Raw genomic sequence first — 55,076 nt, 5'->3', positions numbered from 1 at the left:
GGCCTTTTGGTGCCGTGCCGGGCGGCAGGGCTGAGCTGGGCGACCACCGCCGCGGTGATGGAATGCCGCTATGCGACCGGGTCCATGGGACCCGTTGAGCTCGCCCATGCGAAGAGCCAGTTCACGAAAATGACACGCGGCGATGCCGATCGCCTGCTGCGGTTCTGGCAGGTTCGCGCGTCGCAGTCTCCCAAGCCCGGCGGCCGCGCGCACTGAGTGCATCATGCGCGAGGACGCCACGGATTTCGATTTCAACCTGTCAAACAGCTGGTTCAGCGTCATCACCCGCGCATGCGGTGATGCAGTATACAGGGACGTCGGTGCTTGAGCCGAGAGGCCGCGACTGCTTCTCCCGGCGTCGTCCCTGCGAAAGCAGGGACCCATACTCTGCAGCGGGTATTGTGAACGGGACTCGTCGTTCCGGTACCGACCATCAACAACCATTCGTGGTTATGGGTCCCTGCTTTCGCAGGGACGACATCGAGATTGTTGACGCGCTCGGGGGCAGGACCACGTTAAGACAGCCACACCTCCTGTGTCAATCGATAGAGAGCTTGCCGCCGCAACGCGTCGTTTTCCGGCATGCGAGGGTGGTCAAAGTCCTCTGCGCTATCGTGAGACATCCCAAGCTTCGCCATCACGCGCCTGGATCGCACGTTGCGGATGCTTGCATGCGCCACGATCACCGTAAGACGAATCTCTTCGAAGCCGAATTGAAGAGATACTCGCGCCGCCTCAACCGCAAAGCCCTGCCCCCAGAACTGACTTGCTAGCCGCCAACCGACTTCGATAGCTGGTGTGAAGGGGGCGACGAAGCCGATGCGCAATAGCCCGACAGCGCCCATGAATACCCCAGACTCCTTCGATTCAACGGCCCAAAGGCAGAAGCCGTGAGAGGATTGATGGCTGATTTGAAGGTCGATCCACGCGTCGGATGCATCCTGCGTTGGAAGCGGGCGAAGATATTCCATGACTTGAGCGTCTTGAGACATCTCTGCAAAGGGCAGCCTGTCCGACTCCATCCATGATCGGAGGATGAGCCGCGGCGTCGATAGCTGCATACGACTTCCCCTGGGCTGTGCGATGGCCACTCAGTGGCCGATCATACGCTGGCGGTCTCCATTGTGCGACCTTGTGAATACGCCACCCTAGATAGCCTCGCCGCGCACCCCAACGAGACGCGCACCGTCATGGCCAGTCACGACGAGCCGCCGCACCATGCCCGGCACATCGTCATCGATCGCAACCGGCAGGAAATGCTCGGTGCGGCCCTGCCTGTCGCTCTCGATCAGCACCTCGCGCGTCGCGCCGACTTCCGCAGCCAGCCGCCGCACCAGCGCAGCCTCGCCGGCCGCGCGCAGCCGCCTGGCGCGCTCCCTGATCGCACCGCCCTCGACCTGCGGCATCCGCGCCGCCGGCGTGCCCGGACGCTTCGAATAGGGAAACACGTGCAGAAAGGTGAGATCGCATTCCGCGACCAGATCGAGCGAGCGCGCAAACATCTCCTCAGTTTCGGTCGGGAAGCCCGCGATGATGTCGGCGCCGAGCGCGATGTCCGGCCGCAGCCGGCGCACCTGCGCGCAGAAATCGATCGCGTCCCGGCGTGAATGCCTGCGCTTCATCCGCTTCAGGATCATGTCGTCGCCGGACTGCAGCGACAGATGCAGATGCGGCATCAGCCGCGGATCGTCGGCGATGACGTCAAGCAGGTCGCGATCGGCCTCGATCGAATCGATCGATGAGATGCGCAGCCGCTTCAGCTCGGGCACATGGCGCAGGATCTGCCGGGTCAGCTGGCCGAGCTTCGGCGCGCCCGGCAGGTCGGCGCCATAGCTCGTGAGATCGACACCGGTCAGCACGATCTCGGCGTGGCCGCGCTCGACCAATGTGCGGACCTGATCGACCACCGCGCCCATCGGCACCGAGCGCGAATTGCCGCGGCCGTAGGGGATGATGCAGAAGGTGCAGCGATGATCGCAGCCGTTCTGCACCTGCACGAACACCCGCGGCAGCCCGCGCTCGAAGCCGTCGAGCAGATGCGGCGCCATCTCGGTCACCGCCATGATGTCGGCAACCGCGACCTTCTCGCTCGCATCGATGCCAAACGGCGCATCGAAAGCCGCACGCGTCGCCTGCCAGGCGTCGCCGCGCATCTTCTCGTCATTACCGACGACGCGATCGACCTCGGCCATCTCTGCAAACATGTCGGCTTGCGTCTGCGCCGCGCAGCCGGTGACGACGATGCGCGCCGCGGGGCGTTCGCGTTTCAACTTGCGGATCGACTGCCGGGCCTGCGCCACCGCCTCATTGGTGACGGCGCAGCTGTTGATGACGATGGTGTCGGTGAGCCCCGCCTGTTCCGCCTCGCGGCGGATCACTTCGGATTCGAAAGCGTTGAGGCGGCAGCCAAAGGTGACGACATCGACGCTCATGACGTTAAGCGACGCTGGCGAACAGCGCCGGATCGAAGCGGCCCTCATACTCGAAATCGGCGGTGCCGGTCATCAGCACGTGATCGTCGCGCTCGCGCCACTCGATGCCGAGCTTGCCGCCCGGCAGCGTGATCTCGACAGTCCGGTTGGCACGCTTCAGCCGCGCCGCGGCAACCGCGGTCGCGCAGGCCGCCGAACCGCAGGCCCTGGTGAGACCGGCGCCACGCTCCCAGGTGCGGATCGTGATGTGGTCGCGATCGACGATATGGGCGAGCGTGATGTTGGCGCGCTCCGGGAAGATCGGATGGTTTTCCAGCAGCGGCCCGAAACGTTCGAGGTCGTAGGCATTGACGTCGTCGACCCAGAAGACGGCGTGCGGATTGCCCATCGAGACCACCGACGGCGAATGCAGCACCGGATTGTCGATCGGCCCGACCTGCAACTCGATGTAGCGGGTGTCGCGAAATTCCTCAGCCAGCGGAATATCCTGCCAGCCGAACTTCGGCGCGCCCATGTCGACGGTGTAGAGATCGGGCGCCGGCCCCTGCCAGCAATTGAGCAGGCCGGCGCGGGTCTGGAACGTCGCGGATGTCTGGCCGGTCTTCTCGAAGATGCGCCGCACCACGCAGCGCATGCCGTTGCCGCAGGCCCCGGCCTCCGAGCCGTCATTGTTGTAGATCGAGATGAACGCTTCGGTGCCGTCGAGCCGCGGCGGCTGCAGCACCATCAGCTGGTCATAGGGCACGCCACCGGCCGCCGATGCCACGGCGCGCGCTTCCGCCGCCGACACCTGTGCTTTGGAATCGCGCAGGTCGACGACGACGATCTCGTTGCCGATGCCGTTCATCTTGGCGAATGCGTGATTGGCGAGCGCGCTCATCGATTTTCCTAAATTCTGCCCGGTTATATGGCGAGTGGTGGCTGATTGGCCAGTCAGAATGGCCCTATGACACATCTGTCATGGGACGAATGCAGAACTCGCGTGTTAGGAATATCGCACCTCAAGGACCGCGCGCGCCGGGACAGATCGAGCGGCCGTTTGAGGAAGGGGATGGAGAAATACCGAATGAACCGTATCAACACGCTCCGCGCGGCCCTGCTCGCGCTGCTCCCTTTGGCCGCGATCACCCTGGCAAGCCCGGCGCCTGCCCAGTCGCCGTCAGCCTCGCCCGCTCCGGCGGCAAGCCCGAGCCCAACGCCCGCGCCTGCGCCATCGGCAACGCCGGTGCCCCCGCCAGCCGAGACCAAGTCGCCGGCCGACAGCCCGGCCGCATCGCAGACCCCGGCACCGCCGCCGGCCGCCCCGGTGCAGACCGCCGACCCGTTCGGCGAGCCGTTCACGCTGGAACCGAAGAAGGTCGTGATGCTGAAGGGCACGGCCAATTGGGATTCGGCCTTCGACGCGCTGATCGAGGCGTTCAAGCAGCTCACCGCGCTGCTCGACAAGGACGGCGTCAAGGCATCGGGCAATCCGATGATCGTCTACACCTCGACCGACGACACCGGCTTCACCTTCATCGCCGAAATCCCGGTCGACCAGGACGTCAAGAACCTCGGCAAGAACATGAGCATGGGCAATTCGCCCGACGGCAAGGCGCTGAAATTCGTCCATCGCGGGTCCTACGACAACATGGACAACACCTATGAGGCGATCACCAATCACCTCGACGACAAGAAGCTCGAAGCCAAGGACACCTTTATCGAGGAATACATCACCGATCCGCTGAAGACCGCCGAAGACAAGCTTGTGATCAACGTCTACGTACCCCTGAAGTGAGCCAGATGACCTATCGCCTCCCCGTCGGCCTCCCCCTGGGCCTCCCCATCGCTGCCACCCTCATCGCGACCACGCTGCTGGCTGCGCCCGCACTCGCCGACAGCGACTTTCCGCCGGCGATCTCGGTCACCGGCGAGGCGACCGTGTCGGCGGCGCCCGACGAGGCGCAGCTCGACGCCGGCGTCACGACCGACGGCAAGACCGCACGCGAGGCCACCGACGCCAACAATACGACGATGGGCAAGGTGCTGGCCGCGCTGAAGGGCGCCGGCATCGCGGAGAAGGACTATCAGACCTCGCGGCTGTCGCTGCAGCCGCAATTCGCCAACCGTCCGCCGTCGTCGCCGAACGCCCCGCCCAGCATCGTCGGCTATCACGCGAGCAATCGCGTCACGATCAAGCTGCACGATGTGAGCAAGGTCGCTGGTGTCATCGATGTGCTGGTGGGCGCCGGTGCCAATGATATCGGCGGGCTCAATTTCTCGGTGTCGCAGGCCTCGAAGCTGCTCGATGACGCCCGCGAGCGGGCGATTGCCGACGCCCGGCGCAAGGCGGAGATCTACGCCAAGGCCGCCGGCGTCACGCTCGGCGCGCCCGTGAACATCGCGGAAGTCGGCTCGGCGCCGGTCCCGATGTTCCGCGCCAAGATGGCCACGGCAGGCTTCGCCGCACCGACGCCGGTCGCGCAAGGCGAGGAAACGCTGACGGTCAATGTCAGCGTCTCCTGGGCGATCAAGGAGAAGTAGCGATTGTCGTCCCGGCGCAGACCGGGACCCATAACCACCGAGTTTGGTGGTGAACGGGATCGTGGCCCCAGCGTCGCGCAACAATCAATATTTGGGGTAATGGGTCCCGGCCTTCGCCGGGACGACAACTCATCTCCAACACTTTTTAAATCTCGAACACCTGTCCCGGCTTCAACGCCACAAATTTCTCGCGCGGCACTCTCGCCGCATCGAGCGCGTCACCGAGTGCGGTCGCCGGCGCATCGATCGCCTCGTCGGTCAGCTGGAACGTGCCGTGGTGATGCGCCAGGGCCTGGGCGGCGCCGCAATCGGCCAGCGCCTTCACGGCGTCCTCGGGGTTCATGTGCTGGTCTTGCATGAGCCAGCGCGGCTCATAGGCGCCGATCGGCAGGATCGCGAGCCGCAGCGGGCCATGCACCTCGGCAACCCGGCGGAAATGCCGGCCGTCGCCGTAGCCGGAATCGCAGACGATGTAGAGCTTGCCGGCCGGCGTCTCTAACACGAAGCTCGCCCACAGCGCCTTGTTGCGGTCGAACAGGCCGCGCGCCGACCAGTGCCGCGTCGGCACCAGCGTCACGGCAAGGCCGCCGCCGAGCTCGACGCGCTGATGCCAGTCGAACGCCTCGGCCTTGATCGCGGCATCGGAGGCGCGCATCGTGACGTCGTTGCCGAGCGGCGTGATCACGCGCGGCGCAAATGCCGCCGTCAGCCTCGACAGCGTCGCGACATCGAGATGATCGTAATGGCCGTGCGACACCAGCACGACGTCGATGTCAGGCAGCTTTTCGAAAGTGACACCGGGATCATTGTGTCGCTTGGGTCCCGCGAAGCTGAACGGCGAGGCGCGCATCGACCACACCGGATCGACCAGGATGTTGAGGCCGCCGGCCTGGATCAGCCAGCTGGCGTGGCCGACAAAGCAGAGCCGCACCTTGTCGCCGTCGACGCGGGCTGGCGGCGTATCGGCATAGGGGCTCGGCGCCCATTCCGGCCAGACCGCGCGCTGCCGCCTGTCCCCGAACTGCCAGCGCAGCAACTCGCCGAGCGATTTCGGCGGCGCGCCGTCCGGATCGAAGAAGTGCAGGCCGTCGAAGTGATCGGAGACGGGGCCTTCATAGGTTTTCATCAGGGACATCCAGATCGAGGGCACGCCGATCGCGGCAGCGGCTCCGGTCAAGGTTGCGAGAAGGCGGCGGCGGGTGATGGGCTCGCGGGTTCCCAAACAGGAGGCTGGCTCCGCTTATATGGGCGGTGACGACGAATTCGGAACCAACACGGCAAATTGACGCAATTTCAATGGTTTAGGATCTAAGCCGAGCGAATTGCGGCGAAACTTTCCTTGACTTTGCCGCCCCGGCAGCGTTTAACGCCGCGACTTTCTCGGAAAGATCCGTCTTTTCGACCCGCCGACTGGTCCTTGAGGCCAGAGGCCAACGCCCGACAGCGCGATGCGCCCTCGGGCGCGAAAGTGTTTGGACCATCGTCTCGGGCACGCCGTCTTGGCACGGTGCAGAGGCAGACTATCTGGTCATCACCCGCGAAAGCGGGTGATCCAGTATCCCAGAGCCAGCTCGGATTGAACCGGGAGGCCGCGGCGAACTGGATACCTCGCTTTCGCGGGGCATGACGAGAAGCGAGTGAAGCGCGCTTACGGGCGCAACGAAGGACAACGGCATTGTTCGACAATCTGTCGGAACGGCTTGGTGGCATTCTCGATCGTCTGACGGGGCGCGGTGCGCTGACCGAAAAGGACGTCGATGCCGCGATGCGCGAGGTGCGCCGCGCGCTGCTCGAAGCCGACGTCGCGCTCGAGGTCGTCCGCAGCTTCATCGACCGGGTCCGCGAGCAGGCGATCGGCGCCACCGTCGTCAAGTCGGTGACCCCGGGCCAGATGGTGGTGAAGATCGTCCATGACGAGCTGGTCGCCACGCTCGGCTCCGACGGCCAGACCATCGATATCAACTCCGTGCCGCCGGTGCCGATCATGATGGTCGGCCTGCAAGGCTCCGGCAAGACCACCACCACCGCCAAGCTCGCGCGCCGCATGGTCCAGCGCGACAAGCGCAAGGTGCTGATGGCCTCGCTCGACGTCTACCGCCCGGCGGCGATGGAGCAGCTCGCGGTGCTCGGCCGCGACCTCGACATTCCGACACTGCCGATCGTCGCCGGCCAGATGCCGCCGCAGATCGCACGGCGCGCGTTAGAGGCCGGCAAGCTGGGCGGCTATGACGTCGTGCTGCTCGACACCGCCGGCCGCACCACGCTCGACGAAGACATGATGAAGGAGGCGGCCGAGATCAAAGCCGCCGCCAATCCGCATGAAGTGCTGCTGGTCGCGGACTCTCTCACCGGCCAGGACGCGGTCAACCTCGCACGCGCGTTCGACGAGCGCGTCGGCCTCACCGGCATCGTGCTGACGCGCGTCGACGGCGATGGCCGCGGCGGCGCCGCGCTGTCGATGCGCGCGGTCACCGGCAAGCCGATCAAGCTGCTCGGTACCGGTGAAAAGACCGACGCGCTGGAAGACTTCCATCCGAACCGCATCGCCGGCCGCATCCTCGGCATGGGCGACGTCGTCTCGCTGGTCGAGAAGGCCGCGGCGAACATCGACGCCGAGAAGGCCGCGCGCACCGCCGAGCGGATGCGCAAGGGTCAGTTCGACCTCAACGACATGCGCGAACAGCTGCAGCAGATGGCGAATATGGGCGGCATCGGCGGCCTGATGGGCATGATGCCCGGCATCGCCAAGATGAAGAACCAGATCGCGGCGGCCGGCATCGACGACAAGATCATCAAGCGCCAAGTCGCGGTGATCGACTCGATGACGCGGCAGGAGCGCAAGAATCCGGACATCCTGAAGGCGAGCCGCAAGAAGCGCATCGCGGCAGGCGCCGGCCAGAGCGTCGAGCAGGTCAACAAGCTCTTGAAGATGCACCGGAACATGGCCGACATGATGAAGGCCATGGGAAGCGGCAAGCGCGGCCCGCTCGCTGGCATCGCGCAGGCGATGGGCTTTGGCGGCGGCATGAAACCGCCCTCGGCCGAGGAGATGAAGGCGCTCGCCGAGAAGATGCAGGGCGGCGCCGGCGGCGGTCTGCCGAGCCTGCCGAAGGATTTGCCCGTTGGCCTGCGCGGCGGCCTGCCGAATGTGCCGGGCCTGACCGGCCTTTCCGGCAAGCCGATGCTGCCGGGCCTCGGCGGCTTCCCGGGCAAGAAGAAATGAGGAATTCGTCGCGACGGCTCGCATGCAGCCGGCGCGACGCGGAATGCCAATCAATCGAACACATCGACCTTTGAAGGAGAACTAAATGTCCGTTGTTATCCGCCTCGCTCGCGCGGGCACCAAGAAGCGTCCGGTCTATCACGTCGTCGTCGCCGACTCGCGCTTCCCGCGCGATGGCCGCTTCATCGAGCGTCTCGGCCACTTCAATCCGCTGCTGCCGAAGGACAACGAGGCCCGCCTGAAGCTCGACATGGACAAGGTGAAGGCCTGGCTCGCCAAGGGCGCGCAGCCGTCGGATCGTGTGACCCGCTTCCTCGACGCCGCCGGCGTCGTCAAGCGCGCCGCGCGCAACAACCCGGAAAAGGCCGTGCCGCGCAAGGAGCGCAAGGCGCAGGCCGAAGCCGCCGCCAAGGCTTAAGCTGAACGGCGACCACGGTGACTGCACCGGTCTGTGTCGCCCGTATCGGCGCTGCGCATGGTGTGCGCGGCGCCGTCCGGCTATGGACCTTCACCGAAGATCCGCTGGCCGTGAAGGACTACGGCCCGCTGATGACCAAGGACGGCACGCGCCAGTTCGAGGTCACGCATGCGCGCGAGGCCAAGGACCATCTGGTGGTGACGCTGAAGGGCGTCGCCAGCCGCGATGACGCCGAACGACTCAACGGGCTCGAGCTCTACGTTCCGCGCGACCGGCTGCCGGAAACCGACGACGGCGAATATTACCACACCGACCTGATCGGGCTCGCCGCGGTGACGACGACAGGGCAGCCGCTCGGCAAGGTGATCGCGATCCATAATTTCGGCGCCGGCGACATCATCGAGATCGCCCCGCCGCAGGGCGCGACGATGCTGCTCCCTTTCACCAATGCCGTGGTGCCGACAGTCGATCTCGCTGGCGGCCGCGTCGTGATCGAGCTGCCGCAGGAAATCGACGGCGACGATCCGTCGGTAGCTTGATCAAAACATTTTCCCTCAGCCCGTCATCCGGCCCTGCTGCTCGAGCCAGTCGCAGAACACCGCGCTGTGCGGATCGTTGCTGCGACCTGCCGGAAAATACGCGAAGTAACTTCGCGCCGGCAGGCTAACGTTCGGAAAAGGCGTCACCAGACGCCCGACCGCGAGATCGTCCGAGATCAGCGCGGTCGGACCCATCGCAACGCCGAGGCCATCGAGCGCAGCCTGGATGGTCAGATAGAAATGATCGAAGGTCAGCGAAGCTGCCGGCTCCAGCGCGGAGTGCCCGGCCTCGGTCAGCCAGTCGCGCCAAAGCCTCGGCATCGACGTGACGTGCAGCAGCGTGTGCCTGGAGAGATTCGCAATCTCATGCAGCGGCAGTCGTTCGAGCAGCGACGGACTGCACACCGGCAATCTCCGCTCCGACACCAGGAAGCGCGACGAGAAGCCATGAAACGTATCCGGACCACCGCGGATCACGACGTCGAATGATTCCGGCAACGCGTCCACCGGATCGTTCGACGTGCTCAAGCGCACCTCGATGTCCGGATGCTCGGCGCGAAACCGGCTCATCCGCGGCAGTAGCCAGCGCAGGCTGAAGGTCGCGAGCGCATTGACCCGCAACACCGCCACCGCGGCATCGCCGCGCCGCTCGCGGTGCTGTTGCACGGCGGCCGAGATCCGGTCGAGCGCCGGAGCGAATTCCGCAAGCAGCGCCGCGCCCGCCGGCGTCAGCACCACGCGCCGCACCGATCGCCGGAACAGCGCCGGCGCGCCGAGCCATTCCTCGAGCAGCCGGATCTGCTGGCTGACGGCGCCATGGGTCACGCTGAGCTCGGCGGCGGCTTCCTTGAAGCTGCCGAGCCGCGCGGCGGCCTCGAAGGCGCGAACCGCATTGAGCGGCGGCAGGCTGCGGCGGGGGACGAACATGATGCCTCAATACCAGATTTTCTAACGCATGATCCGATTATTACTGATTTGTGACAGCACCGGTTCGAGCGCATATTGCGCAGCAAGCCACTTACTTATCTTCACTTTTTGAAAGTCTCGTCCGATGCACCGTCGCCCTATCTATAGATTTTCTTGCTCGGGATGGCGCCGATGAGCGTGTCCACGGAAGCCGGCACATCCCGTCCCGCCCAGACCCAGGCAACGCGCACACTCACGGTGACCGGGCTCAACCACGCCCTCCATGACGGCTACACCGACCTGATCTACGTGCTGCTGCCGGTCTGGCAGGCGGAGTTCGCGCTGAGCTACGGGCTGCTGGCGCTGCTGCGCGGGCTCTATGCCGGCGCCATGGCCGGGCTGCAGATTCCGGTCGGACGCATCGCGGAGCGGATCGACGGCAAGATCATCCTGATCGCGGGCACGGCGCTGTCGGCGCTCGGCTATGTGTTCGCCGGATTGTCCGGCGGCGTCATCGGACTTGGCCTGGCGCTCGCGCTCTCCGGCGCCGGTTCGAGCACGCAGCATCCGATCGCATCATCAGCGGTGTCGCGCGCCTATGGCGCGGCGGCGCGCGGCCCGCTCGGCATCTACAATTTCTCCGGCGATCTCGGCAAGGCGGCTATCCCGGCCCTGACCTCGATCCTGCTCGTGATCATGTCGTGGCGGCACACGCTGCTCGTGCTCGCGCTTGCAGGCCTGCTCGTCGCGATCTGCATCGCGCTCTGGATGCCGTCGGTCGGCAAGGGTGCCGAGCACAAGATGGCCGCCGCGGCGCGCCGTGACGGTGCCGGCGGCGGCTTCCACTGGCTGCTTGCGATCGGAATCCTCGACACCGCGGTCAGGATGGGCTTTCTCACCTTCCTGCCGTTCCTGCTGCGCGACAAGGGCGCCTCGCTGCCGACCAATGGCCTCGCGCTGGCGCTGGTCTTCATCGGCGGCGCCGCCGGGAAATTCACCTGCGGCTGGCTCGGCGAACGGGTCGGCACGCTGCGCACCGTGCTGATCACCGAAGGCGGCACGGCGGCGCTGATCGTGGCGGTGCTCGCATTGCCGCTGGCGCCGGCCATCGTGCTGCTGCCGCTGCTCGGCGTGATGCTCAACGGCACCTCCTCGGTGCTCTATGGCACGGTGCCCGAACTGACGCCCGCGCATCAGACCGAGCGCGCGTTCGCACTATTCTACACGGGGACGATCGGATCGGGCGCGATCGCGCCTGTTATCTACGGCCTGCTTGGCGACGCGCTTGGTCCGACGCTTGCGACTGCGGCGACCGCGCTCACCGCACTGGCGATCTGTCCCCTCGCCGTCGCGCTCGCGCGGCATCTCGCCGACGATCGACCGAAGACGTGAAGTCCGTAACCCGGATGGAGCCAACGGGTCGCGCGAATGCGCGCCCGATGACAGGCTCCGCGAAATCCGGGGCCACTCCTCATTGCTTGCGCAATTCCCGGATTGCGCTTTGCTCCATCCGGGCTACTTAAGCGATAGTGTCACGGAGCATCCCAATGACAAGCACGCACAAGGCTTGGCGGCTGCACGCCCACAATGATCTTCGCTTCGAGGATGTCGCAACGCCCGGGCCCGCGCCCGATGGCGTCGTGGTCCGGATCGAGGCCGGCATGGTGCTGTCCTATACCAACAAGCTGCTCTCCGGCGCGCTGCCATACAGCTTGCCGCCGATGCCGTTCGTGCCGGGCACCAACGCGATCGCGCACGTCGTCGCCACGGGCGAGAACGTCACGCATGTCCGAAGTGGCGACCGCGTGTTCCTCAGCCCGCATCTGCGCGGCGACGTGCCGGATCGCGATCCGCCGCAGATCCTGATCGGCCTCACCGCCACGGTGACGACGCCGGAGGCGCTCGCACTGCAGGCGCGCTGGCGCGACGGCGTGTTTGCGGAGATCGCGCATTGGCCTGCCGCTTGCGTCACGCCACTTGCCAATCTCGACGACAAGCCGGCGACCGAGCTGATCGGGCTGGCAAAACTGATCGTGCCGTTTGGCGGATTGCAGCGCAGCGGCCTGCGCGGCGGACAGACCATCATCGTCAACGGCGCGACCGGCTATTTCGGCTCGGGCGGCGTGATGCTCGCGGTCGCGATGGGCGCGGGCCGCGTCGTCGCGGTCGGACGCAAGCAGGCCGCGCTTGAGCAATTGCGCGATGCATTCGGCCCGCGCGTCATTCCCGCCGTCGTCACCGGCGATGCCGCCGCCGATCTTTCGATCATCCGCCGCGCCGCCGGCGGCAGCGCCGATGTCGCGCTCGACCTGCTCGGCGCCGCCAAGAGCACCTCGACCACGCTGTCCGCCCTGCGCGCGCTCAAGCGTGGCGGCCGGATGGTGCTGATGGGCAGCGCCGAGGCGCCGCTCGAGCTCTCGTTCCGCGAGATGCTGGCCAACGACTGGGAGGTGGTCGGGCAGTTCATGTACGATAGGACCGCGCCGGGCCAACTCGCCGGCCTCGCCGCCGAAGGCTTGCTGGACCTGCGCAAGATCAACGTCGCGACCTTCAAGCTTGCCGACTTCCGCCGTGCCGTGGACGCGGCCGCGATGATGCAGAGCCTCGACCTCACGGCCGTGGTGCCGTAACCAGAGGCCATGACGACACCGCAAGAGCCCCCATGGCGCGCCACCGTGCTGACCCTGTTCCCGGACATGTTTCCGGGACCGCTCGGCGTGAGCCTGGCCGGCAAGGCGCTGGCCACGGGTCTCTGGGCGCTGGAGGCGCGCGACATCAGGGCATCGGCGACCGACAAGCACCGCAGCGTCGACGACACGCCGGCCGGCGGCGGCCCGGGCATGGTGCTGCGGGCCGACGTGCTGGCAGCGGCGATCGATGCCGCCGGCGTCGCGGCTGACCGCCCGCGCCTCTTGATGAGCCCGCGGGGTCGGCCGTTGACCCAAAGCCACGTCGCCGGGCTGGCGGCCGGGCCCGGCCCCCTGATCGTTTGCGGCCGCTTCGAGGGCATCGACCAGCGGGTGATTGAGGCGCGCCGGCTCGAGGAGGTCTCGATCGGCGATTATGTGCTGTCTGGCGGCGAAATCGCCGCGATGGCGCTGATCGACGCCTGCGTTCGCCTGTTGCCGGGGGTGATGGGGAAGCTGGCCTCGGGAACCGAGGAGAGCTTCTCCGAAGGACTACTCGAATACCCCCAATACACCCGTCCGCAGGAGTTCGAGGGTCGCCAAATCCCGGAAATCCTGATTTCCGGCGATCACGCCAGGGTCGCGGCCTGGCGGCTGGCCCAGTCCGAGGCCCTGACGGCGGCCCGGCGGCCCGATCTCTGGGCCCGGAAGGCCAGCCAAAAAGCGGCCCGGCGAGGGACAAAAAACACGACAGACGGGTGACAAACCCTGCGCTTTGCCTTATAGGCACGGCCTAATCCGCACACGCGCAGGATAGATGGACGTTTGCGCAGCCCGCACAGGCTGGGCGCGCCGCCGATGGAGATTTCGATGAACCTGATTCAGCAGCTCGAAAAAGAGCAGTTCGACAAGCTCGCCGCCACCAAGACCATTCCGGAATTCGGCCCGGGCGATACCGTCATCGTCAACGTGAAGGTCGTCGAAGGCGAGCGTACCCGCGTGCAGGCCTATGAAGGCGTCTGCATCGGCCGTTCCGGCCACGGCCTCAACGAGAGCTTCACCGTGCGCAAGATTTCGTATGGCGAGGGCGTCGAGCGCGTTTTCCCGGTGATGTCGCCGATGATCGACTCGATCAAGGTCGTGCGTCGCGGCAAGGTGCGTCGCGCGAAGCTCTATTACCTGCGCAGCCTGCGCGGCAAGTCGGCCCGCATCGTCGAGAAGCAGGACCGTCAGACCGCCGTCGGCGAGTAACGTTCCCCTTCGAGCGAAGTGGGGACCGGTTCGCGTCAAGAAAACGCGTCAAACGACAACCGGATGTGACCAAAAGCGTGGGGCCTGCTCCGCGCTTTTTTGTTGCGGCATACCTATCTGGTGGACAGGCCCGCGCATCGATCGATTGTCGCGGGCGCAAGCCCTGTGTTAGAAATTTAGAATGGTTCCGGATCAAGCAAGTCAGACCTGCCAGCGCGTCGTGATCGACGATCGCTCGCGGCTGCCCGGCCGCTTCTTCGGACGCTTTGCGACGTCGGCAACGTCTGAGCTTACGCGCGCAGCGTAACGCTGCCTGGACGCTGTCGCCTGCTCGCGCGCCGAGACGCGCTTAACGCCATTCACCACTGAATTTCTTCTGGAGCTGAAGCTCATGTCCAAACCGACCACGCTGTACGACAAGATCTGGAACGACCATCTGGTCCACGAGGCCGAGGACGGCACCTGCCTGCTCTATATCGATCGCCATCTGGTGCACGAGGTGACCTCGCCGCAGGCGTTCGAAGGCCTGCGCGCTGCCGGCCGCAAGGTGCACGCGCCGGAGAAGACGCTCGCCGTCGTCGACCACAACATCCCGACCACCGACCGCTCGAAGCCGAACCCCGACCCGGAAAGCATCGAGCAAATGCGGGTGATGGCGGAGAACGCCAAGGAATTCGGCATCGAGTATTACAACGAGTTCGACAAGCGTCAGGGCATCGTCCACGTCATCGGCCCGGAGCAGGGCTTTACGCTGCCCGGCACCACCATCGTCTGCGGTGACAGCCACACCTCGACGCATGGCGCGTTCGGCGCGCTCGCGCACGGCATCGGCACCTCCGAGGTCGAGCACGTGCTGGCGACACAGACGCTGATCCAGAAGAAGGCCAAGAACATGCGCGCGATCGTCGACGGCAAATTGCCTGAAGGCGTGACCGGCAAGGACATCATCCTGGCGATCATCGGCGAGATCGGCACCGCCGGCGGCACCGGCTATGTGCTGGAATATGCCGGCGAGGCAATCCGTGCGCTTTCGATGGAAGGCCGCATGACGGTTTGCAACATGTCGATCGAAGGCGGCGCGCGCGCCGGCCTGGTTGCGCCCGACCAGAAGGCGTTCGACTTCCTGCGCGATCGCCCGAAGGCGCCGAAGGGCGCCGCCTGGGATGCCGCGATGCGCTACTGGGAGACGCTGCGCTCGGACGAGGGCGCGCATTTCGACCACGAGCTGCGGCTGGACGCCGCAAAACTGCCGCCGATCGTCACCTGGGGCACCAGCCCTGAGGACGTGATCTCGGTGACCGGCTTCGTGCCCGATCCCGACAAGATCGCGGATGAGGCGAAGCGGCTCTCCAAGCACCGCGCGCTGAAATATATGGGCCTGACCGCCGGCACCAAGATCACCGACATCAAGCTCGACCGCGTCTTCATCGGCTCCTGCACCAACGGCCGCATCGAGGACCTGCGCGCCGCCGCGAAGATCGCCGAGGGCAAGACCGTCAACGCCAACGTCAACGCGATGATCGTGCCGGGCTCGGGCATCGTGAAAGAGCAGGCGGAGGCCGAAGGCCTCGACAAGATCTTCCTCAAGGCCGGCTTCGAATGGCGCGAGCCGGGTTGCTCGATGTGCCTGGCGATGAACCCGGACAAGCTGAAGCCGGAAGAGCGCTGCGCCTCGACCTCGAACCGCAACTTCGAGGGCCGCCAGGGCTTCAAGGGCCGCACCCATCTGGTGTCGCCCGCGATGGCCGCGGCCGCCGCGATCGCCGGCCACTTCGTCGACGTCCGCGACTGGCGGTAAGGTGAGCGCGGTTTTCGCCTCAAGCTCGAGCCGTTTCGGAAACGGCTCGTTAACGGGGCGCACGCACACTGGCTCCTTGCGAACACAAGCTTCGTGGGGAGCCGGACGTGGCCGACAAGAGCGAATTCGTCGACATGATCAGCGAGGCGACGCGGCAGAAGCGCCGCCGCGCCGCACCGCGCATCATCGATCCGCTTCCCGAGGTGAAGGAAACCTCGCGCCTCAGCCACTGGCCGCCGGAGCGCTGGACGCAATGGCGGATGGAAAACCTGACGCCGTGGAAGATAAAGTCCTGGAAGCTTAAGAACTGGGACTAGCGCGCGCTCCAGCGAGCGTGACCTGAAAAAACGGGCGCCGCTTGGCGCCCGCTGTCGTTTCAGCCCTTACCAATAGACCCCGTACGGCCGCCAGTAATGGCGGCGATGCCAATACGGCCGGCAGATCCGGCGCGACCCGTCATAGGTCCAGACCACCCGGCAGCGGCGGTGATGGTAGTAGGCCGGGTAATAGTAGGACGATCCGTAGAAGTAGCGCCGGTGATGGAAGTGCCGGCGGGAGCCGTAGCGATAACCGCCGCCATAGAAGCGGTGGTACCCGCCGTGGTGGCGATGGTAGCCGCCATAGCGATAGCCGCCGTGGAACGCCGGCGCGGCACGGAAGCCGCCACCATGGAAGCCGCGGAAGCCCGCCGCCGTGAAATCCACCGCCGTGGCCGCCGCCACCGCCGTGCCGAACCTGGGTCGTCATGGCATCGGCCGCGGACTTTGCCGCAGGCACGGTGCCCGGACTCGCGAGCGACAGCGCTTCGGCGCGTTGCTGCGAAGCGATCGACAATGCGAAGACCGCGGCCGCGGCAACACCAAGGCGGCGCAGCGGTCCACGCCGCAAAGAGCTCTCCCTCATCTCGGAACCTACCTGACAACAGCGCTGAGAACCGCGCTGCATGGCAGCCGGTCTCATTGCGTTCATCGCAGTCGCTCCCGGCAGGACGCTAGAAAGCCCTGAGTGAATGCGCCATGAACGCGCGAAACCGTGCGACGAAAAGTCCGAGCGGGAATGTCGGCGACGATCGCAGTGCGGCCAGCTGCATCACCAGAACGGGCCGAACCCGAAGCCAAAGGTGAACGGCGCCGGCACCGCATATGGGTACGGCCGATAGTAGTAAGGCCGTCCGTAATAATAGGAGCCGTACGGCCGGTAATAGGAATAGGGCTGGTAGTCCGGCCGGTAATAAGGCCGGTAGCCTTGGTGATAGTAGCCTTGGTGATAATGGTGACGATGGTAATGGCGATGATGGCGCTGCGCGCTGAAGTCGGTCGCCTGGCCCGCCGGCCGCTGCTGTGCCGCGGCCCGCGGCGTGGCTGATGCCGCGGCGGTTGCCGATGCCGGCGCCGTCAATGCGAACGCACAAGCGACCGCGGCAACACCGATCCATCTCATCATGATCAACTCCTGCAGATTGCGATTGATCTCATCTCGCGCGCGCGAATCTGCCGGTTTGATGGCTGAGAACGACAACAGGCCCGCTGCTCACGGGCCTGTGTCTCAACTGCGCTGATCCGTCGCGCGATCAGCGGCGCCAGTGGCGACGATGACCCCAGCCACGGTGATGTCCGCGACCCCAGCCACGATGCCAGCCATGACCATGACCATAGCGGACCTGCGTGGTCGTCTGGTTCGCATGGTCCTGAACCGTTGCGGCGGTGCCCGGAGTCGCAAGCGACATCGCGTTCGCGCGCTCCGTTGGGGCCGCCAAAACCAGCACGGCACCGACGGCCGCAAGCCCCAGAACCTTCATCACCTTCATGCGTTTTCTCCTTGATCCCTTGATGTCACGTCTTGCAACGACGACTCGAGCTTCTTGCCTTGACGCGTTTTCTTCGCGCGAAGAACTTCGCTGGAAAACGCTCTGGCATTCGAATCGACCCCCGTTGCCGCGACGCAGATCGCAGGCAGAATGCAGGCGACGTGAATGGGATGTGAATGACTGCGCCACGATGGTGAATGCCGCTGGCGCACGCAGGTTCCAACGCAGCCGCTGGAATTTTCGTGTCTGTGCGTAAAACCGGCATAGACAATGGTCGTATCTTGTGAGGAGCCTCTCGCAGGAGATCGCCGATGACACAACAAGGCCCGCGCAGATGGCTGGCGCTCGGCACGGCAGCGCTCGCTGGTTCCATGATTTCAGTTGATGTCGCGCTCGCCTCGCAAGGACCGGGCGGCGGCATGGGAACGGCGAGCCAGCTCACGCAAATGCTGATGGCGCTCGCGGTCTATGGAACGGTGGGAGTGGTCGTCGCGGCCGGACTGATCGGCGCAGCGCGCCGACATTTGCACTAGCTTCCGCGTCGCGCGAAGCCGCTCTAGCCCGGCCGCCAGAAGCAGTTCATGCGCGGCGTGATCACGGTGCCGCTCGGTCGGTGCTCTTGCACATAGGTCGCGGTGCAATCGCGCACGGCGTTCGGACCGGGATTGTAGCGCGGGATGACATCCGGTTCCCAATGATCGGGCCGCGACCGGTAGATCGGCACCCGCCTGAGCCGGCGGTGCTCGACGACCCGCTCGCGCACGGCCGGCGCCGTCTCACCGATGCGCGCTTCGGCCGCCGCGCTCTGTGCCCGCGCCTCTCCCACCGGAAGCGAAAGCCCGACTGCTACCGCCAACAGCGTTGCCGCCACGATCCGTTTCATCACGCCACCCAAGCCCCGTTCTTGAGCCTCAATCTTGGGCCGCACGGTCTCCCATTGCACCGCCAAGGTCAACTGCGCTGGCGCCGGCTGAGCCACTCGCGCTAAAGGAGTGTCATGTGGACCACAGCAAAAGCCCCCTCGCTCGCCGAGATGGAGGCCATGGCGCACGAGGTTTTCGAGCGCCTGCCGGAGGCGTTCCGGGCCCTCTGCGAGGGCGTGATCATCCGTGTCGACGACTTCCCGACCGACGAGGTGCTCGACGAGATGCAGGCCGAGAGCGAGTTCGACCTGCTCGGCCTGTTTCACGGCGTCGGCCTGCCGCAGCAGAGCCATGGCGACGTGGCCCGCCTGCCCAACCTGGTCTGGCTCTACCGGCGGCCGATCCTGGATTACTGGGCCGAGCACGACGAGACCCTCGGCCACATCGTCCGCCACGTGCTGATCCATGAGATTGGGCACCATTTCGGCCTCTCCGACACCGATATGGAGGCGATTGAGGCCGATGCGGGATAAAGCGTTTTCGAGCGAAAGCCTGTCCCGGACTTGATCCGGGATGGACCCCGGTTCGCGTCAAGAAAACGCGTCAAAACAAGGAAGCTGGAGCCCCCGTTGCCGATCCAATCGGAACGGGGGCTCCAGCTTTGCAGAAATGGCCCTTTTACCGCTGTCACATTCGCGATAAACATCCGGCCCCTATCCCCTATTTTTGCCCGGGAAGAGCACCGATGGACAAGTTCACCACGCTGGAAGGCGTCGCGGCACCGCTGAAGATCATCAATGTCGACACCGACATGATCATTCCGAAGCAGTACCTCAAGACCATCAAGCGCACCGGCCTTGGCAAGGGGCTTTTCTCCGAGCAGCGCTACAAGGATGACGGTAGCGAGAACCCCGATTTCGTCCTCAACCAGTCCGCCTATCGCAACGCGAAGGTGCTGGTCGCCGGCGACAATTTCGGCTGCGGCTCGAGCCGCGAGCACGCGCCCTGGGCGCTGCTCGACTTCGGCATCCGCTGCGTGATCTCGACCTCGTTCGGCGACATCTTCTACAATAACTGTTTCAAGAACGGCATCCTGCCGATCCGCGTGTCGCAGGAGGACCTCGACAAGCTGTTCGACGATGCCGAGCGCGGCGCCAATGCGACGCTGACCATCGATCTCCCCAACCAGGAGATCCGCGGCCCCGACGGCGGCACGGTGAAGTTCGAGATCGATGCGTTCCGCAAGCACTGCCTGATCAACGGCCTCGACGACATCGGCCTGACGATGGAGAAGAAGTCGTCGATCGACACCTACGAGGCCAAGCTCAAGGAGCGCGCCTGGGCTTGAGGCGCAGCCTGTCATCGCGCCCCGGTGCCTTCAGGCGCCGGGGCTTTTCTTTGCGAGATCGTCTTCTCACGAACCTGCTGATGGCTGACGCCCATGCTGCCTGACATCGTCACCTTCTGGCACGGCTCGATGGACGGGCTGCGCCGGACCTGTCTGCGCTCGCAAGTGGCGGCCGGGCACAAGGTCACCGTCTACAGTTTCGATCCAATTCCCGGCCTGCCGGATGGCATCGGCAATGCCGAGGCCGAAGCGGTGCTGCCGCATGCATTCTCGGAGAGGCTGCGCCCGGCCGAGCGCGACGGGTCCTGGCGCGACTGGACCATCCTGCAATTCAGCGACTTCTTCCGCATGCGGCTGATGACACAGCGCGCCGGGCTCTGGCTCGACGCCGATGTGCTGCTCTTGAAGCCGGTCGAGATCGATCCGGCAAAGCCGTATTTTGCCTGGGAACGGCCGCGGCAGCTCGGCAACTCCGTGCTGTACCTGCCGCACAATGATCCGATCGTGCGCGCATTCGAAGCGCTGATGCAGCAGGACGAACTGACGCCGGACTGGCTGGCGCTGCGTCACCGCCTGACCTTTGCGATGCGCAAGCTGCGCGGCAAATCCAATCGCCTGTCCGACATCCGCATCGCGATCTACGGCCCCGCAGCGCTCACCGCGCTCGCGCGCCGCGAAGGCGAGTTGCAGCACGCGCTGCCGAAGCGCTCGTTCTACGCGGTACACGCCGAGCCGGGTCTGTTCTTCGAGCCGTCGGATTTTTCGAGCTACCTGAACGATCCCGAAATTGTCGGCCTTCACATTTCTCCGAAGGGACGCGGCAAGGAGGCGCCGATCCCGGGCAGCCTCTACGCGTGGGCGACGGAGCGCTTTGGCCAGGCCTGAGCCGATTTGATCTGCCGCAAGGTTGGATTGCGCAGAAGGCGTCATATGGGTAGCCATTCCAGGAGGCGCCCATGAGCACCGAAACCCACTACCCTGTCGTCGAGTACCTGGTCGATGTGTTCGGCAACTGGCTGAAGCATCGGCGGGACCTTGATGAACTGCGCGAACTGGACGACGCAAGTTTCAGCCAGATCGCGGGCGACCTGCGGGTCAGCCCCGACGACCTCGCCGCGTTGGTGCGCCAGGGACCGCACAGTGCCGACGAGTTACCCAAGCTGCTCAAGGCACTCGGGATCGATCAGGAGAAGCTGGCGCGCACCGAGCCCCTGGTGTTGCGCGACATGGAGCGGGTCTGCAGCTTGTGCGATCACAAGCGGCAGTGCGACCATAACCTTGCCGCCGGCACCTCCGGCACGCGCTATCAGCAATACTGCCATAACGCTCCGACGATCGAAGCGCTGGGCGAGACAGCACGCCGCTAGCCACGGCGCAGGGGTCATGAGGGTGCATCGATGCTGAATCCGCACGCCGTCTGGCGTCCTGCACTGCCGATCTTCGTGGTCGTGATGGCCGCGCTGTTGCTGCTGCGCCTGCATCAGGCCAACGGTGCGGGGCAGCCCTCGGAGAGCATCGCTGCCGGACATCGGTTGGCTGAAGCCTGGTGCATGGAATGCCACGTCATCGGCGCCATCGCCCGGGGCGCGAAGAAAGCCCCGCCGGACTTCGCCGCCGTCGCAAACCGGCCCTCGACCACCATGCTCTCGCTGAAGGTGTTCCTGAAGACCAGTCATCCAACGATGCCGAACATCATCATCGGACCAGGCGAGGCCGATGATCTCGCGAACTACATCATGAGCCTGAAGCGCGAATAGAGCGCAAACACCAGGTCGATGGTCGTCACTGCCCCATCGTCGCGATCGCATCGGCGATCGCGATCGTGCGTCTGGCCATCTCGGCATGCAGGCGCTCCACCATGCGGCCGTCGAGCTGGATCGCGCCGCGCGAGGCGTTCTCCGGCTGCTCGAAGGCGGCGATGATCCTGCGGGCCTCGGTGACCTCGGCCTCGGGCGGCGTGAAGATCGCGTTGCAGGCGTCGATGTGGCTCGGATGGATCAGCGTCTTGCCGTCGAAGCCGAGATCGCGGCCCTGCGCGCATTCCTCCGCGAAGCCGTCGATATTGCTGATGTCGCCGTAGGGTCCGTCGAGGATCTCGAGCCCGTGCGCGCGGGTCGCCAGGATGCAATGCGTGATCATCGGGATCATCGCCGCGCGGCCCGGCTTCATCCGGATCCGGGTTTCGCGCGCAATGTCGTTCGGCCCGAACACGAAGCCGGCGAGCCGGACTTCGGAGTCCTTCGATGCCGCGGCGAGCTTGTCGGCGTCGAGCACGGCACGTGCGGTCTCGATCATCGCCCAGACCCGGATCGAGGCCGGGGCATTGATGTCGCTGAGCCGATCGGCGACCGCGTTGAGATCGTCGACGGTGGAAATCTTCGGAACCAGGATCCCGTCCGGCTGCGCCTTGCCGGCCATGCCGATGTCGTCGACCCACCACGGGCTGTCGAGCGCGTTGATGCGGATCAGGACCTCGCGCTTGCCGAAGCCCTTCGCGGCGACCGCCTTGGCGATCTGCTCGCGCGCTGTGGCCTTGGCGTCGGGGGCAACGGAATCCTCGAGGTCGAGGATGATGCCGTCCGCCGCCAGCGTGCGGGCCTTCTCCAGCGCCCGCGCATTCGATCCCGGCATGAACAACAGGCTGCGGCGCGGACGGGTCATCGGCATTCTCCTGGGGGCTCGGGCTCCGCCACTGTCCATTGTTTGGGCATTGGGCGGAACCATCTTTCAACGCTGCCGTATCATCTCAGGATGCACGCCGAAAGTCTTGTTCCCGTCACCGGCATGTGGTTAGCCAGAGGCCATGAAATTCTTTCCGAAGCAGTTGATCGACGGCTACCTGACCTTCGCGACCCAGCGGTTGCCGACTGAACAGTCGCGATACCGGGACCTGTCCGAGCGCGGCCAGTTTCCCGAGACCATGGTGATCGGCTGCTGCGATTCTCGCGTCTCGCCGGAAGTGATCTTTGACGCCGGCCCCGGCGAGTTGTTCGTGGTCCGCAACATCGCCAATTTGGTTCCGGTCTATCAGCCCGACAGCAACGCCCACGGCGTCTCGGCCGCGCTGGAATATGCCGTGACCGTGCTGAAGGTGAAGAACATCGTGGTGCTGGGCCATGCCCAGTGCGGCGGCATCCGCGCCTTCGTCGACAAGATCAAGCCGCTCACGCCCGGCGACTTCATCGGCAAATGGATGCAGATGTTCATCAAGCCCGGCGAGATCGTCGAGCAGCGCGACCATGAAAGCATGCAGGACTTCGTCACCCGCATCGAGAAGGCCGCGGTGTTCCGCTCGCTGGAGAACCTGATGACGTTCCCGTTCGTGCGCGAGCGCGTCGAGAGCGGCGAGATGCAATTGCACGGCGCCTATTTCGGCGTCGCCGAGGGCTCGCTGTTCGTGCTCGACCGGGTCGCGAAGGAATTCATCAGCGTCGCCGATGCCATGAAGGCCGGCGCGTAGCCGCTCGGCTACTCATCACCGTGATAGCCGCCCCAGCGATCCGAGAGTGCCAGCAACAGCGCTGAGATCACGAACACGAGATGCACGGCGACGAGCCAGGTCATCCGCGTCGCGTCGAACGCGGCATCGATGTTCAGGAACGCTTCCAGCACGTGGATCGCGGAGATCGCGACGATCGACGCCAGCAGCTTCTGCTTCAGCCCGGCAAAATCGATCTTGGTGATCCAGATCGGCCAGTTCGGGTTGCCCGACGTGTCGATGCGCGAGACGAAGTTCTCGTAGCCCGAAAAGACCACGATCAGAATGAGGTTGGCGACCAGCGTGACGTCGATCAGCGCCAGCGCGTCGAGGATGACTTCCGTCGATTTGTAGCCGGACGCATGCAGGACGAACTCCCAGAGCATGCGCCCGAATTTCAGCAGCAGCACGGCAAGCGCCACCACCAGGCCGACATAGAACGGCGCCATCAGCCAGCGGCTGTTGAACAGCACATATTCGAAGCCGCGCATGATGCGCGGCGTCGGGGGGCTCGATGGGGTGGGAGCCAGCTGTTCCGACATGGTTGCGCCCCCCCGTTGGTCCCGCCTTTAGGCCGCTTTCTTCTTCGCGGTGATCAGCTTGCGGTTGATCAGGACTTCCGCGATCTGGATCGCGTTCAGCGCGGCACCCTTGCGCAGATTGTCCGACACGCACCAGAACGACAGGCCGTTCTCAACGGTCGCATCCTCGCGGATGCGGCTGATATAGGTCGCGTCCTCGCCGGCCGCCTCATAGGGCGTGACATAGCCGCCCGGCTCGTGCTTGTCGATCACGAGGCAACCCGGCGCATTGCGCAGGATGTTGCGCGCCTCGTCCGCCGTGATCGGGTTGGCGAACTCGACGTTCACGGCCTCGGAGTGGCTGACGAAGACCGGCACGCGCACGCAGGTCGCGGTCAGCTTGATCTTGGGATCAAGGATCTTCTTGGTCTCCGCCATCATCTTCCACTCTTCCTTGGTGTAGCCGTCTTCCATGAAGACGTCGATCTGCGGAATGATGTTGAAGGCGATGCGCTTCGGAAACTTCTTATTGATCAGCTCGTCATTGGTGTAGACGGCCTTGGTCTGCGAGAACAGCTCGTCCATCGCATCCTTGCCGGCGCCCGACACCGATTGATAGGTCGCGACCACGACGCGCGTGATCGTCGCCTTGTCGTGCAGCGGCTTCAGCGCCACGACGAGCTGCGCGGTCGAGCAGTTCGGGTTGGCGATGATGTTCTTCTTGGTGAAGCCGGCGGCCGCATCCGCGTTCACCTCCGGCACGATCAGCGGCACGTCGGGGTCCATGCGCCAGGCCGAGGAATTGTCGATCACGACCGCGCCGGCGGCGCCGATCCTGGGCGACCATTCCTTGGAGACCGAACCGCCGGCCGACATCAGGCATATGTCGACATCGGAGAAGTCATAGTGCTCGAGCGCCTTCACCTTGAGTGTGCGGTCGCCATAGGAGACCTCGACGCCGACGCTGCGGCGCGAGGCCAGCACGACGACCTCGTCGGCGGGGAATTTGCGCTCGTCGAGAATGTTGAGCATTTCGCGCCCGACATTGCCGGTCGCTCCGACCACCGCGACTTTGTAACCCATCGTTCACTCTCCGACGAAAAATGCCCGTTCCCCCGCAAGCTGCGGAAAGGGAAGAGGCAGCGCTTCTATGCGAGAAACCCCGTCAAGACAACGTTGCGTAGCTTTTGAGCGTTTTGATGCGTTTATTTCGGGCCGATCCGGCCGCGCCCCATCATACGAGAATTCCGTCAGCGCTGACGAGCTTCGTCGACGAGGTGTACGCCACGCTCTCCCGGCTGTTCGCCTATGTCGCCGTGCTCGCGCTGTTCGCCGCCCTCGGCACCTATCTATGGAAGCAACTGCCGGAAGCAACCGCGATGGCAGCACCTCCTGCCGCAGGCTGGGGCCTGGCCGTCCGCTCGGCACCGGCCTTCGCCATCAGCAAGCTCGATCCGCGAGATAAAACAGAGACTTATGAAATCCTTCGGCATCCCGAGGGCGGTCGCAAGGACGTCTTCCGTTGGACCGATGCCAATGGCGCGCCGGCAGCCGAGCTGGAAATCTACCGCCCCGGCGGCGAGGCGATGGGACCCGCGGTCACGGAGATCGCCGGGCGGCTCGACCCCGGCGGTATCCGCGAGCTCGAGGCCGCCGGCATCGTCGACAGCAAGTTCGGCGGCGTCACCCTGCTGCGTCGGGCGCGGCAGGACGGCAGCGGTGCCTGCCTCGGCTTCCTCAAACAGGCCGACGCGCCCGATCTGCGCATCTCGGGCTGGACCTGCCAGGGCGCCAGCCTGCCGGCCCAGCGCGCCGCGATCATTTGCATGCTGAACCGGCTGACCCTGCTGGCCGCGGGTAACGACCCGCGGCTCGCCGCGCTGTTCGCGCATGCCGAGCTGCGGCGCACCGACTGCGTTACCTCCGGCCCGCCCGCTTTGTCGGCCGACTGGGTGATGGGCAGCGAGAACCCGCTTCTGCGCGGCGCCCTTTGATGGCGAGACCGTGGCAAGGCACTGGTTTTCATGAAACTTTTGCGCTTGGACACGCATTATCTCTGATGGTGTGGCGCAATTGACCTAGTGACGGCCCGGCCACCATGGCTACAATGTGTTCCGAGTGATTTTGGCGGACGCGCCAGCCCCGATAGGGGGCCGTAATGACGAGGATGCGATGACCTTGAAATTCCCTGCCGCGAACAAGCTCGTGGTGTTGCTTGCCGCGGCTGCCGTCACCGCAACCGCGTTTGGCATGACCGCGGCCAGCGCGCAGCAGAGCCCGAGCAAGCGCAAGCAGCAAGAGCAGTATGACCGCGACGGCCGCCGCTACTACGGCGCGCAGGGTCCGAACCGGGTCTATCAGCAGGGTCCGCGCACCCGCGTTTACGTCACCACGCGGTCATGGCTCGACGCCGGCACCGAAGTGCTACCGGGCGACCGCAAGTTCAACGACTATGCGTATCCGCCGGATGTCGGCTACCCGTCGTTCGCACGCGAGAACAACAACCGTCCGATCGACCGCCAGCCGCTCAGCCCGCCGGCCGACCTCGGCGGCTATCCGCGGAATTTCCCGCTGTACTGAGAATTTCGGCTGATAGCCGATATGAAAATGCCCGGCTCCGGCCGGGCATTTTTTGTTTTGGGCTTCGTCATTCCGGGGCGATGCGCAGCATCGAACCCGGAATCTCGAGATTCCGGGTCTGGTGCTAACGCACCATCCCGGAATGACCGCATAACCCTTACGCGTGCAGCTTCTGCAATTCCTTCAGGATCGCCTCGCCCATCTGCGCCGTGCTGACGGACGTGGTGCCAGCCGATTTGATGTCGGCGGTGCGCAGCCCACTGGCAAGCACCGCGGCGATCGCGGCATCGACCTTGTCGGCGAGATCGCCCATGCCGAAGGAATAGCGCAGCGCCATGCCGAACGAGGCGATCATCGCGATCGGATTGGCGAGGCCCTTGCCGGCAATATCGGGCGCCGAGCCGTGCACCGGCTCATACAATGCCTTGCGCTCCTTGGTCTTGGCGTCCTCCTTGCCGAGCGAAGCCGACGGCAGCAGGCCGAGCGAGCCCGTGAGCATCGCCGCGATGTCGGACAGCATGTCGCCGAACAGATTGTCGGTCACGATGACGTCGAACTGCTTCGGCGTCTTGACGAGGTTCATGCCGCCGGAATCCGCGAGCTGATGCTCCAGCGTGACGTCCTTGTATTCGCGCGCATGCACCTGGGTCATGACTTCGTTCCAGAGCACACCCGACTTCATGACGTTGCGCTTTTCCATCGAGGTCACCTTGTGCTTGCGCTTGCGCGCCAGATCGAAGGCAACGCGGCCGATGCGCTCGATCTCGAAAGTGTCGTAGACTTGGGTGTCGATCGCGCGCTTCTGGCCGTTGCCGAGATCGGTGATGGTCTTCGGCTCGCCAAAATAAACGCCGCCGGTGAGCTCGCGCACGATCATGATGTCGAGGCCCTCGACCACCTCGCGCTTCAGGCTCGAGGCATCCGCCAGCGCCGGATAACACACCGCCGGACGCAGATTGGCGAACAGGCCGAGATCCTTGCGCAGCCGCAGCAGGCCGGCCTCCGGGCGCACTTCGTAGGGCACGCTGTCCCACTTCGGACCGCCGACCGCGCCGAAGATCACGGCATCGGCCGCATTGGCCTTGGCCATGTCGCCCTCGGAGATCGACACCTTGTGCGTGTCATAGGCCGAGCCGCCGACCAGGCCCTGCTCGGTCTCGAACTTCGCGATGCCCTGTGCGTTCAGCCAGTCGATCACGCGCTGCACCTCGGCCATCACTTCGGGGCCGATGCCGTCGCCGGGGAGAAGCAGCAGTTTATGGGTCGCCATGGTCTATCACCTTGTCCAACTCGTCATGCCCGGCCTTGTGCCGGGCATCCACGTCTTTCCAGCCTCAAGCTGGCAAGGCGTGGATGGCCGGGACAAGCCCGGCCATGACGACCAATTTGTTGCGGGCGGAGTGCTAAAACGCCCCGGGCGGATTGGCAAGGCACCCCGGACAGGGCCAAAATGGCCCGCCAAGAGCCAACCGCGCCCCAAAAGAAGCCAACAAGACGGACCTCATGACCGCAGCCATTATCTACGCCTTCGCCTCGGCCATTTTCCTCGGCGCGGGCGTCGTGCTGGCGCAGCTTGGCCTGCGCACGGTCGAGCCGCTGTCGGGCGCCGCGATCAGCGTGCCGTCCTTTACCCTGCTGTTCCTGGTGCTGTCGCCGCTGATCCTGCATGGCGAGCCGGTGGTCTGGCGCGGCCTGCCGATCTTCATGGCGATCGGCCTGTTCTTCCCGGCCTCGCTGACGCTCTTGACCTTCGCCTCGAACCGGGCGCTCGGACCAGTGATCACCTCGACATTGGGCAATCTGGCGCCGCTGTTTGCGGTCACCGCCGCCGTGGTGCTGCTGCATGAGCCGCTCGAGCCGCAACAGCTGATCGGCCTCGTGGTCGCGGTGGCCGGGGCTGCGATCATTACCGTGACCCGGCCCCGCGACCTCGGTCATTGGCGGAGCTGGGCCCTGCTGCTGCCGCTCGCAAGCGCGCTGGTGCGCGGCATCGTGCCGCCGATCGCCAAGCTCGGGCTGGCGATCTGGCCGAGCCCGCTGTGGGCCTGCCTGATCGGTTACATCATGTCGTCAATCGTGGTGCTGACGGTCCAGCGCGTCCGCAAGGGCAGCTTCATGGTGCACGCGCCGCGTGACGGCCGGTTCTGGTTTGCATTGACCGGGATCAGCAACGGGCTCAGTGCGCTCAGCCTGTTCGCCGCGGTCCGCAACGGCCCGATCACATTGGTGGCGCCGCTCGCTGCAATCTACCCGCTGGTGACCGTGGCGCTGAGCGCTGTCATGCTCAAGCATGTCGAGATCACCGCGCGGATCGTCGCCGGAACCCTGCTGACCGTCGCCGGCGTCGCGCTGGTCCTGATCGCCTGATTGCCCGATACGCAAGACAGTGTTGCTGCCCGTGGCGCTGGGCAGGACCGGCGCGGCCTGCCACAATGGCTCCATTGCCGGAGTGAATAGTGAGAGCCCCCGCCCCATCCTACCCGCATCCCGCGCGGCTGATCCTTATTTTGTCGCTCGCACCAACGGTCGGTCTCGGCATCGGCCGTTTCGCCTATTCGCTGGTGCTGCCGGACATGCGCGACTCGCTGGCCTGGTCCTATTCGGCCGCCGGCTTCATGAACACGATCAATGCCGCCGGCTATCTGGTCGGCGCGCTGTTCGCCTCGCGCCTGATCCAGCGCTTCGGGCTCGCCGCATCGGTGCGCTGGTCTACGGTGGCTTGCGCGCTATCGCTGGCGCTGTGCGCCCTCTCCGGCAATTTCGCCGTGCTGAGCTTCGCCCGCCTGCTGGTCGGCTTCGCCGCCGCGATCGGCTTCGTCGGCGGCGGCGCGCTCGCAGCAACGATCGCGCAATCACGGCCGGAACGCGCCAACTTCCTGCTCAGCCTGTTCTATGCCGGACCGGGCGTCGGCATCCTGGCATCCGGCCTGATCGCGCCGTTCGTGCTCCAGGGTTTTGGCGCGGGCTCATGGTGGATCGTGTGGTGGGCGATGACCTTGCTCTCCGCGATCATGACGGTGCCGCTGCTGCTGGCGCCATTGCACGCCAATACTGCCGCCGGCGGCATCGTGCGGACCAAATTCGCTGTGATGCCGGTCCTGATCTACCTCGCCGCCTATTTCCTGTTCGGCGCCGGCTACATCGCCTACATGACCTTCATGATCGCCTATGTCCGCGACGGTGGCGGCGGCGCGGGTGCACAGAGCGCGTTCTGGAGCCTGATCGGCGTCAGCGCATTCGTCACCCCTTGGGTCTGGCGGCGGGTTTTGGCGCTCGACCGCGGCGGGCTCGCGACCACCATCATCCTCGGCGTCAACGCACTCGGCGCGGCCCTCCCGATCTTCGGGCATTCGCCGCTGCTGCTCGCGATTTCGGCACTGGTGTTCGGCGTCGCGTTCTTCGCCGTGGTCGGCTCGACCACCGCCTTCGTGCGTCTCAATTACCCGCCGGAAGCCTGGCCGACCGCGATTGCGGCGATGACCATCGCCTTCGGCATCGGCCAGACGCTCGGGCCGATCGTGGTCGGTGCGATCACCGATGCGGTCGGCAGCCTGTCATTTGCGCTGAATGTCTCGGCAGCAATGCTGGCGCTGGGGGCGGCGCTGTCGGCGTTTCAGAGGAAGGTCGGGCCTTAATGACCACTCGTCATTCCGGGGCTCGCGAAGCGAGAGCCCGGAATCCATCGTGACGCAGCGCATGCGGCCAAATGGATTCCGGGCCTGCGCCTTCGGCGCATCCCGGAATGACGAGGGGACGACAGAGCGTTAGCTCCCGCTGAACGAATTGTAGCCCTGGTCTTCCCAGTAGCCGCCCTTGTAGTCATTGGTGACTTCCATCGAGAGCACGTATTTCGGGTTCTTGAAGCCGAGCTTGGTCGGCACCCGGATCTTCATCGGGAAGCCGTAGGCGCGCGGCAGGATCGCGTCGCCGAATTTGAAGGTCATCTGGGTCTGCGGATGCAGCGCCGTGCGCATGTCCAAAGGTGAATTGTAGCCGTCCTTGTCGGCGCACTGGAACCAGACATATTTGGCGCGCGTGTCGGCGCCGACCAGCTTGAGGAAATCGCGCAAGGGCGTGCCGGTCCAGCTGCCGATCGCGCTCCAGCCTTCGACGCAGATGTGGCGCGTCACCTGCTTGACCTGCGGCAGCTTGTACAATTCGTCGAGCGTCCACGATTTCTTGTTCTCGACCAGCCCGCGCACCTCGAGCTTCCAGTCCGCGCCTGCGATCTCCGGCGCATCGTCGAGATCGTAATAGGCGTTGAACGGGAACGGCTTGGTGATCATGCTCTCGGGGAAAGTCGGCGCCAGCGCATCCGGATTGAACATCCAGGCCTGCACCGCGTCGTTGAACTTCGAGACCTTCTTCAGCAATTCCTCCGCCGAGGACGAATCGACCACGTCGCAGCCGGTCAGCAGCGTCAGCGCACCGAGGCTGGTCCCCGCCGTGATGAAGCGGCGGCGTGTCAGCTCCGGCATCGTCTTCACCGCATCACGCACGAGCAGCTTCTTGTCGACGCCGGGGACCAGGAGTTTGCGAAGACGACCCATGACACTCTCCCTCAACGTCCGATGATCATCGCGCGCAGGCTCTTCGGCACCAGCAGCGCGAGCGCGACATGGATCACCAGGAAGGCCACGATCAGCGCCATGCAGGTGAAGTGGACATAGCGGGCGATGTCGTAGCCGCCGAACAGCGACACCAACCAATGCAACTGCACCGGCTTCCACATCGACAGGCCGGACAGCACGATGACGACGCCGACGGTGATGATGCCGGTATAGAGCAGCTTCTGCACCGAATTGTACTTGCTGAGATCGTCATGCGACAGCTTGAAGGTCAGCGCCGCCTTGGTGTCGGCAATCACGCCGCCCGGGGTGATCGGCAGCAGCTTCTTGCGGAAGCGGCCGGTGGCGAAACCGAGCGCCAGATAGATCAGGCCGTTGACCATCAACAGCCACATCGCGGCGAAGTGCCAGAGCAGCGCGCCGCCGAGCCAGCCGCCGAGCGTGATGTTCCGCGAGAAGGTGAAGCCGAACAGCGGTGAGGCATTGTAGATCTGCCAGCCGGACATGATCATCAGGATCATCGCGAATGCGTTGATCCAGTGCACCATGCGTACCCAGACCGGCTGGATCAGCTTCGCGGGCGCCGCGGTCTCTGCCTGGTGGTCGCTGACGGCAAGGCTTGTCATGGAATGTCTCTGCTCGTGGTCGTTACCGGCTTATACGCCCGGAACCGGCGTTCCGTTACGGGGTCGCGCATCATCAGTTCGATATACGCCACTCCATCTGGTCACAAAAATGCGAGCCGGGGCGAGGCTCCGGCTCGCTGTTTCGTCAGGCGTTCAGGGACTAAATCGGCCCGCCGGGTGTTAGGTCGCCGGCATCAGCACGGTGTCGACCACATGGATGACACCGTTCGACTGGTTGACGTTGGAGATCGTCACCATCGAGGTGCCGCCCTTGGCATCGACGATCCAGACCTTGCCGTCCTGCTTCTTGACGGTCAGTTCCTCGCCCTCGGCGGTCTTCAGCTTCTTGCCGTCGGTGAGGTCGGAGGCCTCGAGCTTGCCCGGCACCACATGGTAGGTGAGTATCTTGGTCAGCGTCGCCTTGTTCTCGGGCTTGACCAGATTGTCGACGGTTCCGGCCGGCAGCTTGCCGAACGCGGCGTTGGTCGGCGCGAACACCGTGAACGGACCCTTGCCTTCCAGCGTGCTGACCAGGCCTGCGGCCTTCACCGCGGCGACGAGGGTGGTGTGGTCCTTCGAATTGACGGCGTTCTGGATGATGTTCTTGGACGGGAACATCGCAGCGCCGCCGACCATCACGGTCTTTTCCTCGGCACGGACCGGCGCCACGACAGTGGCAGTGATCGCGAGCGCGCTCAAGGTGGCGGCGGCGAGATAGGCAATACGCTTCGACATGGTTCGTCTCCGATGAGGTATCCAGCCGGCGAGGCTTCGCCGGCGATGAAGGGGCAACAACGGCGCGTGTTGATTGATGTGAGCGTCGTCGTTGGCCTGAGCTACGGGAGGTTTTCCGGGCGGTTTCCGGAAATAACTCTTTGTGATTCCTGAAACCGGTTGGCGCGCGCTCCGTACATGTGGCGCTTCACGCAGCCGTTGCGCATTCCATTCGACGGAATGGACGGGTGCGCCGCCGCGAGCAATTTGCTTGCCGCCGTTGTTCGATTGGTTCAGCCTGAGATTGCGGTGCAGCTTCACAACGGGCGGTAGTGGGGAGAAGCAATCATGAGCAGCATCACGGCTGACGGCCGCGCCACGCCTATCGTGAACGATGCCGGCAGCGACATCGGCCCGCTCGAGCAGAAGCATCTGCAATACGCCAACTATCGCGCGGTCGCAGACACCACCGAGATCACGAAAACCCATTGGCACATCGCCACCGCCAACGCGCTCGGCTGGGGCTTCGACGGCATGGACGGCGTGATCTTCGCGCTGATCTCGCCGATGGTGATCAAGGAATTCCAGCTGAGCTTGCCGGAATACCGCTCCGGCATGCAGATCGCGCTGTTCGTCGGCATCGCCGGCCTCTATTTCTGGCCGTGGCTCGCCGATCGCTACGGCCGCCGCACGCTGCTCGCGGTCAACATCGCGCTGTTCTCGCTCCTGATGCCGGTCGCGGCGCTGTCGCCGACCTTCACGGTCTTCGTGATCGCGCGCTCGCTGTTGTTCTTCGCGCTGAACGGCGAATGGTCGCTCGGCTCGATGCTGGTGGCGGAGACCTGGCCGGCCCGGCTGCGCGGGCGCATCATCAGCATCACGCGCTCGGCCTGGTGCCTCGGCGCCACGCTCGCCGGCGCGATCACCGGGCTGGTTGCCGCCAATTACGGCTGGCGTATCGCCGTGATGGTGCCCGGCGTGATCGCGCTGCTCGCGATCTATATCCGCTCCACCTGTCCGGAATCGCCCTATTGGGTACGTTCGCAGGATCGCAAGCGGCGCATCTCGGAGACACTGGCGCGCGGCGGCACCGTCAGCGGCGATGACAGCGCCTGGTTCGGCAAGGCCAAGTCGGTCGGCATCCGCCAGGTGTTCATGCCCGACGTGCTGCCTTCGACATTGGTGGCGCTGTTCGTGGCCTGCGCCAGCACCTGCATCTACGGCACGGTCGGCGCCTGGATGCCGCTTTACCTCTCGACCGAGAAACATTGGTCGACCGCGGAATACAGCCTGTTCTACGTGTTCTACGGCCTGTGCGGCTTCCTTGGCCTGTGCCTGGTCGGCTGGCTGATCGACAAGATCGGCCGCCGCCGCACCTTCATCGTGACCCTGATCGAGGGCGCGATCTTCATGACGCTCTGGGTCTATTCCGAGGACCGCGTCCTGCTGTGGGCGTTCGGGCTCGCCTGGTGTCTCGGTTTCCTCGGCTTCTGGGGCCCGAGCACGACGCTAACTGCGGAGATCTTCCCGACCCGCATCCGCGGCGCCGCCAACGGCGTGGTCTGGGCGATCGCCTATTTCGTCGGCTTCGTGCTGTTCCCCTTCGTCTCGATCGCGCTGCAGCAGCACACCGGCTCGTTCGCGCTGTCGTTCCTCTGCATCCCCGTGCTGATGATCGCGATGGCGGTCGGCGTGTTCCTGTTCGTGCCGGAGCATTCCGGCAAGGAGCTGAACGAGATCAGCGAGTGAGGCGCCGGTAGACCGTAGCCCGGATGAAGCGCAGCGAAATCCGAGGCCGCTGTAACCACGGATGGGCCTGCCCCGGATTACGCTGCGCTGCATCCGGGCTACGCACTTCAACCTCCCCTTGAAAAGGGGAGGTCGCTTTGCTCGCCAGAGCAAAAGCGGGTGGGATCCGCTCTCTCTGTAGACGGCATTGCCTGCGGCTGACCCCCATCCCGACCTTCCCCCTTTCAGGGGGAAGGAGAAGACAGATGGTAGCCCGACCTAATCCCTGTTCGCCGGGGTCTGAATAAATCCGCGATTATGCGTCGGGCTGATCAGGATCTCGTTCATGCAGACCCGCGCCGGCATGCCGGCGACGAAGGCGATGGTGCGGCCGCAATCCTCCGGCTGCAGCATCCTGGCCTGCTCGGCTTCGCTCGGCACCACCGGCCGTTGCTTCAGGATCGGCGTTGCCACCTCGCCCGGCGACAGGCAGCAGGCCCGCAGGCCGTTGACGCATTCGTCCATGTTGAAGGAATGGGTCAGCGCCAGCACCGCGTGCTTGGTCGTGGTGTAGGCCGGGCCCGGCATCTTCGAGACGTGGCGGCCCGCCCAGGAGGCGACGTTGATGATGCAGCCGTCCTGCTGCTTGCGCATCGTCGGCAGCACCGCGCGCATGCAGTAGAGCACGCCGTTGAGGTTGACCTCGACCAGCTTGTCCCAGCCTTCCAGCTCCATGTCGGCCCAGCTGCGCTTCGGCACGTTGATGCCGGCGCTGTTGACCAGGAGGTCGATGCGGCCGTGTTTGCGGACGATCGTCTCGGCGGCCTTGTTGACGTCGGCCTTGTTGCTGACGTCGAGCGGGATCGCCTCGGCCTTGCCGCCCTTCTTCGTGATGTTGGCCACCACGCGGTCGAGCTCTTCCCTGCGGCGGCCGGAGACCACCACCGTCCAGCCGTCCGCAGCCAGGAATTCCGCCCCGGATTCGCCGATTCCGGTGCCGCCGCCGGTGACCCAGGCCACGCGTTTCCCATTATTTGTCATGCAAACTGTCTCCGTTGCTTTCCGAAGGGCGTTTTTGCTAATCCAACCGGACCTTTACCGGCGCTTTCGCCCCTCAGGGGATGTTGCATGAACACGACCACCAACGCCAACCTGTTTTCCCGCCTGTTCGACGGCCTCGACGACCCCAACCGGCTGGCCATCGAGCAGCTCGACGGCAGCCGCATCTCCTACGGCGATTTGATCGCGCGCGCGGGCCAGATGGCCAACGTGCTGGTGGAGCGCGGCGTCAAGCCGGGCGACCGCGTCGCGGCGCAGACCGAGAAGTCGGTCTCGGCCCTGGTGCTCTATCTCGCCACCGTGCGCGCCGGCGGCGTCTATCTGCCGCTCAACACCGCCTATACGCTGAACGAGCTCGAGTACTTCATCACCGACGCCGAGCCATCGCTGGTGGTCTGCGATCCCTCCAAGCTGGACGGCATCAAGGCGATCGCCGCCAAGGTGGGCGCCAAGGTCGAGACGCTCGACCCGACCGGCAAGGGCTCGCTGACCGAGGCAGCCGACAAGGCGCCGAAGGAATTTGCCACCGTGCCGCGCGGCAATGACGACCTCGCCGCGATCCTCTACACGTCGGGCACCACCGGCCGCTCCAAGGGCGCGATGCTGTCGCACGACAATCTGGCGTCGAACTCGTATTCGCTGGTCGACTACTGGCGCTTCACCGACAAGGACGTGCTGATCCACGCGCTGCCGATCTATCACACCCACGGCCTGTTCGTGGCGAGCAACGTGACGCTGTTCTCGCGCGCCTCGATGATCTTCCTGCCGAAGTTCGATCCGGACGCGATCCTGAAGCTGATGGCCCGCGCCACGGTGATGATGGGCGTGCCGACCTTCTACACCCGCCTGTTGCAGAACCCCGGCCTCAACAAGGACGCAACCAAGCACATGCGGCTGTTCATCTCGGGCTCCGCGCCGCTGCTCGCCGACACCCATCGCGAATGGTCGGCTCGCACCGGCCACGCCGTGCTCGAGCGCTACGGCATGACCGAGACCAACATGAACACTTCCAACCCCTATGAGGGCGATCGCGTGCCCGGCGCGGTCGGCTTCGCGCTGCCCGGCGTCTCGGTGCGGATCACCGATCCCGAGACCGGCAAAGAGCTCGCGCGCGAGACCATCGGCATGATCGAGGTCAAGGGCCCGAACGTGTTTAGGGGTTACTGGCGCATGCCGGAGAAGACCAAGGCCGAATTCCGCGACGACGGCTTCTTCATCACCGGCGACCTCGGCAAGATCGACGGCAAGGGTTACGTCCACATCCTCGGCCGCGGCAAGGATCTCGTGATCTCCGGCGGCTTCAACGTCTACCCGAAGGAAATCGAGAGCGAGATCGACGCCATGCCCGGCGTGATCGAATCCGCCGTGATCGGCGTGCCGCATGCCGATTTCGGCGAAGGCGTCACCGCCGTTCTGGTTTGCAGCAAGGGCGCCGATATCAGCGAGGCCTCGGTGCTGAAGGCGCTCGACGGGCGGCTCGCCAAATTCAAGATGCCCAAGCGCGTCTTCGTCGTCGACGAATTGCCGCGCAATGCGATGGGCAAGGTGCAGAAGAATATTTTGCGGGATGCGTACAAGGATATCTACGCAAAGGGATGAAGCCGGAAGAACGTCGTGAGGGGTAGATGGAGCGGGAGCAGGCTATCCAGATTAACGATCAACTCGTCATCGCGCACGAGGCGATGAAGAAGGCTCGAATCGCGATTGCGGAGCTCGGAAAGCAGGAGCGGCTTGAATTGGATGGCCCGCTTTATGACCTCCTACTCGAGCTGGAATGGCAGGTGATGCTGCCGCTCTACGAACAGTTTCGCGACCTGATGAAGCTGGAGTTGCACGAAGAACTCCCTGCTCCGAGCTCCGAACTGAAGTGGAGCGACGTGCGTCTTCCCCGCGAAGCTACGGAAGCTACGCTGGACGACATCATCATGTCGGCCCTGACATCACGATGGCAGAAGGTCGCGATGATTATAGGGGTCGCGTTGAAAGACTGCGAGAAACTGAAATTGCCGATAGCTTCTGAAATGATCGGAGCACGCTTGCGCTTCCTGTCCCACGCCGGTCGGATCGAGGGCGTCGGAGACCTCCGACGGTGGGGTCACAGCGAAGTACGGCTGAAGGATGAGCCGATCAGCGCCCTCCAACGAGGCTGATCACGAACCGTCCGCCGACAATGAAAAGATAGGCCCCGAACGCCACCTCCAGCGCACGCTTCGACAGCGCGTGGGCCACCTTGACCCCGAGCGGCGCGGTGACGAGCGTGGTCGGCATCACCAGCAGCGCGCCGATCAGCGAGACGTAGCCGAGTGCGAACGGCAGTTGCAGCGCCGTGACCTCAGGAAAGCGCGCAGCTGCGGGCCAGCCGGCATAGACATAGCCGAGTGCGCCGGGGATCGAGATCAGCACCGCGAGCGCCGAGGAAGTCGCGACCGCCTGATGGATCGGCCGGCCATAGAAGGTCATAAAGAGGTTGGCGAACAGGCCGCCGCCGATGCCCATCAGCGTCGACAGCAGGCCGACGAAGAAGCCATAGACGCGCATCAGAAATCCCTTCGGCACATCGTCGCCGAACTTCCAGGTCTCGCGCGCCAGCAGCAGCCGCGCCGCCGCCGACCAGGCCACCACGACGAACACGATCTTGAACAGCCGCTCCGGCGCAAAGCGCGCGGTGACGCTGCCGGCGGCGACGCCGATCACGATCGGCAGCCACCAGCGTTTGAGGATCTCCATGTCGACCGCGCCGCGGCGATAATGGGCGCGAAACGAGCTCAGCGAGGTCGGGATGATGATCGCGAGCGAGGTGCCGATGCAGAGCGGCATCCGCACCTCGAGCGGCACGCCGGCGAGGCGAAAGCATTCATAGAACACCGGCACCAGGATCGCGCCGCCGCCGATGCCGAACAGGCCGGCGAGAAAGCCGGACAACGCGCCGACCGCGATCAGCAGCAGCGCAAGCTCAAGCAATTCCCTGGGATCGAGGCCGGCCATCATATCCTTCGCAGTGTCGACGTACGGCCGCACCACCCGCCGCCGCCTTCACGGAGATCAATAGCCCCTTTTGGGATTCGGGAGTATCTATGCTGTTGAGCAGGCTCTCTTGCGAAATGCGGAAGGATCGAGCTTGGACCAGCTTGCTGCGATGGCGGCCTTTGTCCGCGCGGTCGAAACCGGCAGCCTGTCGGCGGCGGCGCGGTCGCTGCCGAGCTCGCTGACCTCCGTCAGCCGCCAGATCAGCGCGCTCGAGGAGCATTACGGCACCCGCCTGCTGCTGCGCACCACCCGCCGGCTCGCACTGACCGACGACGGACGCATCCTCTACGAGCGCGCGAAATCCGTTCTCGGCGAGGTCAGGGAAATCGAGGCGGCGCTGGCACGCGATCCGCATCAACCATCGGGCCGGATCCGTGTCAGCTCTCCGGGCCTGATCGGGCGGCTCGTGATTGCGCCGTTGCTGGTGGAATTTCTGCGCCGCTATCCGGCTGTTGCCGTCGACCTGCTGTTGATCGACCGCGCCGTCGATATGGTCGAGGAGGATATCCATCTGGCCATTCGCATCGGGCGCCTGCGCGATTCGCAGCTCGTTGCACGCAAGCTCACCGATCTGCAGATGGTCGTGTGCGCATCACCTGACTATCTGGCGCGGCGCGGCGAGCCGCGGACACCGGATGAGCTTTCGTCGCACGACTGCCTGGTGTTTTCCGATTCGCCTGGCAGCGCCGAGTGGCGCTTTGCCGACGGCACGAAGACGGGTCGCAAATTCCGCATATCCGGTCGGCTCTGGATGAATAGCCTCGAGGCACTGGTCAACGCAGCGCGGGAGGGCGCGGGCATCGTCCGGGTGCCGTCGTGGCAGGTGCAGTCCGATCTTTCGAGCGGCGGCCTGCGACGCCTGCTGTTGGATCATGAGCCGGCCCCGACGCCGCTGCATGTGATGCTTCAGCCGTCACGCCTCGCATCGCCTAAGATCAGGGCATTCGTCGATTATCTGGTGGAACAATGGGGTGGAATCGACGCCTTCCGGACTCCGTCCGCGCGCCGCTAAACGCGCCAACCGATCTTCGGGTTTCTGATTCATTCTTTGGTTCACTCGACCTTGCATCTGGTATACCACACTGCGGATCAACCAGAATTCGGCAACTCTAACAATGAACTTCGGTTCGACCGAAGGCTATTTGGCCGTTGCACGGGCTGATCCGACTCCGTAAATAGAACTCCTCTACCGCGTTCCCCGATGGGCCGGCCGCGGTCCCTCACACCATGAAGCCCGCCGATGACCGCCAGGATCGAACGACCGCTTTCACCCCATATTCAGACCTACCGGTGGACGCTGACGATGGCGCTGTCCATCGTTCACCGCGCCACAGGTTTGGCACTCTATTTCGGCACCCTGCTGCTCGCCTGGTGGCTGATCGCGGCCGCCTCCGGCCCGACCGCCTACGCCAACGTGCAGGCCTTCACCGGCAGCGCGATCGGCAAGCTGATCGTGTTCGGCTACACTTGGGCGCTGATGCACCATCTGTGCAGCGGCATCCGGCATTTCGTCTGGGATCTCGGCTACGGCTTCAAGGCCAATGAGCGCGAAGCGCTGACCTGGGGCGCCGTGGTCGCCGGCATCGTGCTGACCGTGCTGGTCTGGATCATTGCCTATGCGGTTGGAGGTGGACGATGAGCGGCCCCTCTTCGATGCGCACGCCGCTGGAGCGCGTCCGCGGCCTCGGCTCTGCCCATACCGGCACCGGCGATTTCTGGCGCCAGCGCCTCACCGCGGTCGCGATGACGCTCCTGATCGTTCCCGTGATCGTCGTGGTGATCATGCTGATCGGCCGCAACCATGCCGGCGCGGCACAGATCCTCGGCTCGATCCCGATCGCCATCATCCTGCTGCTCTTCATCGTCGCCAGCACCTGGCACATGAAGATCGGCATGCAGGTCGTGATCGAGGACTACATCCATAACGAGAAGCTGAAGATCGCCAGCGTGATGGCGAACAACTTCTTCTGCGTCGCGGTCGCATTGGCCTCGATCTACGCAATCCTCAAATTGTCGTCGGGAGTATAACCCATGGCCGGTGAAGGAAACGGCAAGGCCACCAACGGCAGTGGCCCGGCTACCAATGGCAAGGCCTATCCGATCCAGGACCACACCTACGACGTCGTCGTGGTCGGGGCCGGCGGCGCGGGCCTGCGCGCCGTGGTCGGCTGCTCGGAAGCGGGCCTGCGCACCGCCTGCATCACCAAGGTGTTCCCGACCCGCTCGCACACCGTTGCGGCGCAAGGCGGCATCTCGGCCTCGCTCGGCAACATGCATCCCGACGACTGGCGCTGGCACATGTACGACACCGTGAAGGGGTCGGACTGGCTCGGCGACCAGGACGCGATCGAATACATGGTGCGCAACGCGCCCGACGCGGTCTACGAGCTCGAGCATTGGGGCGTGCCGTTCTCGCGCACCGAGGACGGCAAGATCTATCAGCGTCCGTTCGGCGGCATGACCCTGGACTACGGCAAGGGCCAGGCGCAGCGCACCTGCGCCGCGGCCGACCGCACCGGTCACGCCATGCTTCATACGATGTACGGCCAGTCGCTGCGCCACGCGGCCGAGTTCTTCATCGAATTCTTCGCCATCGACCTGATCATGGACGACCAGGGCGTCTGCCGCGGCGTGATCGCGCTGAAGCTCGACGACGGCACGCTGCATCGCTTCCGCGCCCAGACCACGATCCTGGCGACCGGCGGGTATGGCCGCGCCTATGCGTCCTGCACCTCGGCACACACCTGCACCGGCGACGGCGGCGGCATGGTGCTGCGCGCGGGCCTGCCGCTGCAGGACATGGAGTTCGTCCAGTTCCATCCGACCGGCATCTACGGCTCGGGCTGTCTCGTCACCGAAGGCGCCCGCGGCGAAGGCGGCTATCTCGTCAATTCCGAGGGCGAGCGCTTCATGGAGCGCTACGCGCCGTCGGCCAAGGACCTCGCCTCGCGTGACGTCGTCTCGCGCGCGATGACGATCGAGATCCGCGAAGGCCGCGGCGTCGGCAAGAAGAAGGATCACATCTTCCTGCATCTCGATCACCTCGATCCGAAGGTGCTGCATGAGCGGCTGCCGGGCATCTCCGAATCGGCGAAGATCTTCGCCAATGTCGACGTCACCCGCGAGCCGATCCCGATCGTGCCGACCGTGCACTACAACATGGGCGGCATCGCCACCAACTATCACGCCGAGGTGCTGACCAAGCGCAACGGCGACGACAATTCGGTGGTGCCGGGCCTGATGGCGATCGGCGAAGCCGCCTGCGTCTCGGTGCATGGCGCCAACCGCCTCGGCTCCAACTCGCTGATCGACCTCGTGGTGTTCGGCCGCGCCGCCGCGCTGCGCCTTGCCGACAAGCTGACGGCAAACGCCAAGCAGCCGGAGCTGCCGAAGGATTCGGCCGACCGCGCACTCGGCCGGCTCGATCACTTCCGCTACGCCTCCGGCGGCACGCCGACCGCGAAGCTGCGCGACAGCATGCAACATGTGATGCAGAACAATTGCGCGGTGTTCCGCACCGGCGACGTGCTGCAGGAAGGCCAGAACCTGATCCACAAGGTCTATGGCGGCGTCGGCGACATCTCTGTGTCGGACCGCTCGCTGGTGTGGAATTCCGACCTGATCGAGACGCTGGAATTCGACAATCTGATCGTGCAGGCGATCGTGACGATGGATTCGGCGGCGAACCGCACCGAGAGCCGCGGCGCGCATGCGCGCGAAGACTTCTCGGCGCGCGACGACAAGAACTGGATGAAGCACACGCTGACCTGGATCGATCCGGCCGGCAAGACCGCGATCGATTATCGTCCCGTCCACGACTACACGATGACCAATGATGTGCAGTACATCCCGCCGAAGGCGCGGGTCTACTGAGAACGAAGGCGAGCAAGCATGGTTGAATTCGCACTTCCGAAGAATTCGAAGATTTCCGGCGGCAAGACCTGGCCAAAGCCGGCCGGGGCCACCGAGACGCGCGAGTTCCGGGTGTATCGCTGGAACCCGGACGACGGCAAGAATCCGAGCGTCGACACCTATTATGTCGACACCCATGATTGCGGTCCGATGGTGCTGGACGGCCTGATCTGGATCAAGAACCACATCGATCCGACGCTGACCTTCCGCCGCTCCTGCCGCGAAGGCGTCTGCGGCTCCTGCGCGATGAACATCGACGGCCAGAACACGCTGGCCTGCACCAAGTCGATGCACGACGTGGGCGCCGGCGGCGCGGTGAAGGTCAATCCGCTGCCGCACCAGCCTGTGGTGAAGGATCTCGTCCCCGACCTGACCAATTTCTACGCCCAGTATGCCTCGATCGAGCCGTGGCTGAAGACCACGACGCCGACGCCGCAGAAGGAGTGGAGGCAGAGCCACGAGGACCGCGAGAAGCTCGACGGTCTCTACGAGTGCATCCTGTGCGCCTGCTGCTCGACCTCGTGCCCGAGCTACTGGTGGAACAGCGAGCGCTTCCTCGGTCCCGCCGCGCTGCTGCAGGCGACGCGCTGGGTCACCGATTCCCGCGATGAAGCGACCGGCGAGCGGCTCGACAATCTCGAGGATCCGTTCCGCCTCTATCGCTGCCACACCATCATGAACTGCGCCAAGGCGTGTCCGAAGGGCCTCAACCCCTCGGAAGCGATCGCCGAGCTCAAGTTCAAGATGGTCGAACGCCAGATCTGATCCGACGCAGCCGCGGCTGGCGCTATGATAGGCGGCCAGCCGCCGCGGGGCGGATCAGGATATCGGCACCGACCGCATCGACCGCCGATCGATCGAGGTCGAGCACGACATCGACGATGCTGTGATCCTCCGGATCCATCGTGACGGTGAAGCCGAGATCGCGGCACATCCCGATCATCGTGGTGTTCTCGGTCAGCACCTGGCCGGACAGCCGCTTCAATCCCTCCGACCGCGCATAGTGGATCAGGAGCTGCATCAGCGCCCAGCCGAGCCCTTTGCCCTTGAGATCGGACTGCAGCAGGATCGCGTATTCGGCGTTCTGGTACAGCGAGTCCGAGTGCAGCCGGACCGCTCCCATCATCTCGCCGGTGCCCGGATCGAGCGCCACAAAGGCCATCGCGCGCGCATAGTCGAGCTGGGTGAGGCGCGCGATGAAGGCGTGCGAGAATTCCTTCATCGCGTGGAAGAAGCGCAGCCTGAGGTCTTCGGCGGTGACGCGCTTGAAGAACTCGGCGACCATCGGCTCGTCCTCCGGTCGCATCGGGCGCACCGTGACGCGCGAGTCGTCGCGTAACGCCAGCTCGCCCTCCCATTGCGACGGATAGGGCCTGACCGCCAGTCTGGTTTGACCGGCGAACAGCTGCGCCGGCTTGCGGATCGCCACCCGCGCATCGAGCGCGAGCACGCCGGTCTCGTCCGCCAGCATCGGATTGATATCGAGCTCGGCGACCTCAGGAATGTCGGCCGCCATCTGCGCCAGCTTGACCAGGGTGAGCGGCACCAGTTCGGCCGGGACGGCGGGCACATCGCCATAGCCGCCGAGCAGCCGCGAGACACGCGTCCGCCCGACCAACTCATGGGCGAGATTCATGTCGAGCGGCGGCAGCGCCACCGCCTTGTCGTTGATCACCTCGACCGCAGGGCCGCCGCGGCCGAATACCATCACCGGGCCGAAGGTCGGATCGTCGGCGATACCGAGGATCAGTTCGCGCGCCGCACGCCGCACGATCATCGGCTGGATCGTGACGCCTTGCAGCGTCGCATCCGGCCGCGCGCTTCGGGCGCGTTCGAGCACCGTCCTTGCCGCTTCGACGACGCTGTCCTTGGTGCGCAGGTCGAGGATCACGCCGCCGACATCGGATGCGTGCCTGATGTCGCGCGAGAGCACCCGGACCACGATCGCGCGCCCCTCGGCGAGGAACGGCAGCGCCTTCTCGGCGGCGTCCTCGGCACTGTCAGCGACGACCGTCGTCACGATCGGAATGCGATAGGCCTCGAACAGCGCGACGATCTCGGCGGGATCGAGCCAGGCGCGCCCTTCCGACAACGCCTTCACGACCACATGCCGCGCCGCGGCCGTCTCCGGCGTGAACACCGATGCGACGCCCGGCGGGGTCGCCGCGAGCGCCGTGGAGGCCTCGCGATAGCGCACCAGATACATGAAGGCGCGCACCGCATCGTCCTCGGTCGGGAAATGCGGGATGCGCGCCGCCTCGAAGATCGCGCCGGTGCGCTCGTCGGCGCCGACCCACGCCGCAAGCACCAATGCCGCGACCGCACTCCGCTTCGTCCTGCGGTCACGCACGCACTGCGCCACCGCTTCGGCAATGCCCTTGGCCGGCGCCACCGCGGTTTCGACATTCGCGACCAGCACTGCGTCGTTATTGGCGTCATCGAGCAGCGCGTTGAGCGCCACCACGTAACGGGCGGCATCGGCATCGCCTGCGATGTCGACGGGATTGGCTGACGACCAGCCCTGCGGCAGCAACTCGTCGAGCCGCGCAATGGTCTGCGGCAGCAGCGTCGCGGGAACGCCGCCGAGTTCGGCCAGCCGATCGGTGGCGAGGATGCCGAGCCCGCCGCCATTGGTCAGGATCGCAAGCCGGTTGCCGCGCGGGACGAAGCCGCGGCCGAGCAGCTCGGCGCAATCGAACAGTTGGCGAAGATCGTAGACGCGCAGCATGCCGGCGCGGCGGAACGCGGCGTCATAGACCGCATCGGAGCCGGCCAGCGCGCCGGTGTGGGTCGCGGCGGCCTTTGCCCCCTCCGCCATCCGCCCCGACTTGACGACGACGACCGGCTTCATGCGGGCCGCGGCGCGCGCCGCCGACATGAACTTACGCGCGTCCTTGACCGCTTCGAGGTAGATCAGGATCGCGCTGGTATGATCGTCGAGCGCGAAATAATCCAAGAGGTCGGCGACGTCGACATCGAGCTGGTCGCCGATCGACGCGATGCCGGAGAAGCCGAGCCGCCGCTCCGCCGCCCACTCGATCATCGCCGACGCGACCGCGCCGGACTGCGAGATCAGCGCGACATGGCCCTCGGACGGTTGATGCGAGGCGAAGCTCGCATTGAGCTTCGCGCGCGGCACCATGACGCCGAGGCAGTTCGGCCCGACCAGGCGCATGCCGTGCCGCCGCGCCGTCTGCTCCACGATCTCCGCGAGCGAGCCTGCGCCGTGGCCAAGGCCGGCCGACAGGATCGCGGCGCCGGCAACGCCGGCGAGCCCCGCCTCCGCCACGATCTCCGGAATCGCTGCTGCCGGTGCGCTGATGACGACGAGATCCGGAACGAACGGAAGCGATTTCAGGTCGGCAACGGTGGGCTCGCCATCGACGTCCGCGTAGTGCCGGTTGACGACGCCCAGCCTGCCGGCGAAGCCGCTCGCCTTGAGGTTTCGCAGCACCGCCGCGCCGAGCGACGACGGCCGCGGGCTGCCGCCGACGATGGCGATGCTTCGAGGCGAAAATACCCGCTCCAGGCCGAACGTCGACATTGCGTGGTCTCGCAGGGAACCCGTGGATGCGCGAGAGGCGCCCCCGAACGAACTCTACTTCGTCGCCCGCCCGGTTGCACCCATTGCCGCCGCGACAGAACGCGACGGCCCGGCTAATGCAGCCCCAGCGCCTGCGCCAAATTGAAGGTCAGGAAGCTCGCGACATAGGCCAGCGCGAGCATGTACAGGAACGTCACCACCATCCACTTCGCGCCGCCGGTCTCGCGGCGGATCACCGCGAGCGTCGAGGCGCATTGCGGGGCGAAGATGTACCAGACCAGCATCGACAGCGCGGTCGCCAGCGTCCATTTCTGCGCCAGCACCTGGCCGATCTGCTCCGCCGCCTCCTTGCCGCCCTCGATCGAATAGACGGTGCCGAGCGCCGCGACCGCGACCTCGCGCGCCGCCATGCCCGGGATCAGCGCCACCGCGATCTGCCAGTTGAAGCCGATCGGTCGCAGCAGCGGCTCGAGCGCGTGGCCGATCATCGCGGCGAAGCTGTAGTTGATCGCCGGCCCCTCGGCGCCGGCCGGCGCGGTCGGGAACGAGGCCAGGAACCAGATCAGCACCATCATCGAGAGGATCGTGGTGCCGGCGCGATACAGGAACATCTTCGCGCGATTGAGCACGCCGATCGCGATGCTGCGCAGCCGCGGCACCTTGTAGTCGGGCAATTCCAGCATGAACGGCGCCGGCGCGTGGTCGCGCCAGAGAAAGAACTTTGCGATCGCCGAGACCGTCAGCGCGCTGGTGATGCCGGCGGCATAGAGGCCGAACATCACGAGCCCCTGCAGATTGACGAAACCCCACAGCGAGGTCGACGGAACGAAGGCCGAGATGATCAGCGTATAGACCGGAATCCGCGCCGAGCAGGTCATCAGCGGCGCGATCAGGATCGTGGTCAGGCGGTCACGCCGGTTGTCGATCACCCGCGTCGCCATGATGCCGGGAATGGCGCAGGCAAAGCTCGACAGCAACGGAATGAAGGCGCGGCCGTGCAGCCCGGCGCCGCCCATGATGCGGTCCATCAGGAATGCGGCGCGCGCCATGTAGCCGAAATCTTCCAGCAGCAGGATGAACAGGAAGATGATGATGATCTGCGGCAGGAACACGATGACGCTGCCGACGCCCGAGATGAGGCCGTTCTGCAGGAAACTCTGCAACAGGCTCCAGCTTTCCGGCAGCAAATCGTGGATCAGCTGCCCAAGCGCGGAGAAGCCGTCCGACAGCAATTCCATCGCCGGCTGCGCCCAGGTGAACACCGCCTGGAACATCACGAACAGGATCACGGCCAGGATCACGAGACCCCAGACCGGATGCAGCACGACCGAATCGATCCGGTTGGTCAGTGTGTCGGGCTTGGTCGGCAGCGTGACGGCTGCCGCGATGATGCGGTCCGCCTCGCGCTGCGCCGCCTTGAGGTCGGCGATCGTCGGCGCCGCCCACTCGCTGGCCGCCGCCTCATGCGACTTCGCCAGGAATTCGTCGGTCCGCTTCAAGAGCTCGTCGACACCGCCCTTGCGGACCGCGACCGAGGTCACGATCGGCAGGCCGAGCTCCTGCGACATGCGATCGAGATCGATCGTGACGCCGCGGCGCCTCGCGATATCGATCATGTTGAGCACCAGCATCATCGGCCGGCCGACGCGCTTCAGCTCGAGCACCAGCCGCAAGGTCAGCCGCAGATTGGTGGCGTCCGCGACGCAGAGCACGAGATCGGGCACCGGCTCGCCGTCGAAGCGGCCGAGCACGATGTCGCGGGTGATTTCCTCGTCCGGGCTGCGGCCGCGCAGCGAATAGGTGCCGGGCAGGTCGAGCACCGTCACGCTGCGGCCCTCCGGCGTGACGAAGCCGCCGGATTTGCGCTCGACCGTGACGCCCGGATAATTGGCGACCTTCTGGCTGCTGCCGGTCAACCGGTTGAACAGCGACGTCTTGCCGGTGTTCGGCGCGCCGACCAGCGCCAGGCGCAGGGATGCAGTTGTCATTTGACGATCACGGCCATGGCTTCGCTCCGGCGCAGCGCGATCGTGATGTTGTCGACGCGCACCGCGATCGGATCCCGTCGGATCGTGCCTTCATGCAGGATTTCCACGCGTGCGCCCTCGACAAATCCCATCTCCACCAGGCGCTGCTCGAGCTCCTGCGGAGAGAGCGATGAACCCGTCACGAGCGCATCGAGCCTGATGATTTTTCCGACAAAACCGCGATCCGCATGTCCGAGCCGGATGTCCCGTAAGTTATCCTGGGAGGAGTTTGGATCGCCTGTCATGCGGCCTGTGTTTCAGCAGGTAGTCACAGGGTCAAGCATTTGCCCGTGAGTGGTTTTAGAACTCCTAAAAACAGTGCCCGCGATCGTCATCCCGGCCGATTTTCCGCTTGACCGCCGCGCCCTCGCTAACGAGGTCGTGATCCCGCCGGGCGGCATCGGCCCGGCCGGCACAATTGGGTTGGCCACGCGGGCGGCATTGCCCCTCCGCGGCGGGCCCGAGCGCGGACCGGCTGCCGGCCGATCGCTCTGGACACCCTTTCGCTGCCTGCGGACGGCGGATCGCCATCCGGGTCGGGGTTTCGCTTCCTCCGGCGCGACGGTTTGCGTTAAGGTCCGCAAGAAGCCGGAGCGCCCGTGCCGACCGCACACCGCAATTCGCTGAGACTGCTGCAATGGATGATGGCCGCTTCGCTGGCCCTTCCGCTGGCGCTGTTCGTGTTTGCTTCCGCGATGTCCCGGATCTCGACCAGAGAGGCCGCCGACCAGGAAATCCAGCGCACGCTCGACGTCGCCCACGAGCACGCGCTCAAGGTGTTCGAGACCATCGACCGCAGCCTGGGCGAGATCACTGAGGTCGTCCGCGGCATGAGCGACGCCGACATCGCCGCGCGCGAGAAGAGCCTGCACGAGCGGCTGCGCCGGGTCGCCGACACGCTCCCCCAGGTGAAATCGATCTGGGTGTTCGATGCCAACGGCCATGCGCTGGTCAACAGCCTGGTGCAACCGGCCCCCGACATCGATTTCTCGGATCGGGATTACTTCCGCATCCACGCCGAGCGCGACATCGGCACCTATATCGGCGAGGTGCTGACGCCGCGGCCACCCTATCAGGGTGCGCGGTTCTTCAGCGTCGGCCGCCGCCGCAACAACGAGGACGGCAGCTTTGGCGGCGTGATCCAGGCCTCCGTGCTTCCGGAATATTTCGAGAATTTCTACGCCAAGATCGGCCGCGAGCCCGGCAGCTTCCTGGCGCTGATCCGGACCGATGGCTCGATACTGGCGCATTTCCCTGTCATCGACCACGACGCCAGGTTTGACCCGAGCGGGCCGCTGGGGCGACAGGTCGTCGCCAATCCCGAGACCGGCGGCATGACGATCCGTTCCCCGGCCGACGGTATCGAACGGCGCATGCGCTATCAGCGGCTGGCCGAATACCCTATCTATGTCAGCGCCGGGCTCGAAACCTCGGCGATCCAGGCGCGCTGGATCTCGACCATGGCGCAGCACCTGATCTTCGGCATACCGGCCACCGCGCTGCTGTTTGGCCTGCTCGCGCTCGCCTTCCGGCGAACCGAGCGCCTGCAGGAGGAGGCCGACCGGCGCATCGAGGCCGAGGACGCGTTGCGGCATGGCCAGCGATTGGAGGCACTCGGGCAACTCACCGGCGGCGTCGCGCATGACTTCAACAATCTGCTCACCGTGATCCGCGCTTCGGTCGACATGTTGCGGCGGCCGGACTTGCCGGAGGCGCGGCGGCAGCGCTACATCGATGCGATCTCCAACACCGTGAACCGTGCCGCCAAGCTGACCAACCAGCTGCTCGCGTTCGCGCGCCGGCAAACCCTCAAGCCCGAGGTGTTCGACGTCTGCCAGAATGTCCGCACCCTGAGCGAGATGATCACCACCCTGATCGGCTCGCGCATCGAGATCACAGCGCAGGTGCCGGACGAGACCTGCCTCGTCAACGCCGATGCCGGCCAGTTCGAGACCGCCATCATCAATATGGCGGTGAATGCGCGCGACGCGATGGACGGCGTCGGCCGGCTCACGATCGCGGTCCGCGCCGTGAAGAATTTGCCGTCCGAGGCGGTCACGCCGCCGAGCCCGCACGGCCATATCGCGGTGTCGGTGGCCGATACCGGCGTCGGAATTCCGCAGGAGCTGTTCGGCCGCATCTTCGAGCCGTTCTACACCACCAAGGAGGTCGGTCACGGCACCGGCCTTGGCCTGTCGCAGGTGTTCGGCTTCGCCAAGCAATCCGGCGGCGAGGTCACCGTGACCAGTGAAGTCGGCAAGGGCTCGACGTTCACGCTGTATCTCCCGCGTGTGGTCGGCAGACACAACGCACAATCGCCGCTCACGGAGGATGCGCCTTCGATCGATCAGACCAGCGCGTCGGTCCTCATCGTCGAGGACAATGCCGAGGTCGGAAAGTTCGCCGCCGACACCCTGACCCAGCTCGGCTGCACCTGCGTTCTGGTCGAGAACGCAACCCACGCGCTGGAAGAGCTGGCCGTCGACCCCGACAGGTTCGACCTGGTGTTCACCGATGTCGTAATGCCCGGCATGAGCGGCATCGAGCTTGCGGAGGAGATCCGCCGGCAGCGGCTCGATCTGCCGATCGTGCTTGCCTCCGGCTACAGCCAGGTGCTGTCGCAGCAGGGCAGCGGCGGCTTCGAGCTGTTGCAGAAGCCGTATTCGGCCGAGCAGCTGGCGCGCGTGCTGCACAAGGCCACCCGCTCGCGCCGGCTGAAGCGGGACCAGGCGCCGGCGTCGTGAGGTGATGGCGTGCGCGCGCCACAAACGCGATGTCGTCCCTGCAAAGCAGGGACCCATAACCACAGGATCGGGCTGTTGAGTAGGCTGTGGCTCCAGCGACGCCTGATGACGACCATTCGTGGTCATGGGTCCCGGGTCGCGCTGCGCTCGCCGGGACGACACCGAATATTTGGCTCCGCCGGTGAGTCATATTCTGTCGCGCCGCGTCGGAACAACATCGGAACCTTCTGATTTCCCTCGCGTTGTCGCGCTATGGGCAAAGCCGAGGCAAAATCCAGATCGTCGAACAGGCCCTCGCCGGCGAAGGCCAACTCGGCCCGGAAAGCCAGTGCGACGCGCAGCGATACCGAAGACAGCGACGCCGCACCGGGCGAGGCTGGCGACAAATCCGAATTCGTCGAGATCATTGCCGAAGACGGCGAGCATGTCGAACCGCCGCCGCCGGAAATTATCGAACCCGATCCCGAACTGTCGCCCGAAAAGGCCGAACAAGCGCGCAAGGACTATTTGCTGACGCGATTCTGGATCACCGCGCGCGGCTACTGGGGCCAGAGCGGCGACCGGCTGGCGTGGCTGTTCACGATCGGCCTGCTGCTGCTGATCGTCGCCAATGTTGCCGTGCAGTACGGCATCAATGTCTGGAATCGCGCGATCTTCGATGCGATCGAAAAGCGGGATTCGGTCAGTGTCTTTCACCTGACTGCCATCTTCTTTCCGCTCGCGATCGGCAGCGTGCTGCTGGGCGTCGCCCAGGTGTTCGGCCGCATGGGCATTCAGCGGCGCTGGCGCGCCTGGCTGACCAACGCCGTCGTCTCGCGCTGGCTGGCGAACGGCCGCTACTACCAGCTCAATCTGGTCGACGGTGATCACAAGAATCCGGAATACCGCATCGCAGAGGATCTGCGGATCGCAACCGACTCGCCGGTCGACTTCATCGCCGGTGTGACATCGGCGCTGCTGTCCGCCGTCACGTTCATCGTCGTGCTCTGGACGATCGGCGGCGCCTTGACGCTGACGGTCGGCGGCTCCTCCGTCAGCATCCCGGGCTTCCTGGTCATCGCCGCGATCATCTATGCCGCGATCGCGTCCGGCTCGATCATGGCGATCGGGCGCCGCTTCGTGCAGATTTCGGAGGAGAAGAACCAGGCTGAGGCCGAATTCCGCTATGTGCTGACCCGCTTGCGCGAGAACGGCGAAAGCATCGCGCTGCTCGGCGGCGAGGCCGAGGAACGCGATGGCATCGACAAGACGTTCTCGAACGTGTTGCGGCAATGGGCGCGGCTCGCCGGGCAGCACATGCGCACGACGCTGGTGTCGCAGGGATCGAATCTCATTGCGCCGGTGGTGCCCTTGCTCCTGTGCGCGCCAAAATTCCTCGAGGGCAGCATGACGCTCGGCCAGGTGATGCAGGCAGCCTCCGCCTTCACCATCGTGCAGACCGCATTCGGCTGGCTGGTCGACAATTATCCGCGGCTCGCCGACTGGAACGCCTGCGCGCGCCGGATCGCCTCGCTGATGATGTCGCTCGACGGGCTTGAACGCGCCGAGACCGGTGACGGCTTCGGCCGCATCAAGCGCGGCGAGACCGGCGGCGAGGCCATGCTGAGCCTCAACGACCTCTCCGTCACGCTCGACGACGGCACGGCCGTGGTCGGCGAAACCGAGGTCGCGATCGAGGCCGGGGAACGGCTGCTGGTCGCCGGCGAATCCGGGACCGGCAAGAGCACGCTGGTCCGCGCCATCGCTGGCTTGTGGCCCTGGGGCGGCGGCAGCGTCAGCCTGCATGCGGACCGCCGCCTGTTCATGCTGCCGCAGAAGCCCTACGTGCCCTCGGGCACGCTGCGGCGCGCAGTGGCCTATCCTGGCGCGGCGGAGGACTGGAACGTCGATGAGATCGGCGACGCCCTGCACAAGGTCGGCCTCGACCATCTCAAGGAGAAGATCGAGGACGACGCGCCATGGGACCAGACGCTGTCCGGCGGCGAGAAGCAACGACTCGCCTTTGCCCGCCTGCTGCTGCACAGCCCCGACATCGTCGTGCTCGACGAGGCGACCTCGGCGCTCGACGAAAAGAGCCAGGACAAGATGATGGAAATGGTGACGACGGAATTGCCAAAGGCGACCATCGTCAGCGTCGCCCATCGCGTCGAGCTCGAAGCATTCCATAGCCGCAAGATCGTGCTGGAGCGCCGCAAGGGTGGTGCGAAGCTGGTCAGCGACGTCGACCTGATCCCGCGCAAGGGCAAGCGAAGGCTACTCGGACGCTTCCTGCGGCAGCGGCGAAGCTCCACCAAGGCGTCGGACAAGGCAGCATAACGGGCGTTGGCGCTCCGATCAAAACCGGCTATGCATGCCGCGCTTTCGATGAGGCCATGCGTGATCCCGAGCAACGACATTTCGCCGCCGCCGTTCGGCGCCCTGGCGCCCAATGCGGCGCAGGCCGCCATCATCCGGCTTGCGCATGGCAGCGGATTGAAGCGCGGCGCGTTCCGGCCCTGGCTGTCGCGGCTGGTCAATCTGTTCGGTTCGGGACCGCTTGATGTGACCTATCAGGGCGCATCGTTCCGCTTCTATCATCAGGCGAGCGCGACCGAGCGCGGCGCACTGTTCAATCCCGATTACAATCTGGAAGAGCTCGCCTTCCTGCGCCGGCATGTCGGCGCCGGCGGCACCTTCGTCGATCTCGGCGCCAATGTCGGCACCTATGCGCTGGCGCTGGCGCGCGATGTCGGGCCCAATGGCAAGGTGATCGCGATCGAGCCGCATCCGATGACGCATGCGCGGCTCAAATTCAACACACAGGCCTCCGGCTACCCGCAGGTGCGGCTGGTTGCAGCCGCCGCAGGTCCGACCGAAGGCGAGCTGATGATCGAGACCGACGGCGACAATCTCGGCGCCAGCCACATCGTCACCGGCACGCCCACGGGCAATGCGTTCAAGGTGCCGTCGCTGCGGCTGCAACGCATCCTCGAAGAGGCCGGCGCGACCAGCGTCGATGCACTGAAGATCGACGTCGAGGGGTTCGAGGACCGCGTGCTCACCGGCTTCTTCCGCGACGCGCCGGAGCAGCTGTGGCCGCGCGCGGTCGTGATCGAGCATCTGTCAAAGGACGAATGGACCGACGACTGCATTGCGGACATGCACACGCGTGGTTACGTCGATCAGGGCCGGACGCGGAGCAACACGCTGCTTGTGCGCGGTTGAGGTGTAACCGCGGCCCAGGTCGGCCGCACCGGACGACGGACTTGCGTTCTCCTTTCCCTGAAAGAAGACGGACCGTAGCCCGGATGCAGCGCAGCGAAATCCGGGACCAGACCATCCGCGGCTAGAGCAGCCCCGGATTGCACTGCGCTGCATCCGGGCTACATCTTCATTTCCCCTTTCCAAGGGGAGGTAAAACGAGAGCGCGGATGCCAATGCGGCACAACGAGGGAAGCTCGCAATGATCGACCCTATCGGCTTTTCGGTCTCCGACTACGAACGCGCGAAGACGTTCTACCAGACGGCGCTGGCGCCGCTCGGTTACGGCCTGATCATGGAAGTGCCCGCGGAAGTGACCGGCCACGCGCCTGCGGCGGGCTTCGGCGCCAACGGCAAGCCGGACTTCTGGATCGGCGGCGAAGGCGCGATGAACAAGCCGGTGCATATCGCGATCATAGCCAAGGACCGCGCCACCGTCGACGCCTTCTACAAGGCTGCGATGGCGGCCGGCGGCCGCGACAACGGCGCGCCCGGCATTCGCGCGCATTATCACCCGAACTATTACGGCGGGTTCGTGCTCGATCCCGACGGCCACAACATCGAGGCGGTCTGCCACACGCCCGGATAACGCGCACAGGAACGGCGCAGCGCGCGATTCGTTGTCGCTTCGAGATTCGATGGAGCGATCGATGCGCGCGATGCGACCTGACATCGGCAACAGGGTCTCGATCTAATGCCGATCGAGCCCCCCGAGATTCCCCCGGCGACGCCGGGCACGCCGAGTGAACCACCGCCTGGAATTCCGCCCGGCAATCCGCAGCCGGAGGTTCCGCCGCCGGTGCGCGAACCCGGCGAGCCGGCGCGACCGGACGAGCTGCCCGGCAAGACGCCAGACGAATCACCGGTGCGCGGACCGCCCGGACCAACCGGCCCGCCGCCTGCGACAGATCGCCCGCCGTCCCCTGATTCGCCGTCGCGCCCTGGTTCCAGATCGATTGCGAGTGTGTCCGAGCGTTTCTTCTGAACGCGCAGTGAACAAGCGCACACGCAACCCGTTATAATGTCGAAATAAACTTCGCCGATGATTCGGCGCTCGCCACAATCCGGCCTAACGGCTGGCAATTCATCGTCCTGCCGAATTGTTCGGCTCTGACTTCCTTTCCTTCCTGCCCAGACTTTCCGCCGGGGACTCCAAGATTATGACAAAGCTTCGTCTCGTGCTGCTTGCCACGACTGCGCTGACGGTGATGCAATTCGCCACCTCAGCGTCGCACGCACAAACTTCGCCGCTGGTCGTCGCACAGGCGCAGCCAAAGGAAGAGCTCGGACCTGACGGAAAGCCGAAGCCACGGCCCGCGCCGGGCGCGCCCGCGCATCCGGCACCGCCCGCAGCTGCACCGCCCGCCGCCGCACCGCATCCGCAAGCGCCGCCTCCGGCAGCCGCGCCGCATCCGGCTCCTCCGCCGGCCGCAGCGCCCGCGCGTCCGACACCGCCACCTCCGCCACCAGCCGCTGCTCCGCCGCACCCGACGCCGCCGGCTCCGCCGGCAGCCGCGCCTGCGCGCCCCGCTCCGCCTCCGCCGCCCGCGGCCGCCCCGGCACACCCCGCTCC

Annotated in this window: 58 protein-coding genes and 1 pseudogene (1 of these 59 running past the window's edge); 36 read left to right on the top strand and 23 right to left on the bottom strand. The window is 65.3% G+C overall.

The window, feature by feature from the left end; genetic code table 11:
- Positions 1-216, top strand: partial view of a DUF2336 domain-containing protein gene (locus tag JQ573_RS32995; protein ID WP_212318890.1) — the 3' portion only. 924 nt of this gene lie to the left of the window's left edge; 216 of the gene's 1,140 nt are visible here — the last part of the coding sequence; the start codon falls outside the window, past its left edge; the stop codon is at positions 214-216.
- A 299-nt stretch (positions 217-515) separates the two neighbouring features.
- On the opposite strand, the gene JQ573_RS32990 is transcribed toward JQ573_RS32995, so the two are convergent.
- The 3 genes from JQ573_RS32990 to dapF all read right to left on the bottom strand — a co-directional run bounded on the left by JQ573_RS32990 (position 516) and on the right by dapF (position 3,312).
- Positions 516-1,061, bottom strand: a complete 546-nt coding sequence (locus JQ573_RS32990) for a GNAT family N-acetyltransferase (protein ID WP_212318888.1) — start codon at positions 1,059-1,061, stop codon at positions 516-518.
- An 87-nt stretch (positions 1,062-1,148) separates the two neighbouring features.
- Positions 1,149-2,432, bottom strand: a complete 1,284-nt coding sequence (gene mtaB / locus JQ573_RS32985; protein WP_212318886.1) for a tRNA (N(6)-L-threonylcarbamoyladenosine(37)-C(2))-methylthiotransferase MtaB — start codon at positions 2,430-2,432, stop codon at positions 1,149-1,151.
- A 4-nt stretch (positions 2,433-2,436) separates the two neighbouring features.
- Positions 2,437-3,312, bottom strand: a complete 876-nt coding sequence (dapF, locus tag JQ573_RS32980; RefSeq protein ID WP_212318884.1) for a diaminopimelate epimerase — start codon at positions 3,310-3,312, stop codon at positions 2,437-2,439.
- 186 nt (positions 3,313-3,498) lie between these two features.
- On the opposite strand from dapF, the gene JQ573_RS32975 reads away from it, so the two are divergent.
- Together JQ573_RS32975 and JQ573_RS32970 are read left to right on the top strand one after the other, a co-directional pair.
- Positions 3,499-4,209, top strand: a complete 711-nt coding sequence (locus tag JQ573_RS32975; protein WP_212318882.1) for a GyrI-like domain-containing protein — start codon at positions 3,499-3,501, stop codon at positions 4,207-4,209.
- A 5-nt stretch (positions 4,210-4,214) separates the two neighbouring features.
- Positions 4,215-4,955 (top strand): SIMPL domain-containing protein, encoded by a 741-nt coding sequence (locus JQ573_RS32970; protein WP_212318880.1) that lies wholly within the window; start codon positions 4,215-4,217, stop codon positions 4,953-4,955.
- 145 nt (positions 4,956-5,100) lie between these two features.
- Here the strand turns inward: JQ573_RS32970 and JQ573_RS32965 are convergent, their stop codons facing one another.
- A complete protein-coding gene (locus JQ573_RS32965; RefSeq protein WP_249132612.1) occupies positions 5,101-6,081 on the bottom strand; it encodes an MBL fold metallo-hydrolase in 981 nt (326 codons plus the stop codon).
- A gap of 549 nt (positions 6,082-6,630) precedes the next feature.
- Here JQ573_RS32965 and ffh point away from each other — a divergent pair.
- From ffh to rimM, 3 genes are all read left to right on the top strand, one after another.
- Positions 6,631-8,178, top strand: a complete 1,548-nt coding sequence (gene ffh / locus JQ573_RS32960) for a signal recognition particle protein (protein WP_212318876.1) — start codon at positions 6,631-6,633, stop codon at positions 8,176-8,178.
- Between the two features lie 85 nt (positions 8,179-8,263).
- Positions 8,264-8,596, top strand: coding sequence for a 30S ribosomal protein S16 (gene rpsP, locus JQ573_RS32955; RefSeq protein WP_050402543.1), 333 nt, complete (start codon positions 8,264-8,266; stop codon positions 8,594-8,596).
- Between the two features lie 17 nt (positions 8,597-8,613).
- Positions 8,614-9,135, top strand: coding sequence for a ribosome maturation factor RimM (gene rimM / locus JQ573_RS32950; protein ID WP_212318874.1), 522 nt, complete (start codon positions 8,614-8,616; stop codon positions 9,133-9,135).
- A 15-nt stretch (positions 9,136-9,150) separates the two neighbouring features.
- On the opposite strand, the gene gcvA is transcribed toward rimM, so the two are convergent.
- Entirely contained in the window at positions 9,151-10,062 is a 912-nt protein-coding gene (gene gcvA / locus JQ573_RS32945) for a transcriptional regulator GcvA (protein ID WP_212318872.1), read from the bottom strand.
- 171 nt (positions 10,063-10,233) lie between these two features.
- Here gcvA and JQ573_RS32940 point away from each other — a divergent pair, with 171 nt between their 5' ends.
- From JQ573_RS32940 to rplS, 4 genes are all read left to right on the top strand, one after another.
- The gene (locus tag JQ573_RS32940) at positions 10,234-11,433 is read left to right on the top strand and encodes an MFS transporter (protein ID WP_212318870.1); all 1,200 of its coding nucleotides are present in this window, start codon (positions 10,234-10,236) and stop codon (positions 11,431-11,433) included.
- Between the two features lie 155 nt (positions 11,434-11,588).
- Positions 11,589-12,671, top strand: coding sequence for a zinc-binding alcohol dehydrogenase family protein (locus JQ573_RS32935; RefSeq protein WP_212318868.1), 1,083 nt, complete (start codon positions 11,589-11,591; stop codon positions 12,669-12,671).
- Positions 12,672-12,680: 9 nt separating this feature from the next.
- Positions 12,681-13,430, top strand: a complete 750-nt coding sequence (trmD, locus tag JQ573_RS32930) for a tRNA (guanosine(37)-N1)-methyltransferase TrmD (RefSeq protein ID WP_212318866.1) — start codon at positions 12,681-12,683, stop codon at positions 13,428-13,430.
- 108 nt (positions 13,431-13,538) lie between these two features.
- On the top strand, positions 13,539-13,919 hold the full coding sequence (gene rplS / locus JQ573_RS32925; RefSeq protein WP_092126446.1) for a 50S ribosomal protein L19: 381 nt from the start codon (positions 13,539-13,541) through the stop codon (positions 13,917-13,919).
- 201 nt (positions 13,920-14,120) lie between these two features.
- On the opposite strand, the gene JQ573_RS32920 is transcribed toward rplS, so the two are convergent.
- Entirely contained in the window at positions 14,121-14,285 is a 165-nt protein-coding gene (locus tag JQ573_RS32920; protein ID WP_212318864.1) for a hypothetical protein, read from the bottom strand.
- 25 nt (positions 14,286-14,310) lie between these two features.
- Between JQ573_RS32920 and leuC the strand changes: the two genes are divergently transcribed.
- Entirely contained in the window at positions 14,311-15,717 is a 1,407-nt protein-coding gene (leuC, locus tag JQ573_RS32915) for a 3-isopropylmalate dehydratase large subunit (protein ID WP_212318862.1), read from the top strand.
- A 107-nt stretch (positions 15,718-15,824) separates the two neighbouring features.
- Positions 15,825-16,034 carry a hypothetical protein gene (locus tag JQ573_RS32910; RefSeq protein WP_092121493.1) on the top strand — a complete coding sequence of 70 codons (210 nt, stop codon included), beginning with the start codon at positions 15,825-15,827 and terminating at the stop codon, positions 16,032-16,034.
- Positions 16,035-16,100: 66 nt separating this feature from the next.
- Here the strand turns inward: JQ573_RS32910 and JQ573_RS32905 are convergent, their stop codons facing one another.
- From JQ573_RS32905 to JQ573_RS32895, 3 genes are all read right to left on the bottom strand, one after another.
- A complete protein-coding gene (locus JQ573_RS32905; RefSeq protein WP_409334713.1) occupies positions 16,101-16,439 on the bottom strand; it encodes a hypothetical protein in 339 nt (112 codons plus the stop codon).
- A 367-nt stretch (positions 16,440-16,806) separates the two neighbouring features.
- On the bottom strand, positions 16,807-17,160 hold the full coding sequence (locus JQ573_RS32900) for a hypothetical protein (protein ID WP_212319050.1): 354 nt from the start codon (positions 17,158-17,160) through the stop codon (positions 16,807-16,809).
- Positions 17,161-17,287: 127 nt separating this feature from the next.
- Positions 17,288-17,524 carry a hypothetical protein gene (locus JQ573_RS32895; protein ID WP_212318860.1) on the bottom strand — a complete coding sequence of 79 codons (237 nt, stop codon included), beginning with the start codon at positions 17,522-17,524 and terminating at the stop codon, positions 17,288-17,290.
- 311 nt (positions 17,525-17,835) lie between these two features.
- Between JQ573_RS32895 and JQ573_RS32890 the strand changes: the two genes are divergently transcribed.
- Positions 17,836-18,057 (top strand): hypothetical protein, encoded by a 222-nt coding sequence (locus tag JQ573_RS32890; RefSeq protein ID WP_249132611.1) that lies wholly within the window; start codon positions 17,836-17,838, stop codon positions 18,055-18,057.
- A gap of 23 nt (positions 18,058-18,080) precedes the next feature.
- On the opposite strand, the gene JQ573_RS32885 is transcribed toward JQ573_RS32890, so the two are convergent.
- Positions 18,081-18,407: a hypothetical protein gene (locus JQ573_RS32885; RefSeq protein ID WP_212318858.1), complete on the bottom strand. Its 327-nt coding sequence runs from the start codon at positions 18,405-18,407 to the stop codon at positions 18,081-18,083.
- 114 nt (positions 18,408-18,521) lie between these two features.
- On the opposite strand from JQ573_RS32885, the gene JQ573_RS32880 reads away from it, so the two are divergent.
- The 5 genes from JQ573_RS32880 (at position 18,522) to JQ573_RS32860 (ending at position 21,492) form a co-directional block, all read left to right on the top strand.
- Complete coding sequence (locus JQ573_RS32880) at positions 18,522-18,920, top strand: metallopeptidase family protein (protein ID WP_212318856.1); 399 nt, start codon at positions 18,522-18,524, stop codon at positions 18,918-18,920.
- A 212-nt stretch (positions 18,921-19,132) separates the two neighbouring features.
- Positions 19,133-19,735, top strand: coding sequence for a 3-isopropylmalate dehydratase small subunit (leuD, locus tag JQ573_RS32875; RefSeq protein ID WP_092121464.1), 603 nt, complete (start codon positions 19,133-19,135; stop codon positions 19,733-19,735).
- A 93-nt stretch (positions 19,736-19,828) separates the two neighbouring features.
- On the top strand, positions 19,829-20,620 hold the full coding sequence (locus JQ573_RS32870; protein WP_212318854.1) for a hypothetical protein: 792 nt from the start codon (positions 19,829-19,831) through the stop codon (positions 20,618-20,620).
- 71 nt (positions 20,621-20,691) lie between these two features.
- On the top strand, positions 20,692-21,102 hold the full coding sequence (locus JQ573_RS32865) for a DUF6455 family protein (protein WP_212318852.1): 411 nt from the start codon (positions 20,692-20,694) through the stop codon (positions 21,100-21,102).
- Positions 21,103-21,132: 30 nt separating this feature from the next.
- On the top strand, positions 21,133-21,492 hold the full coding sequence (locus JQ573_RS32860) for a cytochrome c (RefSeq protein WP_212318849.1): 360 nt from the start codon (positions 21,133-21,135) through the stop codon (positions 21,490-21,492).
- Between the two features lie 25 nt (positions 21,493-21,517).
- On the opposite strand, the gene JQ573_RS32855 is transcribed toward JQ573_RS32860, so the two are convergent.
- The gene (locus tag JQ573_RS32855) at positions 21,518-22,396 is read right to left on the bottom strand and encodes a CoA ester lyase (RefSeq protein ID WP_212318847.1); all 879 of its coding nucleotides are present in this window, start codon (positions 22,394-22,396) and stop codon (positions 21,518-21,520) included.
- Positions 22,397-22,538: 142 nt separating this feature from the next.
- Between JQ573_RS32855 and JQ573_RS32850 the strand changes: the two genes are divergently transcribed.
- Positions 22,539-23,195, top strand: a complete 657-nt coding sequence (locus tag JQ573_RS32850) for a carbonic anhydrase (protein WP_212318845.1) — start codon at positions 22,539-22,541, stop codon at positions 23,193-23,195.
- 8 nt (positions 23,196-23,203) lie between these two features.
- Here the strand turns inward: JQ573_RS32850 and JQ573_RS32845 are convergent, their stop codons facing one another.
- Together JQ573_RS32845 and JQ573_RS32840 are read right to left on the bottom strand one after the other, a co-directional pair.
- Entirely contained in the window at positions 23,204-23,755 is a 552-nt protein-coding gene (locus JQ573_RS32845; RefSeq protein WP_212318843.1) for a TIGR00645 family protein, read from the bottom strand.
- 27 nt (positions 23,756-23,782) lie between these two features.
- A complete protein-coding gene (locus JQ573_RS32840) occupies positions 23,783-24,817 on the bottom strand; it encodes an aspartate-semialdehyde dehydrogenase (RefSeq protein WP_092121443.1) in 1,035 nt (344 codons plus the stop codon).
- A 116-nt stretch (positions 24,818-24,933) separates the two neighbouring features.
- On the opposite strand from JQ573_RS32840, the gene JQ573_RS32835 reads away from it, so the two are divergent.
- The gene (locus JQ573_RS32835) at positions 24,934-25,728 is read left to right on the top strand and encodes a hypothetical protein (protein WP_212318842.1); all 795 of its coding nucleotides are present in this window, start codon (positions 24,934-24,936) and stop codon (positions 25,726-25,728) included.
- A 178-nt stretch (positions 25,729-25,906) separates the two neighbouring features.
- Entirely contained in the window at positions 25,907-26,314 is a 408-nt protein-coding gene (locus JQ573_RS32830; RefSeq protein ID WP_106326721.1) for a hypothetical protein, read from the top strand.
- Between the two features lie 157 nt (positions 26,315-26,471).
- On the opposite strand, the gene leuB is transcribed toward JQ573_RS32830, so the two are convergent.
- Complete coding sequence (leuB, locus tag JQ573_RS32825; RefSeq protein WP_212318840.1) at positions 26,472-27,584, bottom strand: 3-isopropylmalate dehydrogenase; 1,113 nt, start codon at positions 27,582-27,584, stop codon at positions 26,472-26,474.
- 233 nt (positions 27,585-27,817) lie between these two features.
- Here leuB and JQ573_RS32820 point away from each other — a divergent pair, with 233 nt between their 5' ends.
- Positions 27,818-28,681 carry an EamA family transporter gene (locus JQ573_RS32820; protein ID WP_212318838.1) on the top strand — a complete coding sequence of 288 codons (864 nt, stop codon included), beginning with the start codon at positions 27,818-27,820 and terminating at the stop codon, positions 28,679-28,681.
- Positions 28,682-28,770: 89 nt separating this feature from the next.
- Positions 28,771-29,949, top strand: coding sequence for a YbfB/YjiJ family MFS transporter (locus JQ573_RS32815; protein ID WP_212318836.1), 1,179 nt, complete (start codon positions 28,771-28,773; stop codon positions 29,947-29,949).
- A 129-nt stretch (positions 29,950-30,078) separates the two neighbouring features.
- Here JQ573_RS32815 and JQ573_RS32810 read toward each other — a convergent pair whose 3' ends face one another.
- The 3 genes from JQ573_RS32810 to JQ573_RS32800 all read right to left on the bottom strand — a co-directional run bounded on the left by JQ573_RS32810 (position 30,079) and on the right by JQ573_RS32800 (position 32,243).
- Complete coding sequence (locus JQ573_RS32810; RefSeq protein WP_212318835.1) at positions 30,079-30,864, bottom strand: molybdopterin-binding protein; 786 nt, start codon at positions 30,862-30,864, stop codon at positions 30,079-30,081.
- 11 nt (positions 30,865-30,875) lie between these two features.
- Positions 30,876-31,508 carry a cytochrome b/b6 domain-containing protein gene (locus JQ573_RS32805; protein WP_212318833.1) on the bottom strand — a complete coding sequence of 211 codons (633 nt, stop codon included), beginning with the start codon at positions 31,506-31,508 and terminating at the stop codon, positions 30,876-30,878.
- 180 nt (positions 31,509-31,688) lie between these two features.
- Entirely contained in the window at positions 31,689-32,243 is a 555-nt protein-coding gene (locus tag JQ573_RS32800; protein WP_212318831.1) for a fasciclin domain-containing protein, read from the bottom strand.
- Between the two features lie 327 nt (positions 32,244-32,570).
- Between JQ573_RS32800 and JQ573_RS32795 the strand changes: the two genes are divergently transcribed.
- Positions 32,571-33,971, top strand: coding sequence for an MFS transporter (locus tag JQ573_RS32795; protein ID WP_212318829.1), 1,401 nt, complete (start codon positions 32,571-32,573; stop codon positions 33,969-33,971).
- A 258-nt stretch (positions 33,972-34,229) separates the two neighbouring features.
- Here JQ573_RS32795 and JQ573_RS32790 read toward each other — a convergent pair whose 3' ends face one another.
- Complete coding sequence (locus JQ573_RS32790) at positions 34,230-34,991, bottom strand: SDR family oxidoreductase (protein ID WP_212318827.1); 762 nt, start codon at positions 34,989-34,991, stop codon at positions 34,230-34,232.
- An 87-nt stretch (positions 34,992-35,078) separates the two neighbouring features.
- Between JQ573_RS32790 and JQ573_RS32785 the strand changes: the two genes are divergently transcribed.
- Positions 35,079-36,608 carry a malonyl-CoA synthase gene (locus JQ573_RS32785; RefSeq protein WP_212318825.1) on the top strand — a complete coding sequence of 510 codons (1,530 nt, stop codon included), beginning with the start codon at positions 35,079-35,081 and terminating at the stop codon, positions 36,606-36,608.
- Between the two features lie 26 nt (positions 36,609-36,634).
- Positions 36,635-37,159: a DUF3658 domain-containing protein gene (locus JQ573_RS32780; protein ID WP_212318823.1), complete on the top strand. Its 525-nt coding sequence runs from the start codon at positions 36,635-36,637 to the stop codon at positions 37,157-37,159.
- On the opposite strand, the gene JQ573_RS32775 is transcribed toward JQ573_RS32780, so the two are convergent.
- Entirely contained in the window at positions 37,137-37,997 is an 861-nt protein-coding gene (locus JQ573_RS32775; protein ID WP_212319033.1) for a sulfite exporter TauE/SafE family protein, read from the bottom strand. The two genes, JQ573_RS32780 and JQ573_RS32775, sit on opposite strands and share 23 nt — an antisense overlap.
- A gap of 148 nt (positions 37,998-38,145) precedes the next feature.
- Between JQ573_RS32775 and JQ573_RS32770 the strand changes: the two genes are divergently transcribed.
- The 5 genes from JQ573_RS32770 to JQ573_RS32750 all read left to right on the top strand — a co-directional run bounded on the left by JQ573_RS32770 (position 38,146) and on the right by JQ573_RS32750 (position 42,713).
- Positions 38,146-39,048 (top strand): LysR family transcriptional regulator, encoded by a 903-nt coding sequence (locus JQ573_RS32770; protein ID WP_249132610.1) that lies wholly within the window; start codon positions 38,146-38,148, stop codon positions 39,046-39,048.
- A 228-nt stretch (positions 39,049-39,276) separates the two neighbouring features.
- Complete coding sequence (gene sdhC / locus JQ573_RS32765; protein ID WP_212318819.1) at positions 39,277-39,675, top strand: succinate dehydrogenase, cytochrome b556 subunit; 399 nt, start codon at positions 39,277-39,279, stop codon at positions 39,673-39,675.
- A 14-nt stretch (positions 39,676-39,689) separates the two neighbouring features.
- Entirely contained in the window at positions 39,690-40,064 is a 375-nt protein-coding gene (gene sdhD / locus JQ573_RS32760) for a succinate dehydrogenase, hydrophobic membrane anchor protein (RefSeq protein WP_083992366.1), read from the top strand.
- A gap of 3 nt (positions 40,065-40,067) precedes the next feature.
- Positions 40,068-41,909, top strand: coding sequence for a succinate dehydrogenase flavoprotein subunit (sdhA, locus tag JQ573_RS32755; protein ID WP_212318817.1), 1,842 nt, complete (start codon positions 40,068-40,070; stop codon positions 41,907-41,909).
- 18 nt (positions 41,910-41,927) lie between these two features.
- Positions 41,928-42,713: a succinate dehydrogenase iron-sulfur subunit gene (locus JQ573_RS32750; RefSeq protein WP_050402509.1), complete on the top strand. Its 786-nt coding sequence runs from the start codon at positions 41,928-41,930 to the stop codon at positions 42,711-42,713.
- Between the two features lie 22 nt (positions 42,714-42,735).
- Here JQ573_RS32750 and JQ573_RS32745 read toward each other — a convergent pair whose 3' ends face one another.
- The 3 genes from JQ573_RS32745 to JQ573_RS32735 form a co-directional block, all read right to left on the bottom strand.
- Positions 42,736-45,492, bottom strand: a complete 2,757-nt coding sequence (locus JQ573_RS32745; protein WP_212318815.1) for a bifunctional acetate--CoA ligase family protein/GNAT family N-acetyltransferase — start codon at positions 45,490-45,492, stop codon at positions 42,736-42,738.
- Positions 45,493-45,605: 113 nt separating this feature from the next.
- Positions 45,606-47,480, bottom strand: a complete 1,875-nt coding sequence (locus tag JQ573_RS32740) for a ferrous iron transporter B (RefSeq protein ID WP_212318813.1) — start codon at positions 47,478-47,480, stop codon at positions 45,606-45,608.
- Positions 47,477-47,764, bottom strand: coding sequence for a FeoA family protein (locus JQ573_RS32735; protein WP_212318811.1), 288 nt, complete (start codon positions 47,762-47,764; stop codon positions 47,477-47,479). The genes JQ573_RS32740 and JQ573_RS32735 overlap by 4 nt, the downstream gene beginning before the upstream one ends.
- 354 nt (positions 47,765-48,118) lie before the next feature.
- Here JQ573_RS32735 and JQ573_RS32730 point away from each other — a divergent pair, with 354 nt between their 5' ends.
- The 5 genes from JQ573_RS32730 to JQ573_RS40410 all read left to right on the top strand — a co-directional run bounded on the left by JQ573_RS32730 (position 48,119) and on the right by JQ573_RS40410 (position 54,488).
- Positions 48,119-50,263: a hybrid sensor histidine kinase/response regulator gene (locus tag JQ573_RS32730; RefSeq protein WP_212318809.1), complete on the top strand. Its 2,145-nt coding sequence runs from the start codon at positions 48,119-48,121 to the stop codon at positions 50,261-50,263.
- 252 nt (positions 50,264-50,515) lie between these two features.
- On the top strand, positions 50,516-52,579 hold the full coding sequence (locus JQ573_RS32725; RefSeq protein WP_212318807.1) for an ABC transporter ATP-binding protein/permease: 2,064 nt from the start codon (positions 50,516-50,518) through the stop codon (positions 52,577-52,579).
- A 30-nt stretch (positions 52,580-52,609) separates the two neighbouring features.
- Entirely contained in the window at positions 52,610-53,467 is an 858-nt protein-coding gene (locus JQ573_RS32720) for an FkbM family methyltransferase (RefSeq protein WP_212318805.1), read from the top strand.
- 238 nt (positions 53,468-53,705) lie between these two features.
- The gene (locus JQ573_RS32715; protein WP_212318803.1) at positions 53,706-54,092 is read left to right on the top strand and encodes a VOC family protein; all 387 of its coding nucleotides are present in this window, start codon (positions 53,706-53,708) and stop codon (positions 54,090-54,092) included.
- Positions 54,093-54,197: 105 nt separating this feature from the next.
- On the top strand, positions 54,198-54,488 hold the full coding sequence (locus tag JQ573_RS40410; protein ID WP_249132609.1) for a hypothetical protein: 291 nt from the start codon (positions 54,198-54,200) through the stop codon (positions 54,486-54,488).
- 173 nt (positions 54,489-54,661) lie between these two features.
- On the opposite strand, the pseudogene JQ573_RS40700 reads toward JQ573_RS40410, so the two are convergent.
- Positions 54,662-55,076: pseudogene (locus JQ573_RS40700) on the bottom strand (hypothetical protein); the annotation flags it as partial.

The sequence above is a fragment of the Bradyrhizobium sp. AUGA SZCCT0105 genome (genome assembly GCF_018129565.1).
GTDB lineage: Bacteria > Pseudomonadota > Alphaproteobacteria > Rhizobiales > Xanthobacteraceae > Bradyrhizobium.
The sequence above is the reverse complement of the archived record's forward strand: the minus strand, read 5'-3'. Positions and strand labels throughout refer to the sequence as shown.

Coding starts and splice junctions, on each gene's coding strand:
- JQ573_RS32940 (WP_212318870.1), top strand. CDS start 10,234: ATGAGCGTGTCCACGGAAGCCGGCACATCCCGTCCCGCCCAGACCCAG.
- JQ573_RS40410 (WP_249132609.1), top strand. CDS start 54,198: ATGCCGATCGAGCCCCCCGAGATTCCCCCGGCGACGCCGGGCACGCCG.
- JQ573_RS32830 (WP_106326721.1), top strand. CDS start 25,907: ATGACCTTGAAATTCCCTGCCGCGAACAAGCTCGTGGTGTTGCTTGCC.
- JQ573_RS32870 (WP_212318854.1), top strand. CDS start 19,829: ATGCTGCCTGACATCGTCACCTTCTGGCACGGCTCGATGGACGGGCTG.
- JQ573_RS32990 (WP_212318888.1), bottom strand. CDS start 1,061: ATGCAGCTATCGACGCCGCGGCTCATCCTCCGATCATGGATGGAGTCG.
- JQ573_RS32810 (WP_212318835.1), bottom strand. CDS start 30,864: ATGGGTCGTCTTCGCAAACTCCTGGTCCCCGGCGTCGACAAGAAGCTG.
- JQ573_RS32725 (WP_212318807.1), top strand. CDS start 50,516: ATGGGCAAAGCCGAGGCAAAATCCAGATCGTCGAACAGGCCCTCGCCG.
- JQ573_RS32775 (WP_212319033.1), bottom strand. CDS start 37,997: ATGATGGCCGGCCTCGATCCCAGGGAATTGCTTGAGCTTGCGCTGCTG.
- JQ573_RS32965 (WP_249132612.1), bottom strand. CDS start 6,081: ATGAAAACCTATGAAGGCCCCGTCTCCGATCACTTCGACGGCCTGCAC.
- JQ573_RS32845 (WP_212318843.1), bottom strand. CDS start 23,755: ATGTCGGAACAGCTGGCTCCCACCCCATCGAGCCCCCCGACGCCGCGC.
- leuD (WP_092121464.1), top strand. CDS start 19,133: ATGGACAAGTTCACCACGCTGGAAGGCGTCGCGGCACCGCTGAAGATC.
- JQ573_RS32715 (WP_212318803.1), top strand. CDS start 53,706: ATGATCGACCCTATCGGCTTTTCGGTCTCCGACTACGAACGCGCGAAG.
- leuB (WP_212318840.1), bottom strand. CDS start 27,584: ATGGCGACCCATAAACTGCTGCTTCTCCCCGGCGACGGCATCGGCCCC.
- sdhC (WP_212318819.1), top strand. CDS start 39,277: ATGACCGCCAGGATCGAACGACCGCTTTCACCCCATATTCAGACCTAC.
- dapF (WP_212318884.1), bottom strand. CDS start 3,312: ATGAGCGCGCTCGCCAATCACGCATTCGCCAAGATGAACGGCATCGGC.
- JQ573_RS32885 (WP_212318858.1), bottom strand. CDS start 18,407: ATGAAACGGATCGTGGCGGCAACGCTGTTGGCGGTAGCAGTCGGGCTT.
- JQ573_RS32975 (WP_212318882.1), top strand. CDS start 3,499: ATGAACCGTATCAACACGCTCCGCGCGGCCCTGCTCGCGCTGCTCCCT.
- leuC (WP_212318862.1), top strand. CDS start 14,311: ATGTCCAAACCGACCACGCTGTACGACAAGATCTGGAACGACCATCTG.
- JQ573_RS32795 (WP_212318829.1), top strand. CDS start 32,571: ATGAGCAGCATCACGGCTGACGGCCGCGCCACGCCTATCGTGAACGAT.
- JQ573_RS32790 (WP_212318827.1), bottom strand. CDS start 34,991: ATGACAAATAATGGGAAACGCGTGGCCTGGGTCACCGGCGGCGGCACC.
- JQ573_RS32770 (WP_249132610.1), top strand. CDS start 38,146: ATGGCGGCCTTTGTCCGCGCGGTCGAAACCGGCAGCCTGTCGGCGGCG.
- JQ573_RS32855 (WP_212318847.1), bottom strand. CDS start 22,396: ATGACCCGTCCGCGCCGCAGCCTGTTGTTCATGCCGGGATCGAATGCG.
- JQ573_RS32785 (WP_212318825.1), top strand. CDS start 35,079: ATGAACACGACCACCAACGCCAACCTGTTTTCCCGCCTGTTCGACGGC.
- JQ573_RS32800 (WP_212318831.1), bottom strand. CDS start 32,243: ATGTCGAAGCGTATTGCCTATCTCGCCGCCGCCACCTTGAGCGCGCTC.
- JQ573_RS32805 (WP_212318833.1), bottom strand. CDS start 31,508: ATGACAAGCCTTGCCGTCAGCGACCACCAGGCAGAGACCGCGGCGCCC.
- trmD (WP_212318866.1), top strand. CDS start 12,681: ATGACGACACCGCAAGAGCCCCCATGGCGCGCCACCGTGCTGACCCTG.
- JQ573_RS32890 (WP_249132611.1), top strand. CDS start 17,836: ATGACACAACAAGGCCCGCGCAGATGGCTGGCGCTCGGCACGGCAGCG.
- JQ573_RS32735 (WP_212318811.1), bottom strand. CDS start 47,764: ATGACAGGCGATCCAAACTCCTCCCAGGATAACTTACGGGACATCCGG.
- JQ573_RS32835 (WP_212318842.1), top strand. CDS start 24,934: ATGCGTTTATTTCGGGCCGATCCGGCCGCGCCCCATCATACGAGAATT.
- JQ573_RS32865 (WP_212318852.1), top strand. CDS start 20,692: ATGAGCACCGAAACCCACTACCCTGTCGTCGAGTACCTGGTCGATGTG.
- JQ573_RS32850 (WP_212318845.1), top strand. CDS start 22,539: ATGAAATTCTTTCCGAAGCAGTTGATCGACGGCTACCTGACCTTCGCG.
- JQ573_RS32740 (WP_212318813.1), bottom strand. CDS start 47,480: ATGACAACTGCATCCCTGCGCCTGGCGCTGGTCGGCGCGCCGAACACC.
- JQ573_RS32880 (WP_212318856.1), top strand. CDS start 18,522: ATGTGGACCACAGCAAAAGCCCCCTCGCTCGCCGAGATGGAGGCCATG.
- JQ573_RS32820 (WP_212318838.1), top strand. CDS start 27,818: ATGACCGCAGCCATTATCTACGCCTTCGCCTCGGCCATTTTCCTCGGC.
- JQ573_RS32750 (WP_050402509.1), top strand. CDS start 41,928: ATGGTTGAATTCGCACTTCCGAAGAATTCGAAGATTTCCGGCGGCAAG.
- JQ573_RS32745 (WP_212318815.1), bottom strand. CDS start 45,492: ATGTCGACGTTCGGCCTGGAGCGGGTATTTTCGCCTCGAAGCATCGCC.
- JQ573_RS32935 (WP_212318868.1), top strand. CDS start 11,589: ATGACAAGCACGCACAAGGCTTGGCGGCTGCACGCCCACAATGATCTT.
- JQ573_RS32860 (WP_212318849.1), top strand. CDS start 21,133: ATGCTGAATCCGCACGCCGTCTGGCGTCCTGCACTGCCGATCTTCGTG.
- JQ573_RS32780 (WP_212318823.1), top strand. CDS start 36,635: ATGGAGCGGGAGCAGGCTATCCAGATTAACGATCAACTCGTCATCGCG.
- sdhD (WP_083992366.1), top strand. CDS start 39,690: ATGCGCACGCCGCTGGAGCGCGTCCGCGGCCTCGGCTCTGCCCATACC.
- JQ573_RS32840 (WP_092121443.1), bottom strand. CDS start 24,817: ATGGGTTACAAAGTCGCGGTGGTCGGAGCGACCGGCAATGTCGGGCGC.
- JQ573_RS32895 (WP_212318860.1), bottom strand. CDS start 17,524: ATGAAGGTGATGAAGGTTCTGGGGCTTGCGGCCGTCGGTGCCGTGCTG.
- rplS (WP_092126446.1), top strand. CDS start 13,539: ATGAACCTGATTCAGCAGCTCGAAAAAGAGCAGTTCGACAAGCTCGCC.
- rpsP (WP_050402543.1), top strand. CDS start 8,264: ATGTCCGTTGTTATCCGCCTCGCTCGCGCGGGCACCAAGAAGCGTCCG.
- JQ573_RS32900 (WP_212319050.1), bottom strand. CDS start 17,160: ATGATGAGATGGATCGGTGTTGCCGCGGTCGCTTGTGCGTTCGCATTG.
- JQ573_RS32970 (WP_212318880.1), top strand. CDS start 4,215: ATGACCTATCGCCTCCCCGTCGGCCTCCCCCTGGGCCTCCCCATCGCT.
- JQ573_RS32720 (WP_212318805.1), top strand. CDS start 52,610: ATGCATGCCGCGCTTTCGATGAGGCCATGCGTGATCCCGAGCAACGAC.
- mtaB (WP_212318886.1), bottom strand. CDS start 2,432: ATGAGCGTCGATGTCGTCACCTTTGGCTGCCGCCTCAACGCTTTCGAA.
- gcvA (WP_212318872.1), bottom strand. CDS start 10,062: ATGTTCGTCCCCCGCCGCAGCCTGCCGCCGCTCAATGCGGTTCGCGCC.
- sdhA (WP_212318817.1), top strand. CDS start 40,068: ATGGCCGGTGAAGGAAACGGCAAGGCCACCAACGGCAGTGGCCCGGCT.